The 57,671-nt window shown below is 56.2% G+C and carries 53 protein-coding genes and 1 tRNA gene (1 of these 54 running past the window's edge); 35 read left to right on the forward strand and 19 right to left on the reverse strand.

The features are described 5' to 3' along the window. Together VFU50_00650 and VFU50_00655 are read right to left on the reverse strand one after the other, a co-directional pair. A partial coding sequence (locus VFU50_00650; protein ID HEU5231337.1) for a family 43 glycosylhydrolase occupies nucleotides 1–753 on the reverse strand: 753 nt, incomplete at its 3' end. 763 nt (nucleotides 754–1,516) lie between these two features. After that, on the reverse strand, nucleotides 1,517–2,533 hold the full coding sequence (locus VFU50_00655) for an alpha/beta hydrolase (GenBank protein ID HEU5231338.1): 1,017 nt from the start codon (nucleotides 2,531–2,533) through the stop codon (nucleotides 1,517–1,519). Between the two features lie 238 nt (nucleotides 2,534–2,771). Between VFU50_00655 and VFU50_00660 the strand changes: the two genes are divergently transcribed. Both VFU50_00660 and VFU50_00665 read left to right on the forward strand, forming a co-directional pair. Next, a complete protein-coding gene (locus VFU50_00660) occupies nucleotides 2,772–3,470 on the forward strand; it encodes an SOS response-associated peptidase (GenBank protein ID HEU5231339.1) in 699 nt (232 codons plus the stop codon). 218 nt (nucleotides 3,471–3,688) lie between these two features. After that, complete coding sequence (locus tag VFU50_00665; GenBank protein ID HEU5231340.1) at nucleotides 3,689–4,822, forward strand: phosphatidylserine decarboxylase; 1,134 nt, start codon at nucleotides 3,689–3,691, stop codon at nucleotides 4,820–4,822. Between the two features lie 84 nt (nucleotides 4,823–4,906). On the opposite strand, the gene VFU50_00670 is transcribed toward VFU50_00665, so the two are convergent. Then, entirely contained in the window at nucleotides 4,907–5,320 is a 414-nt protein-coding gene (locus tag VFU50_00670) for a glyoxalase superfamily protein (protein ID HEU5231341.1), read from the reverse strand. A gap of 272 nt (nucleotides 5,321–5,592) precedes the next feature. Here VFU50_00670 and VFU50_00675 point away from each other — a divergent pair, with 272 nt between their 5' ends. Further along, nucleotides 5,593–8,067 (forward strand): ABC transporter permease, encoded by a 2,475-nt coding sequence (locus tag VFU50_00675; protein ID HEU5231342.1) that lies wholly within the window; start codon nucleotides 5,593–5,595, stop codon nucleotides 8,065–8,067. A 36-nt stretch (nucleotides 8,068–8,103) separates the two neighbouring features. On the opposite strand, the gene VFU50_00680 is transcribed toward VFU50_00675, so the two are convergent. Then, complete coding sequence (locus tag VFU50_00680) at nucleotides 8,104–8,442, reverse strand: hypothetical protein (protein HEU5231343.1); 339 nt, start codon at nucleotides 8,440–8,442, stop codon at nucleotides 8,104–8,106. Between the two features lie 179 nt (nucleotides 8,443–8,621). After that, nucleotides 8,622–9,011, reverse strand: coding sequence for a response regulator (locus tag VFU50_00685; protein HEU5231344.1), 390 nt, complete (start codon nucleotides 9,009–9,011; stop codon nucleotides 8,622–8,624). Between the two features lie 295 nt (nucleotides 9,012–9,306). Between VFU50_00685 and VFU50_00690 the strand changes: the two genes are divergently transcribed. Further along, nucleotides 9,307–9,383: transfer RNA gene (locus tag VFU50_00690), tRNA-Val, on the forward strand. Nucleotides 9,384–9,407: 24 nt separating this feature from the next. Here the strand turns inward: VFU50_00690 and VFU50_00695 are convergent. Continuing rightward, a complete protein-coding gene (locus VFU50_00695) occupies nucleotides 9,408–11,873 on the reverse strand; it encodes an ABC transporter permease (GenBank protein ID HEU5231345.1) in 2,466 nt (821 codons plus the stop codon). Nucleotides 11,874–12,067: 194 nt separating this feature from the next. Next, nucleotides 12,068–12,520 carry a PilZ domain-containing protein gene (locus tag VFU50_00700; protein ID HEU5231346.1) on the reverse strand — a complete coding sequence of 151 codons (453 nt, stop codon included), beginning with the start codon at nucleotides 12,518–12,520 and terminating at the stop codon, nucleotides 12,068–12,070. A gap of 331 nt (nucleotides 12,521–12,851) precedes the next feature. Here VFU50_00700 and VFU50_00705 point away from each other — a divergent pair, with 331 nt between their 5' ends. From VFU50_00705 to eutC, 4 genes are all read left to right on the forward strand, one after another. Next, nucleotides 12,852–13,529, forward strand: coding sequence for a class I SAM-dependent methyltransferase (locus VFU50_00705; GenBank protein ID HEU5231347.1), 678 nt, complete (start codon nucleotides 12,852–12,854; stop codon nucleotides 13,527–13,529). A gap of 153 nt (nucleotides 13,530–13,682) precedes the next feature. Then, a complete protein-coding gene (locus tag VFU50_00710; protein HEU5231348.1) occupies nucleotides 13,683–14,462 on the forward strand; it encodes a DUF2306 domain-containing protein in 780 nt (259 codons plus the stop codon). Further along, on the forward strand, nucleotides 14,446–15,813 hold the full coding sequence (locus tag VFU50_00715) for an ethanolamine ammonia-lyase subunit EutB (protein HEU5231349.1): 1,368 nt from the start codon (nucleotides 14,446–14,448) through the stop codon (nucleotides 15,811–15,813). The genes VFU50_00710 and VFU50_00715 overlap by 17 nt, the downstream gene beginning before the upstream one ends. 191 nt (nucleotides 15,814–16,004) lie before the next feature. After that, entirely contained in the window at nucleotides 16,005–16,784 is a 780-nt protein-coding gene (eutC, locus tag VFU50_00720; protein ID HEU5231350.1) for an ethanolamine ammonia-lyase subunit EutC, read from the forward strand. Between the two features lie 478 nt (nucleotides 16,785–17,262). Here eutC and VFU50_00725 read toward each other — a convergent pair whose 3' ends face one another. Next, on the reverse strand, nucleotides 17,263–19,716 hold the full coding sequence (locus VFU50_00725; GenBank protein ID HEU5231351.1) for an HD domain-containing phosphohydrolase: 2,454 nt from the start codon (nucleotides 19,714–19,716) through the stop codon (nucleotides 17,263–17,265). A gap of 352 nt (nucleotides 19,717–20,068) precedes the next feature. Here VFU50_00725 and VFU50_00730 point away from each other — a divergent pair, with 352 nt between their 5' ends. From VFU50_00730 to VFU50_00760, 7 genes are all read left to right on the forward strand, one after another. Next, nucleotides 20,069–21,448 carry a sigma 54-interacting transcriptional regulator gene (locus tag VFU50_00730; GenBank protein ID HEU5231352.1) on the forward strand — a complete coding sequence of 460 codons (1,380 nt, stop codon included), beginning with the start codon at nucleotides 20,069–20,071 and terminating at the stop codon, nucleotides 21,446–21,448. Nucleotides 21,449–21,557: 109 nt separating this feature from the next. Continuing rightward, nucleotides 21,558–22,508: a sigma-54 dependent transcriptional regulator gene (locus VFU50_00735; GenBank protein HEU5231353.1), complete on the forward strand. Its 951-nt coding sequence runs from the start codon at nucleotides 21,558–21,560 to the stop codon at nucleotides 22,506–22,508. Nucleotides 22,509–22,831: 323 nt separating this feature from the next. Further along, a complete protein-coding gene (locus VFU50_00740) occupies nucleotides 22,832–23,701 on the forward strand; it encodes an ABC transporter permease (protein ID HEU5231354.1) in 870 nt (289 codons plus the stop codon). Further along, a complete protein-coding gene (locus VFU50_00745; protein HEU5231355.1) occupies nucleotides 23,698–24,501 on the forward strand; it encodes an ABC transporter permease in 804 nt (267 codons plus the stop codon). The genes VFU50_00740 and VFU50_00745 overlap by 4 nt, the downstream gene beginning before the upstream one ends. Then, on the forward strand, nucleotides 24,498–26,162 hold the full coding sequence (locus VFU50_00750; protein ID HEU5231356.1) for an ABC transporter substrate-binding protein: 1,665 nt from the start codon (nucleotides 24,498–24,500) through the stop codon (nucleotides 26,160–26,162). The genes VFU50_00745 and VFU50_00750 overlap by 4 nt, the downstream gene beginning before the upstream one ends. A gap of 16 nt (nucleotides 26,163–26,178) precedes the next feature. After that, nucleotides 26,179–27,024 carry an ABC transporter ATP-binding protein gene (locus VFU50_00755; GenBank protein HEU5231357.1) on the forward strand — a complete coding sequence of 282 codons (846 nt, stop codon included), beginning with the start codon at nucleotides 26,179–26,181 and terminating at the stop codon, nucleotides 27,022–27,024. A 715-nt stretch (nucleotides 27,025–27,739) separates the two neighbouring features. Beyond that, nucleotides 27,740–28,624, forward strand: coding sequence for a response regulator (locus VFU50_00760; protein HEU5231358.1), 885 nt, complete (start codon nucleotides 27,740–27,742; stop codon nucleotides 28,622–28,624). 27 nt (nucleotides 28,625–28,651) lie between these two features. Here VFU50_00760 and VFU50_00765 read toward each other — a convergent pair whose 3' ends face one another. Next, nucleotides 28,652–29,002 carry a hypothetical protein gene (locus VFU50_00765; GenBank protein ID HEU5231359.1) on the reverse strand — a complete coding sequence of 117 codons (351 nt, stop codon included), beginning with the start codon at nucleotides 29,000–29,002 and terminating at the stop codon, nucleotides 28,652–28,654. A gap of 110 nt (nucleotides 29,003–29,112) precedes the next feature. Here VFU50_00765 and VFU50_00770 point away from each other — a divergent pair, with 110 nt between their 5' ends. From VFU50_00770 to VFU50_00785, 4 genes are all read left to right on the forward strand, one after another. After that, nucleotides 29,113–30,018, forward strand: coding sequence for a mechanosensitive ion channel family protein (locus VFU50_00770; GenBank protein ID HEU5231360.1), 906 nt, complete (start codon nucleotides 29,113–29,115; stop codon nucleotides 30,016–30,018). A gap of 1 nt (nucleotide 30,019) precedes the next feature. Further along, nucleotides 30,020–30,811: an SDR family oxidoreductase gene (locus VFU50_00775; GenBank protein ID HEU5231361.1), complete on the forward strand. Its 792-nt coding sequence runs from the start codon at nucleotides 30,020–30,022 to the stop codon at nucleotides 30,809–30,811. Nucleotides 30,812–30,924: 113 nt separating this feature from the next. After that, the gene (gene hutH, locus VFU50_00780; protein ID HEU5231362.1) at nucleotides 30,925–32,529 is read left to right on the forward strand and encodes a histidine ammonia-lyase; all 1,605 of its coding nucleotides are present in this window, start codon (nucleotides 30,925–30,927) and stop codon (nucleotides 32,527–32,529) included. A 174-nt stretch (nucleotides 32,530–32,703) separates the two neighbouring features. Continuing rightward, complete coding sequence (locus tag VFU50_00785; protein ID HEU5231363.1) at nucleotides 32,704–33,411, forward strand: hypothetical protein; 708 nt, start codon at nucleotides 32,704–32,706, stop codon at nucleotides 33,409–33,411. A gap of 103 nt (nucleotides 33,412–33,514) precedes the next feature. Here VFU50_00785 and VFU50_00790 read toward each other — a convergent pair whose 3' ends face one another. Beyond that, on the reverse strand, nucleotides 33,515–33,850 hold the full coding sequence (locus tag VFU50_00790; protein HEU5231364.1) for a GYD domain-containing protein: 336 nt from the start codon (nucleotides 33,848–33,850) through the stop codon (nucleotides 33,515–33,517). 148 nt (nucleotides 33,851–33,998) lie between these two features. Here VFU50_00790 and VFU50_00795 point away from each other — a divergent pair, with 148 nt between their 5' ends. Both VFU50_00795 and VFU50_00800 read left to right on the forward strand, forming a co-directional pair. Next, entirely contained in the window at nucleotides 33,999–34,529 is a 531-nt protein-coding gene (locus VFU50_00795) for a PadR family transcriptional regulator (protein HEU5231365.1), read from the forward strand. Further along, the gene (locus VFU50_00800; GenBank protein ID HEU5231366.1) at nucleotides 34,522–35,148 is read left to right on the forward strand and encodes an isoprenylcysteine carboxylmethyltransferase family protein; all 627 of its coding nucleotides are present in this window, start codon (nucleotides 34,522–34,524) and stop codon (nucleotides 35,146–35,148) included. The genes VFU50_00795 and VFU50_00800 overlap by 8 nt, the downstream gene beginning before the upstream one ends. A 25-nt stretch (nucleotides 35,149–35,173) precedes the next feature. On the opposite strand, the gene VFU50_00805 is transcribed toward VFU50_00800, so the two are convergent. The 5 genes from VFU50_00805 to mtaB all read right to left on the reverse strand — a co-directional run bounded on the left by VFU50_00805 (nucleotide 35,174) and on the right by mtaB (nucleotide 40,164). Further along, the gene (locus tag VFU50_00805; protein ID HEU5231367.1) at nucleotides 35,174–36,616 is read right to left on the reverse strand and encodes a radical SAM protein; all 1,443 of its coding nucleotides are present in this window, start codon (nucleotides 36,614–36,616) and stop codon (nucleotides 35,174–35,176) included. A gap of 90 nt (nucleotides 36,617–36,706) precedes the next feature. Further along, nucleotides 36,707–37,126 carry a group III truncated hemoglobin gene (locus VFU50_00810; protein HEU5231368.1) on the reverse strand — a complete coding sequence of 140 codons (420 nt, stop codon included), beginning with the start codon at nucleotides 37,124–37,126 and terminating at the stop codon, nucleotides 36,707–36,709. Between the two features lie 57 nt (nucleotides 37,127–37,183). Then, entirely contained in the window at nucleotides 37,184–37,582 is a 399-nt protein-coding gene (locus VFU50_00815; protein ID HEU5231369.1) for a DUF1801 domain-containing protein, read from the reverse strand. 95 nt (nucleotides 37,583–37,677) lie between these two features. Next, nucleotides 37,678–38,553: a rhamnogalacturonan acetylesterase gene (locus VFU50_00820; GenBank protein ID HEU5231370.1), complete on the reverse strand. Its 876-nt coding sequence runs from the start codon at nucleotides 38,551–38,553 to the stop codon at nucleotides 37,678–37,680. Nucleotides 38,554–38,814: 261 nt separating this feature from the next. Then, nucleotides 38,815–40,164, reverse strand: a complete 1,350-nt coding sequence (gene mtaB / locus VFU50_00825) for a tRNA (N(6)-L-threonylcarbamoyladenosine(37)-C(2))-methylthiotransferase MtaB (protein ID HEU5231371.1) — start codon at nucleotides 40,162–40,164, stop codon at nucleotides 38,815–38,817. Between the two features lie 144 nt (nucleotides 40,165–40,308). Between mtaB and VFU50_00830 the strand changes: the two genes are divergently transcribed. Next, entirely contained in the window at nucleotides 40,309–40,770 is a 462-nt protein-coding gene (locus VFU50_00830) for a response regulator (GenBank protein ID HEU5231372.1), read from the forward strand. Between the two features lie 418 nt (nucleotides 40,771–41,188). Here VFU50_00830 and VFU50_00835 read toward each other — a convergent pair whose 3' ends face one another. Both VFU50_00835 and rpsU read right to left on the reverse strand, forming a co-directional pair. Further along, complete coding sequence (locus VFU50_00835) at nucleotides 41,189–41,497, reverse strand: zinc-ribbon domain containing protein (protein HEU5231373.1); 309 nt, start codon at nucleotides 41,495–41,497, stop codon at nucleotides 41,189–41,191. Between the two features lie 201 nt (nucleotides 41,498–41,698). Further along, the gene (gene rpsU, locus VFU50_00840) at nucleotides 41,699–41,896 is read right to left on the reverse strand and encodes a 30S ribosomal protein S21 (protein ID HEU5231374.1); all 198 of its coding nucleotides are present in this window, start codon (nucleotides 41,894–41,896) and stop codon (nucleotides 41,699–41,701) included. 244 nt (nucleotides 41,897–42,140) lie between these two features. Between rpsU and VFU50_00845 the strand changes: the two genes are divergently transcribed. From VFU50_00845 to priA, 12 genes are all read left to right on the forward strand, one after another. Further along, entirely contained in the window at nucleotides 42,141–42,503 is a 363-nt protein-coding gene (locus VFU50_00845; protein ID HEU5231375.1) for a gamma carbonic anhydrase family protein, read from the forward strand. Between the two features lie 14 nt (nucleotides 42,504–42,517). After that, a complete protein-coding gene (locus tag VFU50_00850; GenBank protein HEU5231376.1) occupies nucleotides 42,518–42,682 on the forward strand; it encodes a hypothetical protein in 165 nt (54 codons plus the stop codon). A 183-nt stretch (nucleotides 42,683–42,865) separates the two neighbouring features. After that, nucleotides 42,866–44,155, forward strand: coding sequence for a histidine--tRNA ligase (gene hisS, locus VFU50_00855; protein ID HEU5231377.1), 1,290 nt, complete (start codon nucleotides 42,866–42,868; stop codon nucleotides 44,153–44,155). A 230-nt stretch (nucleotides 44,156–44,385) separates the two neighbouring features. Further along, the gene (locus VFU50_00860; GenBank protein ID HEU5231378.1) at nucleotides 44,386–45,372 is read left to right on the forward strand and encodes an FAD:protein FMN transferase; all 987 of its coding nucleotides are present in this window, start codon (nucleotides 44,386–44,388) and stop codon (nucleotides 45,370–45,372) included. Beyond that, nucleotides 45,369–46,607 carry a Gfo/Idh/MocA family oxidoreductase gene (locus VFU50_00865; GenBank protein HEU5231379.1) on the forward strand — a complete coding sequence of 413 codons (1,239 nt, stop codon included), beginning with the start codon at nucleotides 45,369–45,371 and terminating at the stop codon, nucleotides 46,605–46,607. Before VFU50_00860 ends, VFU50_00865 begins: the two co-directional genes overlap by 4 nt. A 356-nt stretch (nucleotides 46,608–46,963) precedes the next feature. Then, nucleotides 46,964–48,730 carry an ABC transporter ATP-binding protein gene (locus tag VFU50_00870; GenBank protein ID HEU5231380.1) on the forward strand — a complete coding sequence of 589 codons (1,767 nt, stop codon included), beginning with the start codon at nucleotides 46,964–46,966 and terminating at the stop codon, nucleotides 48,728–48,730. Nucleotides 48,731–48,759: 29 nt separating this feature from the next. Then, a complete protein-coding gene (locus VFU50_00875) occupies nucleotides 48,760–49,647 on the forward strand; it encodes a YicC/YloC family endoribonuclease (protein HEU5231381.1) in 888 nt (295 codons plus the stop codon). A gap of 161 nt (nucleotides 49,648–49,808) precedes the next feature. After that, nucleotides 49,809–50,516, forward strand: a complete 708-nt coding sequence (gene gmk / locus VFU50_00880) for a guanylate kinase (GenBank protein HEU5231382.1) — start codon at nucleotides 49,809–49,811, stop codon at nucleotides 50,514–50,516. 14 nt (nucleotides 50,517–50,530) lie between these two features. Then, the gene (gene rpoZ / locus VFU50_00885) at nucleotides 50,531–50,752 is read left to right on the forward strand and encodes a DNA-directed RNA polymerase subunit omega (GenBank protein ID HEU5231383.1); all 222 of its coding nucleotides are present in this window, start codon (nucleotides 50,531–50,533) and stop codon (nucleotides 50,750–50,752) included. 216 nt (nucleotides 50,753–50,968) lie between these two features. After that, nucleotides 50,969–52,189 carry a bifunctional phosphopantothenoylcysteine decarboxylase/phosphopantothenate--cysteine ligase CoaBC gene (gene coaBC, locus VFU50_00890; GenBank protein HEU5231384.1) on the forward strand — a complete coding sequence of 407 codons (1,221 nt, stop codon included), beginning with the start codon at nucleotides 50,969–50,971 and terminating at the stop codon, nucleotides 52,187–52,189. A gap of 9 nt (nucleotides 52,190–52,198) precedes the next feature. Then, the gene (locus tag VFU50_00895; GenBank protein ID HEU5231385.1) at nucleotides 52,199–52,987 is read left to right on the forward strand and encodes a uracil-DNA glycosylase; all 789 of its coding nucleotides are present in this window, start codon (nucleotides 52,199–52,201) and stop codon (nucleotides 52,985–52,987) included. 48 nt (nucleotides 52,988–53,035) lie between these two features. Next, complete coding sequence (priA, locus tag VFU50_00900) at nucleotides 53,036–55,522, forward strand: primosomal protein N' (protein HEU5231386.1); 2,487 nt, start codon at nucleotides 53,036–53,038, stop codon at nucleotides 55,520–55,522. 24 nt (nucleotides 55,523–55,546) lie between these two features. On the opposite strand, the gene VFU50_00905 is transcribed toward priA, so the two are convergent. Further along, nucleotides 55,547–56,365 (reverse strand): ribonuclease HII, encoded by an 819-nt coding sequence (locus VFU50_00905; protein HEU5231387.1) that lies wholly within the window; start codon nucleotides 56,363–56,365, stop codon nucleotides 55,547–55,549. A 131-nt stretch (nucleotides 56,366–56,496) separates the two neighbouring features. Further along, the gene (locus tag VFU50_00910; GenBank protein HEU5231388.1) at nucleotides 56,497–57,195 is read right to left on the reverse strand and encodes a hypothetical protein; all 699 of its coding nucleotides are present in this window, start codon (nucleotides 57,193–57,195) and stop codon (nucleotides 56,497–56,499) included. A gap of 308 nt (nucleotides 57,196–57,503) precedes the next feature. On the opposite strand from VFU50_00910, the gene VFU50_00915 reads away from it, so the two are divergent. Then, nucleotides 57,504–57,671: the 5' portion of a PilZ domain-containing protein gene (locus VFU50_00915; GenBank protein HEU5231389.1), read on the forward strand. The gene runs 537 nt beyond the window's last position; the window shows 168 of its 705 coding nt (coding positions 1–168); it begins with the start codon at nucleotides 57,504–57,506; its stop codon lies off the right edge, out of view.

Genomic DNA, 57,671 nt, shown 5'->3' on the forward strand with positions numbered 1-57,671 from the left:
AGAGATCGTCGTCGACGGACAGTTGGGGCAGGTATGGCCGCCCACCAGGTACCAATATCCTTCGTGCTCGAAAAACCCAATGCCCTCGAAGCTGACGTGCGACATCACACGCACCGCTTCGCCGGTGGTTCCGGTCAGGTCAGGATTCAGCTTCTGCACCCACACGTCCCAGTTGGGGACGCCATTTACTATGTCCGCCATCACATCACTCGCGACATAGGCCGACCCATCGGCTTCGACCATGATGTCCAGGTCATGACTCAGGTACTTACCAGTCGGCTTAATTACGTCGCCCCATGGACCGCCCGGCGAGGTGGACTGCGCAATGTAATAGCCGTGCGGTCCGACAAACCACATCAGGTATCGGTGCCGCGGCGCGCTCCACACCACCTGCGGCTTTTGGTCGCCCACCTGCTTACGGTCGTCCAAGGGGATATAGTCGCGGTCCGCGACGTGCCACCGCACCAGATCAGGCGACGACAAAGACACGATTCCGCACACGGGCTTATCGTTGCGAGCCGCATCCTCAGGCCGGTTACGACCGAACGCCATCGTTCCGCAGCCCCACTCGCGCCCATACATCCAGTACTGGCCTTCAAAGTAGGCAAGATGGGCCTCATGCGCATCGATTGCGTTACCGTCAACGTCGATCGCGGTATTTACCGGACCATACTTGAGAGGAAAACGTGGACTCGCTGGTAAGCCGTCATCGCCGTGAAGCAGATCCGGCGCAAAGTTGTTCAGGACTGCCACGGAGCTGCCTGCGGTCCGTGAGGAAGGATGCCCTTCAATTGTCGTGGCGCTCACCGCTGCGATAACAACTTCACAAATCAGGAGCACCAAACCACTCAGTCTTACTGCGTTTTTGTGTGGAGTCGAGCTTGGGAAAGGCGGCATTTTGGAAACTGTCCCCGTTTAGCTGATTGCGCTGGATGTCGAGCACTCACAGCGTAACCACCAAGTCCCGATGGGTCAACGACGATATGTTTTCATAAGCATGTGGCAAGGCTGGCCGGAGCTTACCGGAAACATGGGGACATCCATGATAAGTACAAGTCAAGGGGAGACGGAGATTCGCCTGCACTTGGGAGTTTCCGAATCGCCGTAAGCGACATGTGAAAGCCCAGGACAAAGTCCTGGGTCAGCAACAAAAACAAATTCGAGTCCCGGAAGGACGGCACCGTTGAAAGCGATGGTTACGAACGATGGATTCCCGTTTTCTGCGATTTGGGATTGTGGATTTGTTCAATCCTACGTTCCGCGGAGGTATCGTCCCTCCGGGACTCATGTTCAAAACCAATCGCACCCAGGACTTTGTCCTGGGCTTTCACATGTCGTGCCTCCGGCACTGGGAAACATGGAAAACCGTGACAGGCGGAACGTATTCTCCTTCATTTTTCCCGATTCAGGAACGTCCTATCTATCCTCATGTTTCTCTGTCTGGTCCCCATGTTTCTCTTTCCCCACCTGCTGCCCAACATCTGCCCGGTTTCGTTAGGCGGGCAATTCCGTCACACTACTTGGCGCGTGGACACAACCACCCGTTCGCGGTCAGCCACTCCAAAATGGGTGTCTGCCATTGGTCGCGTGGCATCAGGAAGAAGCCGTGCTGTCCCTTCTGAAAGAACCGCGCTTCAACGGGTACTCCTGCCCGTCGCAGGGCTTCAAAAAAGACAATGCTGTTGTCCACATCGACGAGTCGATCATCGGCGGCATGGAGTATCAGTGTGGGAGGCGTGTCTTTTGTTACTTGCAGTTCGTTGGAAAACAGCCGGACTTGGTCTTCCGACGGTTCGGGGCCGAGCAGCGCCTTGCGCGAATCCATGTGTGTGATCTTCGCGTCCATGCTGATGACCGGATAGACCACGATGAGGAAGTCGGGGCGCAGGCTGATGTGGTCCGGATTATCAACGTAGGCTTTACTAAAGTGCGTCGCCAAGGTTGACGCTAAATGCCCACCGGCCGAAAATCCGATTGCGCCGATACGTGCCGCATCCAGGTTCCACTCTGTGGCGTGCAGACGGACGAACCGCATCGCCTGTTGCGCGTCCTGAAGCGGTCCAATCGACTTGTCCTGCATGGTCTGATCGCTGGGAATACGGTACTTCACCACAAACGCTGCGATCCCGTGGTCCACGAAGAACTGCGCCTGCTGTGTTCCCTCATAGTCAAACGTAAGCCCGGCATAGCTGCCGCCAGGAAAGATCAACAGGCCGGCTCCGTTGGCTTTCATCTTTGCCGGCAGATAAACCTGGATTTGCGGACGAGACACCTTCCGAATAAACGGGCCGGCTGATTCCTCATCTGGTCCAGGTTTTGAATTCGGAATCGCGCCGTCTCCATAAAGCGGAAAGCTTTGCATGCTCGGCGGAAAAAAGTCGCCCCTTCCGGAGGGAGCGGCGGTTTTCTGCGGCGCTGCCGGCGTCGGCCCTGCGTTTTGACAAAACACCGCTGGGACGAGAGTCGCCAGACCGAGAACCAGCAGCGCACTCACCAATTGCACGGTTTCGTGAGAAGAACGCGGTTTTCGCATACTCACGATCGTAATGGCAAACTCCTGTCGGCGCCGTCTGGGGACTGGGAGAAAGCAAACAAAGCGGGATGGGGAACAGACGGAAGGTTTCTAAACAACTCTGATTTTGCCATAATGGGAACGCTCCGTTAAGTGGCCATCGTTTCTTAATCGGAAAAGGATACGGTTCCGCGTGTCCGCGCTTCCCGCATAAACGTCGCGAGTGAAGGATAGGACACTGCGCTAATATCAAACCCTCATGTGTGGACGGTATCGCTTAACGCGTGCAGACAGACTGGCAGAGAAGTTTGAGGCCGTTTACGGCGGCGATGATCTTGATCTGACGCCGCGCTACAACATCGCGCCTACTCAGCCGGTGCTGGTTGTGCGGGCAAACAATGGCCGGCGGGTGATCTCGTCGATGCGCTGGGGCCTCGTTCCATCCTGGGCGAAGGATGCTTCTGCTGCGCAGATCAACGCCAGAAGCGAAACACTCCTCGAGAAACCGGCTTTCCGCGAAAGCTTTGAGCGGCGTCGCTGCCTCATTCCTGCAGATGGTTTTTACGAATGGAAGCGTACCGCCAGCACGAAGCAGCCGTTTCATTTCGGGATGAACGATGATTCTCTGTTTGCTTTCGCCGGTATATGGGACAGATGGAAGCAGCCGCGCGGCCTGGAAATCGAATCGTGCGCGATTCTGACAACCACTCCGAATGACTTGCTCAGCGAGGTGCACGACCGCATGCCGACGATTCTCAGGCCAGAGCACTACGATACGTGGTTAACCGCTCCCATTTTGGAAATTCAACGTCACATCGAGCTGTTTCGGCCCTTCGAATCTGCTTTGATGAAGCGGACCGCGGTCGGCTCTTTCGTGAACGATCCACAGAACGATTCGCCCGAGTGTGTAAAAGAGGCTCCCGAATTGGAGTCGCTACAGGCTCAACTGTTCGAGTGAGCCTTCGAAGTACGAATTAGTACAACCAGAGCTTACTTGGTTTCGCTTGCGGGACGATTGTGAGTCCGTCCGATGACGTTCGGCGCCGCAGAACAGTTTTTGATGGCTCAAGAATTTGCAGCAGTTGAAGGCCGCAGATAAACTGAACCCCCCAAATTGCTGCTAATGGCGGCTCGCAGCGAAAAAAAATGAACAGCGTCGTCAACTGGAGGTGAGGAATGGGTGTGCTCCTGGGTAATGCGTGGCGGGCAGCCGTGCTTGGAGTCGTTTTCTCCCTTGCCGTCCTGCCATCCATCGCCAGTGGTCAGGCTCCGAAGCGATCGACCGGGCACGTTCCGGTTGTCGAGGATCTAATCCAGCTACTCCAGGCGCGACCAGATTTGCGAGCGGCGCTCGAGGGCGCAATTCGGACCGCTGACCTAAAAGGGTTCGAGAACACGGAAGCGCTTCTCGATCAACTGGACGATATGATCGCCACCGTCCCCAACGCGGAGCAGCACCGTCCGCCTCGGGAACTCGATCTTTACTACATTGTCGATCACGCACCGGAAGATCGGCTGAACCGTGACGCGAGTTTCATCGCCTGGATGAAGAAGTATCTGGAAGCGCGGGGCCAGTTTATGGACACGCCCGCGTCGGCTGCGAAAATCTCCTCCTACAAGGTTCTTGCCGGTTGGCGCCTTGATGACTACATCGCCGACCCAAGCGGCTGGATGACTTTCAACCAGTTCTTCGCTCGTGAAGTGAAGCCAGGCAAGCGGCCGATCGCTGAACCTTACAACGAAAAGGTGATCGTGTCGCCAGCCGACTCGGTTTTCGAGGGTGCGTGGGACATCGATGCGAACTCGAAGGTCACAGTCAAGGGCGTTACGTGGCCGATAGCGAAGCTCCTGGAGGGCAGCCCATACCAGGATGCGTTTGCAAACGGTATCTACACCCACAGTTTCCTGAATGCCAATGACTATCATCGCTATCACGTACCGGTCGCCGGTGAGATCAAGGAGGTCCGCAAGATCCAGGGCCGGGTCTACATGGACATGATCAGGAAGCCGGACGGCAGTCTCCAGGCCGTCGATGGCGATACCTACCAGTACAACCAGGAACGCGGTCTGATCGTCATCGATTCACCCGAAGTGGGCTTGGTCGCCGTGCTACCGATCGGCATGGGGCCCATTTCTTCGGTCAACCTCACACCCGAGGTTGGCGCCAGGCTGCAAAAAGGCGACGAGTTCGGCTACTTCATGTTCGGCGGTTCTGACATGGTGATGCTGTTCCAGAATAAGAAAGTCGTGATCAACGCCGAGGTTGGGAAGAAGTACCTGCAAGGGCAGCGCATCGGAGAGGTCCACTAAGCTCCTATTCTTCCGCGGCGGATGGGCGAGCAATTCTGAAGTGCCATTTTGGGAATGCAAGGGCAGTCTTACTGCGCTGGATGATCACGTTGCATTGCTGGCAATCTCGCCGGATGCAGTGTCGTTCGGATAGTTGAAGAAGAGCTGATTGCCGTCGGGATCGTCGACCACCAGCAGCCTGTAGCCCCACGAACCATCCTTGACGGGAGCGCCCCTGGACTCGAGTTCCGCACGCAGCGCATCCACAGCGGCGGCAGCGGCCTCGCGCGTCGCCGGCTCGACGTTCAGGGAGATGAACATCAGCGCCTTGCCAATCTTCTCCGGCCAGGTGTCGGCGAGGATAAGCGCGCAGCCCTGGCGATCAACCTGTGCGACGTGTGCTCTGCCGTCCTCGTCGTAGCGCCAGGGGCTGGTGAAGCCGAGCCGGTCAACGTAAAAGCGGAGCGACGCCTCGACATCCTTTACATGTAAGACGGGGCGCGCGAACCAGTCTGTCATACGCTATATGTCCTCGATGGAAGATTACTTCTTCCAGGATCAGGCTGAAAACAAGGCATTCACCATTCTGGCTTGGACGGGCGCACGTTCGTTTCCGGACAGATCAGGATCGCGGTGGACACTTCCAAACGCTATTTGTTTCACAAAGTCTTTTCCTTCTTCTTTTTCCTCAATAAGTTACGTGTTGTATTAGGTTGGTAAAAGTCTTGCCCCCAAAGTCTTCATGGGCGGCAGCGGTAGGGGAATGTCTGTGCTGAAGGAAAACGGCTGAGATGGGGGGATTTACGCAGGACCTACGCTATGCGCTGCGTCAGATGCGCAAGAGCCCGGGATTTGCGACGATCGCCATGGTTACGCTTGCGTTGGGAATCGGCGCAAGCACAGCGATGTTCGGCGTGTTGAATGCAGTACTGCTTCGTCCCATTCCATTCGCTGATCCTGACAGTTTGGTAAGAATCTTTTCCACGCAGCGCGGGACCATTTTTGGTCCGTCGCCGATGGATCTGCGCGACTTTGCTGCTCAAAACCACACATTCGAAAAGATGGCTGTCTACGATGTGTGGAGAAAGAACGTCAGCTTCAGCGGTGGGTCGACGGAACCTGAACAAATGCGTGTGGGACTGGTTCCCGGCCAATATTTCGAAGTGCTCGGCATCAAGCCTCTGATGGGCCGGATCTTTAAAGATGAAGAGAACCGTTGGGGAAACAACTTCGTAGCCATCATCAGCTACGACTTCTGGCAGACGCGTTTTCACGGTGACCGCGCGGTCCTTGGCAAAACGATCCGAATCAACGACGAGCCGTACCGCATTATTGGCGTAACGCCGGGTGAAATTCCCGACTACTGGGTTGGGACACCACCTGGCAAAACCGAGCTCTGGACGCCGTTTGTACCTTACGTGAATGGCAACAATACGGTTTGGAAAGAAAGCGCGCGAGGTGACCGTGGCTGGGGCGCGATCGGCCGTCTGAAACCTGGCGTAAGCATTCAGCAGGCGAACGCTGATCTGAACAGAATCGCAAGCAGTCTGGCTGCGCAATATCCGCTTGATCATGATGTTGGAGTAAAGCTGCAGCCGTTGCAGGAAGACCAGGTCCGGAACTTGCGTCCCATGCTGCGAGTTCTGATGGGTGCGGTTCTGCTAATCCTTCTTATTGCCTGCTCCAACGTCGCCAATCTGCTGTTAGCGAGAAATTCCGGGCGCACTCGAGAGATCGCTTTGCGGGCCGCCATGGGAGCAAAACAGCAGGCCCTCATTCGGCAATTCATGGTCGAGAATTTGACTCTCGGATTGCTGGGCGGAGCGCTCGGCTGCGCGCTCGCCTGGTGGGGCTGTGCGATTGTGAGCCGAATTCATCCAGCGCAGCTTCCGCAGCTTGCGGGCGTGAGCATTGATTTTCGCGTCCTCGCGTTTGCTTTCTTCATATCCCTGTTCAGCTGCCTGATCTTCGGCATTGTGCCCGCTTTGGCCAATCTGAAAGTGAGTCCGGCGGAAAGTCTTAAAGAAGCCGGCCGCACCAGCACTACGAGCAGAGGGCGCAAGCGTTTAGGGCGTCTGTTTGTAGCGAGCGAGATTGCATTCGCAGTGATGCTGCTGATCGCCACTGGACTCTTGATTCAGAGCCTCGTTCGATTGCAGAACCAAAACACCGGCTTCCGTCCCGATCATCTGTTACGAACGCATTTGTATCTTCCATTTGTGCGCTATCCCAATACGGGAAGTATTACGCGATTCTGCGACGAATACGCCTCGCGCGTGCGCCAACTGCCGGGCGTGAAGGATGTGACCGTAAGCGCTGCGAGTCCGCCCGACGATCAATGGAAGCAAAACTTCACCATTGATGGCCAGCCTGTGTCGCGGCTCGAGGACACTCCTATCGCCGCGCGCAACGCCACGGATTCTAATTATCTGCGTACGCTCGGAATTCCCGTGATCGAGGGTCGTGATTTTTCGGAGTTCGATACGGAAACCAGTCCCGCTGTGGCTTTGGTAAATCAGGCGTTCGTGAAGAAGTATTTTCCTGGCGAAGATCCCCTTGGCAAACGATTGCGCATCAGTGTGGCGCAGCAGTTAGGGGTAGGACATACTGCCGACGAGGTTTTCACCATTGTCGGCGTGGTAGGAAATACGATGAACCGTGGTCCGGCGCTTCCGCCCATGCCGCACTTCACCACTCTGTTTCGGCAGACGCCCGATCTGAATGTCGGCTTCAAAACGTTGATCGTGCGCACGGCTCTTGATCCCATGCAGTTGGCGCCATCGATCCGGCAGCAGCTTCATTCACTCGATCCCAACTTGCCGTTCGCGGAAGTCGCAACTGTGGATGAGCTGATTCTCGAGCAAACGGCCGATCGACGCTATACCACGGGCCTGCTCGCGCTGTTCGCAGCGTTAGGATTGCTGCTCGCTGGAATTGGCGTGTACGGAGTGGTGTCCTACGTAGTTGCGCAACGGACCGGCGAGATCGGCTTGCGCATGGCGCTAGGCGCGCAACGCGGGGACGTCCTCTGGCTAGTGGTCCGACAGGGAATTGGCATGGCCACAGCAGGTGCTGCAGCGGGGCTTTTTGGCGCTTGGGCGTTCCGAAAAGCGGTTGCGCAACTTGTGTTCGGCATTTCACCCGCGGACCCGATCACTTTTTTTGCCGCAGCAGCTCTTCTGGTTGGTCTCGCGGCCTTCGCATGTCTAGCGCCTGCGCGAAGGGCGATGAAAGTCGATCCTATTGTCGCATTGCGTTACGAATAGATCGCCTAATGACTTTTTTGCTAACCGACAGCTACTTCATTTCGCTGACGTGCCAAAGTATTTATGCGCGATATCTATGACATCTATGTCGGTTAGTACACCATACTCGATGTGCGGCTTCTTTCCCGGTGTGATGAAGTAGTATCCAACCTGCTTTTTTGACGGACGGAATGTGGTCACTGTACTCCCCACTCGAATGCGAAACGAGTGTCGATAAAGCTCATGAAACTCAATCCCTAATTTCTTCACCGGTTTGCGAACGCGGGTTGCATAGAGCTGGAAGTCGGCTAGCGTTTCGTTCGTATCTGGATCTTTCTGCAACTCTGTTTTGGTGACCGGAGGGAAGAACGCGATTATTGTGGGTCCACGCGCCACAATCGCCCGAGGCTCCGTGGCGGACAGCCTTGCTGGTTGCGGGGATAGGATGCACGCGGAAGCACCGGTGAGAATCAGCAGAAGGCGTTTCATATATTGATGTAGCCCAAGGCAGAACTGGCGCAAAAAGCGAAGACCTCCGGAATGCGGAGGCCTCGGCTCGGGGGAGGGCTACAAGCTCAGGAATTTGCTGCAATAGGCTGTTGTTGTTCCACAGCGGGACGCTCACCTAAAAAGAATTTGATTTTTTCAATCAGAGCAGGGAAGAGGTCTTCCTTTTGCAGGCATGCGGCTACATCTTTTCCGCCGTCAATTGGACCATAACCGGTCACGATAATCACGGGAGTGTTGGGACTTTTCTCGCGAACTTTGTGCGCTAATTCGACGCCGTTCATGCCTTCCATGCGGAAGTCGGTGACGAGAATGTCGAAATCCTGTTGATCGAACTTCTCCAGAGCCTCTTTTGCGCTGTACGCGCTGACTGCCTTGTAGCCCTGCATTTCCAGGATCTCGCAGCTCAGCCGCGCCAGGACTTCATGGTCGTCCACGAACAGGATCGCTTTCACCATTGCACCTCTTCCGCGAGCTTACTCTTTGATCGCTGACGCTTAACAAATTCTTTTATGAAATCAGACCGGTAAGGCGGAAAGAAAAGACACACCCCAACTTCTACCGTCGTTAGTTGCGGAAGCTGAACCGAAGGATGCCCGAATTCGGTAATCGATTTCGCGTAAAGCAATCGTTGCTCCGCGGTCATAGGCAAGTCTTTCGTTGTCATGAGCTTGCAGCGCTGGATTTGAAGCTCGCTTGTCGCAGATTGCCGCCGCTTCATCGCTGTGCTACCGTCAAAGGTGCCGCGCCTTCGGGCGGTTAGCTCAGTTGGTTAGAGCGCGTGCCTTACAAGCACGAGGTCGCAGGTTCGAGCCCTGCACTGCCCACCATAGACTTCCCAGAAAGCCTCATTGCTACTCGGCCCGCAGCGCTTGCGTCGGCTCAATCGATGCCGCTCTGCGGGCTGGTATGAATGCGGCTAACATTCCTACTGTTATCAGTACCGCCGACACGCTGATGTACGTGGCCGCATCCATCGGTGAGACTCCATACAGAAAACTCTTCAGTGATTGTTGCGCGGCGAGCGAAGCGAGCAGGCCGACTCCGAGGCCGATTCCGATCAGGGCCAGTCCTCGCTGCAGCATCATGCGCAGGATGAGCGCGCGATCCGCGCCTAATGCCATGCGGATTCCGATCTCGCGCCGACGCTGTCCAACAATTTGCGACAGCACGCCATACAGTCCGGCCAGCACCATCATTATGGCAATCCCTGCAAACGCTGCGACCAAATACAATCCAAGGCGCTGGTTGAAGTCGGCTTCCTCATGGGCGCCTTCCAGCGTCTTTACTTCCTCGAGCGCAAACTCAGGAGCGGCTTCGTGGAAAAGACTGCGCACTGCCGGCGCGATCTCCACATTGCCGTGCGTACGCACAACGTAGTTGGTTTCAGGCGCGACCAGAAAGCCGTAGAAAAATCCCGTAATGGGAATTTGCGAATACGGTAGATCGATCTCGGGCAGAATCGCCGGCCCCAGCTTGGTTTGGACCATGTCGGCTGTTACGCCGACGATGGTGTACGGCTTGATCATGCCTGTATCTTTTCCGCCCAAATCAAGTTGCTTTCCCAGAGGATTCTCATTTCCAAAGTAGCGTCGCGCGAGAGTCTCGTTTATGAGTGCAACGTATGGGCTGCTCGCGCTGTCATCGGTGCTGATCGAGCGTCCGCGAATTACGGGAACCCTCATTACCTGTGTGAATCCCGCACTGATAGCCCGCACAAAGGCGTGACCCTTTTCCGTCTGCTCCTCCGGCCGCCCGACGATGTGAATCGAGGTGTTCATGTCGATTCCTTGGAACGGCACCGAATTTGTGTACGCAGCCGATTCCACTCCCGGCAAATTCTGAATCTTCTCGAGGAGCGGTTCATAAACGCGCAACGCGATTGAGTTTGCCTGGTCGGCTTGTGCCGACGATTTCGTCGCTCCTGTGAAGAAGCCGGCGGCGTTTCCTGGCATCGCTAGAAACTGCGTGACATTCGATTCATCGAAGCCGAGATACATGTGCTGCAGTTTGTAGAGCGTGCGGAACATTAGTCCGCTGGAGATCAGCAACACCACCGACAACGCGACTTCACCGCCGACCATGGCCGCACTCAAACGCGAGCGCTTCGGACCGCTGCTCGTTCCGCGCGATCCTTCCTGCAGTACGGTCTGCGGGTCGGTACGAGTTGCGATCCACGCAGGCACGATCGACGACAGCAGAGTCACAATGGCTGCCACAACCAGCAGAGCCACGAAGATGGTTGCGCGAATGTGAATCTCCTGCGAGCGCGGAATCAAATCGGGAGGCAGCCGGTGGACACCCATCAGCATGAAATGCGCGAGAGCGAGGCCGGCAGCAGCTCCGAAGGCGCAGAGCACTCCGCCTTCGGTCAACATTTGCGCGAAGAGAGCGCGGCGGCTCGCGCCCAGAGCTGTGCGCACCGCCAGTTCCTGACTGCGTGCAAGGCAGCGCGCGAGCAGCAGATTGGAGACGTTGGCGCACGCAATGAGCAACACGAGAATGAGCGCTCCAGTAAGGGCGAGAAACACCGGCTTTATCTGCGCGGTAACCAGGTTCCGTAATGGGATTAACTGGAGTCGCAGGTCCTTGGCTTCCTTCGGATATTTCTGCTGGATGCCGCGTGAGATAGCCGTGAGCTCCGCCTGCGCAGCGTCCGTACTCACTGCCGGCTTCATTTTTCCCAAGACATCAAGGAAGGTCGATCCGCGCTCTTTCATCGCGTCCGGCGGCGGCTGGTACGCGATCCAGATGCCCTTGGAAACATCGCTTTCGCGGAAATTGAAGCCATCAGGGAGAACCCCGACGATCGTGTACGGTTCATCACCTACTTTGAGTTGCTGTCCAACAGCATGCGGATCCGCGGCGAAATGCTCACGCCAGAAAGGCGCACTGAGAATCACAACATTCGGAGCGCCAGGCTGATTGTCTCCCGGAACGAAGCCTCGCCCAAGCATCGGGTTGACGCCAAGTACGTCAAAGATGTTCGCTGTCGCATGGATGGCAAAGACTCCCTCGCTGCTCTCGGAGCTGCGCGCCACCACGAAGTCCGGCAGATAGCCTGCGACAGCGGAAAACTGGCGTGCCTGCTCGCGAACATCGATGAAATTCGGCCAGGATGTGGCCTCGTGGTCCACAGGTCGGATGGCCACAATGCGATCCGCATCGCGATAAGGTAGGGGCCGCAGCAGGACACTGTCGATCACGGTAAACATGGCCGTGTTCGCGCCGATTCCGAGTGCCAGCGTGAGTACCGCAAGGGCGGCGAATCCGGGATTCTTGGCGATCTGCCGCAGAGCGAAACGAAGACTTTGAGCCAAGGGGCAACTCCTGGTCTGGCACTTGCACTCTGCAGGCCATTGTATTCCCTTGGAATTGAAAGGCTTAGGCCGATGCGGCTCCCTGGGTAGTGTTCGCTTGTGAACAGCGTCTGGCGACTACGAACGCCACTCCTTAAGAAAAAACGGCTGCGTGTTGCAGCCGTTTCTCAGCCCCAGCGATGGTCGAATTTCACCTACGCGGCGTTCTCGATGTCCATCATGCGCTCGCGCAGTCCGGCGGTGCGCTCGAACATGCGCTCAACCATTTCCACCGCGTATCCAATGAATGACAGACGCTCGCGCACAAAGCTACGAGGTTGTTGGGGTTTGGGAGGCTTCGCCAACTGATAGCGCGTGAACTGAATCGCAACTCCGATCGCTGCTCCTTCGGCGCTCTCCTCCACGCGCACGACAACTCCTTCGCAGATGATCGTTGTTTTTTCTCCCTGCTCAGGAAGAGAAAAATTCAGCTTTACTTTGTTGCCGATGCCCGGTTTCTTCATGCAGTAGAAAAATGCGCCGAGCATGTTCATGTCGCGCATCAGGGCGGTATGAGGATCGCGTCCCAAATCGGGAAACAATGCGATCGCTCGAATAGGAAGGTGGACTCTCGAACATCTACGTTGCTCTGGGAGGGCACAGCGCATAACATCCAGAGCCCGTTGACTTTGTTGAAAATGCACTTTATTCCTCCAGTTGTGTGGGAGGGCGCACCACGAAAGTTGCAGTTACACGTCCATTTGTAAGTCATTGAATCCAGAGTTGCTGCTGGAGGGGATCTGAAAGGCTACAGTGCAATATTTGCGCTATGGCCGACATTGGCGTGTGAATTTCACCTGCAAAGAGTTGCACATAACTCGGTGCAGAGAAGTCGGAAAACACGCGTTTCGCGCTTAGACTGACATCAGCGAGGCAAGAGTGAATCACTGCAGAAGACACACGCCCTTTACACCATCGAGCCAGCAATTGAGGCGCGTTTTGCTGTTAGTCGCCCTGATCGCACTCGTCGTAGTCTCAGCTCCACGAGCCCGGTCGCAGGAACCCGTTCCAACTCCGCCTGCGACGGTAAAGGCTGATTCCGCTCAGCGCCCAACGAGCACTCCATATACAGGCGATCTTTCCATTTTCGATACTCCGGATCGCGACAAGAAGCTTCAGGTCGAACGCGTGATGGACATCTTGAACATCCATGAAGGTTCAACCGTCGCCGACATCGGAGCCGGCTCAGGATGGTTCACGGTTCGCGCGGCCAAGCGAGTTGGCGATCCCGGCACGGTGTACGCGGTAGACATCAATCCGGAAGCAATCAAATACATCAACGATCGAACCCAGAAGAACGGCATCCACAACGTGCGCACGATCGTCAGCACACCTGATGATCCAAAGCTGCCGGCCAATTCCGTCGATTCGGTTTTGATCCTCAAGACCTACCACGAGGTCGCCGACCCGGTTCGCCTTCTCGAAAACCTGCGCAAGTCGCTACGCACGGGAGCGCGGGTGGGGATCATCGATCGCAATGGGAACGGCGAAGATCATGGCGTCGATAAGAAAGTTGTGGAGCAGGAGGCTGGGCGAGCTGGCTATCGGCTCGCAGGCGATTACGATTTCGTGAAACCAGACCGGGAGGACTATTTCCTGGTACTCGAAGTGAAATAGTCGGTTTCGAGTTTCAGGTTTTGAGTTTCGGGAAAGCACCCTGCACCTGCGGAACGGAGCTTGATACTTCTCGTATCTCTTATAGGCGACGGAATTCTGTCGTGTTGATCACTTGAAACTCGAAACTTGAAACCCGAAACGCCTTTAGCCTTCATGTCTACGACTGCCACTCTCGCTCCTCATCCGAAGCCCGCGCTGAAGCGATTGATGTGGATTGGCATGCTCGTGCTCTGCGTGATCGCGGCTGCTGTCGTCATTCGTCGAATCACTGCTCTTGTGTCTCCGCCGACAAATGTTCCAGCGCAGCTGGCCGGGCTGGATCAGGTATTTGCCAACAAAGAAGCAATTACCCTCACTCACATCATTCCCGGATTGGCATTTGTAATTCTCGTTCCTTTTCAACTCTCGCGCTCATGGCGTAACCGTCACCTGCGCGCGCATCGCTGGATGGGACGTATCGTCATGATTCTCGGCATAATCATCGGTGTATCGGGCCTGGGAATGAGCGTGCGGCCGATCGGAGGCGCCGTTGAAGCTTCCGCGACCATCTTCTTCGATTTCTTTTTTCTGTTCGCTCTCGCGAAGGCTTACCTGCACATTCGTCGGCGGGAGATCGACCTGCATCGCGAATGGGTGATCCGCGCCATGGCGATCGCGCTGGGCATTGCGACCGTGCGTCCCGTTATGGGAGTTTTCTTTGCCACCAGCAGGATTACCGGCCTCACGCCTCACGAGTTCTTTGGCATCGCATTCTGGATTGGCTTCAGCCTCACCTACGTCGCAGGCGAGCTCTGGATTCGATATACGCGCTGGCGCGCGCGGAGTGAATTACCATCAGCACAATCAAGGATTCCTCTATACGCAATGAACTGTCGTTCGCGCGCGATTCGCCGCAAAGAGGCGCCAACAGATTCCGATGAACCGTTTTGCTGATTTGCGTGAGATCTTCGCCAAGGCGAATGAGGTCAAGTCTGGGGACCAGCTTGCCGGCATCGCGGCGGGCAATGAGCAGGAGCGGGTTGCGGCGAAGTGTGCGCTTGCCGATATCACCCTGCAGGAGATTCTTGATCGGCCGCTGCTTGAAGACGATGTCACTCGCCTCATCTACGATGGCTTCGACGAGCAGGCGTTCGCTCCTGTTCGCAGCATGACCGTTGGACAATTTCGGGAATACGTCCTGAGCGACACGACCGGCGAGAGTGAACTGAAGCAGCTTCCATCAGGCATCATTCCCGAAATGGCAGCCGCTGTCGCCAAGATCATGAGCAACAAGGACCTGGTGCTCGCGGCGGCGAAGATTCGCAATGTCAGTCGCTGCCGGAATACCCTCGGCGAACGCGGAGTGCTGGCGATCCGCACCCAGCCCAATCATCCCGCGGATGACATCGGCGGCATTCTGCTCGCTGCCTTCGAAGGACTGCTGTACGGTTGCGGGGATGCCGTGATAGGAGTGAATCCGGCGACGGATTCCGTTGAGACTGTCTCGGCGATTCTGCACGCCTTGCAGCGGCTGGTTGCCGCCTACGAGATTCCAACGCAGACGTGTTGTCTGGCACACATCACTACGCAACTCGCAGCAATGGAGCGCGGCGCGCCAGTTGATCTGCTGTTTCAGTCGATAGCCGGAACGCAGGATGCGAATCGCAGCTTTGGCATCACCCTATCCATGCTGAAAGACGGTCGCGCTCGCGCGTTGGAACATCATCGAGCGCGCCGCGAGGTGCAGTGGCTTGGCGAAAACGTGATGTACTTCGAGACGGGGCAGGGAAGCGCATTGTCAGCCGAAGCGCATCACGGGATCGATCAGCTCACGCTGGAAGCTCGCGCTTACGGAGTCGCGCGGGCTTTTTCGCCGATGCTGGTGAACAGCGTTGTGGGATTTATCGGTCCGGAATATCTTTTCGACGAGCGACAGATTATCCGCGCTGGTCTCGAAGATCATTTCATGGGCAAGCTGTTGGGCCTGCCAATGGGATGCGACGTCTGTTACACCAACCATGCCGAGGCCGACCAGAACTCAGCCGACAATCTGCTGATGTTGCTTACGGCTGCCGGATGTAACTACTTCATGGGAGTACCTTGTTCGGATGACGTGATGTTGAACTATCAGTCCACGAGCTACCACGACGCGCTGGCGATGCGGCGACTCTTTCATCTAAAGCCTGCGCCGGAGTTTCTCGGATGGCTGGAAAGTCGCGGAATTTATCGTGACAACGAACCTGCAGCACTCGATGGATCGTCGCATCGCGAGTTGATGAGCAAGGCCGTTGCTGAACTGGTGTAGTGGAAGGTCAATGTCCCGAACTTACGAAATAGGGACAGAACCGCCGGCGGTAGCCAGCGGGTCGGATGTCGCCGGAAGGCGAACTCCGAATGTGACGATACTGGCAACAATTGCGCAGAAACGCAGCCGCAACACATGCGGCTGCCCCTCCGCCCTCGCGCCGGTTCTGTCTCTGGGCAACTGACAAATTTATGGCGGATTCTCTTCCTGCGATCCTCGACAAAGTTCGAACGCGGACTCCCGCGCGCCTGCTCGCAGGGCGCAGCGGCGGATCGTATCGCACCTCAATGCAGCTGGAGCTGCGCGCTGCGCATGCTGCCGCTCGCGATGCCATGCGTACGGATTTCGATCTCAAAGAGCATGTAGGGACTGAACTAATCGAGCAATACGGGATTTTCGAAGTAACGAGCGAGGCAAGCTCGAAAGATGAATACCTGCTTCGTCCTGATTTGGGAAGACGATTTTCTGAGCAAACGCGAGGGAAGATCGCAGAAGCTTGTCCGCAGTCCCCCGACGTGCAGATCTGCATTGGCGACGGGCTTTCGACGACTGCGGTCGCGGTCCAAGTTCCCGCGCTTCTGCCGCTACTGGTCGATGGTGCTGTAGCTCGGAAATGGAATATGGGCCACACGTTTGCGATCCGATTCTGCCGCGTCGGCATTCTCAATGAGATTGGCGATCTGCTGCGCCCAGGGGTTGTCATCCTGCTGATCGGTGAGCGTCCCGGATTAGCGACAGCCGAGAGTCTTTCCGCCTATATGGCATATCGCCCTCGCGCGGGGCAGACGGATGCCGGTCGCAATCTGATTTCAAATATTCACTCACGTGGCGTATGCGTGGAAGACGCGGCAGTCCGCATTCTTAATTTGGCTGAGCGCATGATGCGGTTGGAATTGAGCGGAGTTCAGTTGCGCGAGGAATTGCCGGGGACTCGAAGTGCAAACCAGTTGTCCCAAATAGGAGACAGGTGATCTCAGCTGCTTTCATGTGCTGACGCAGCAAGAAAATAGAGGGCCGCCCTTAGACTCCGTTTTCTCCGCAAAAGACGCGCGAAAACCTCCGCTCAGGTGACACGGCTGTGGGAAGTGACACGGTTCGGGATAGTGACATGGATTTGATGGGTTAGACGATTTGGAGGTGACACCGTTTTTGAAAGGTGACATGGTTTCGGGAGGTGACACGGTTCTGGGTGGGGGCACGAAATTGGCAGCTTTTCAAAAACGAGAAGAGGCCTGAAAGGCCGAAAGAAGTGCAGCCCAGCGGCGTAAGCCCTGGGTGAACAATCAAAACGGAACCGAGCCCTGAAAGGGCGACATGCGCTATTCCCACTTGGAACACATTTAAACGATTCTGCATTCTCTGCAGAGAGGATTGCCGAAGCTTCTTTTACAAACGAAAACCCCGGCCTTGCGACCGGGGTTTTCTGCGAGGGCCTCGTGCTTAGGGTGCTCAGTTCACCTTTGCGGCTCGAGGAACTTGTTGGGAAATGTCGATTCCGGCGTGGTGCTGTTGCTTCACCACATACATGCGGCGATCGGCTTCGGCGAGCAGTTGCTCGGCGTCGCGTCCGTCTTTTGGATAGAACGCAGCGCCCACGCTCAGCGAAACGATCTCTTCTCCGGTGACTTGCTTTCCCGCATCGATCGCGAGTTGGTTGAAGTAATAGGTTTTCTCCAGACTGTCTTCTGGAGTGAGTCCGGGCGCAACCACGACGAACTCGTCGCCGCCCATGCGGGCAACATAGTCGTACTCGCGGCAGGATTCTTTAAGCTTTTGCGCAAATGCGCGCAGTAGACGATTGCCTTCGAGGTGTCCGAAGCGGTCGTTCACCTGTTTGAAGCCATCGAGATCGCAGACGAGAACTGTTAACGCCTCTTCATGACGGCGGCAGCGCGACATCTCGCGATCCAAGTGCAGGAAGAGCGAGCGCGCATTCGGCAGTCCGGTGAGGTAGTCGGTTGTGGCGGACGTTTCGGCCAGGCGATACTTCAGGGCGTTCTCAATCGAAAGTCCCAATTTGGAAGCGATCGCCAGCAGAATTCGCAGGTGGTCATTGGTGAACGCGTCTTTATCGGCGTGATAGAGAGCAAGTACGCCGAGCACGCCTTGCAAGCCTTCGAGCGGGACAGCTAGCGCCGAACGCAGAGTGCTGAACTTGGTGTCGTCGGCGAGGTATCCCGGCTCGACTGATGGATTGCCATTCACGATAGCCTTGCGGTTCTGCGCAACCCATCCGGAGAGGCCTTGTCCCATCGGAATTTGCAGCGATGAGAACAGGCGGAAGTTGTCGCCGGTGACGAATTCGGGTACGAGACGATCGTCCTTCTTGCAATAGATGGCGATCGAGTCGTACGGAATCAGGCGCTTCAAGCGCACAGAAAGCACGGAAAGCGTTTCGTCGAGCGAGAGCGAGTTGCCGATGGTCTGGCTAAGCTCGAAGAGCATCTGCGCTTCCTGGCGAGCGCTCGCGATTGACGACAAGAACTCGACTTGATGAGCTTTCGCGACCACCGCCTGCTCGTCTGCATCGGCCTCGTTTTGCTCGAGTCCGGCGGCGGGAGCGCCTTTTTCTACACGCACATTGGTCGAGAGCTTTACCAGCGGATGATCTTGATCCTGGGCTTTTCGCTCGAGTTCCTGGTAATACTTTTTGAGAACCGCTACTACAGCAGGATCGAAACTTGCACCTGCTTCGCGCTCGACGTGACGCATAGCGTCTTCGAGCGGAAGCGCACGGCGATATTGACGGTCAGAAGCTAACGCGTCGAGGCAATCGACAGCAGCGAGAATGCGCGCGCCGATGGGAATCTCTTCGCCGCGGAGACCGTATGGGTATCCACTGCCATCCCACTTCTCGTGGTGATAGCGCACGATCGGCACGACTGGATACGGAAACTGTACGCGTTCGAGAATTTCGGCGCCAACGATCGGGTGGATCTTCATCTTCTCGAACTCTTCCGGGGTGAGCTTGCCCGGCTTCGAGATGATGTGCTCAGGAACTGCGAGCTTTCCGATATCGTGCAGCAACGACGCTGCTCGCAGAGCCTCGAGTTCCTCTTCTGAAACTTTCATCTGCTTGGCGACTTCAACCGCGTAGACGCGAACACGCTTCAGATGCTCGTGCGTGGTGTGGTCCTTAGCTTCAATGGCGAGTGCCAGAGCTTCAATGGTTCGGAGGTGGAGTGATGCCATCTCCTCGACGTGGTTCTTCTCGTGCTCGAGCCGTTCGAGGTAGAGGCGATAGGAACGGTAGATCCAGTAAACGGCCGGGAAGGCGAGCAGCGATGTTTCCCAGCCCGCATGCTGGTTGATCAGGTGCGCCAGCCCGGTGAGCGCGGCGCCGAACAGATAGTACGGGAAGCACCAGAAGTAGCATTCTTTCCAGATCTTCTGTACAGACTTGTGTTCGGTGAGCGCGATGACGCCAGCTATCGGAACCGTATTGGCCAGGAAGTAAGTCGATGCCGCGGCAACGAGCGAGAGCGACAGTCCCTGCGCAGATGTGTGCGAAAACCAACGGTTATTTACGTAGGTATACGCGAAGTATGACGCGCCGATGGCAGCCGCGTTTCCGCCTAAGTTGAAAACCAGGTGAACGGGAGTGATTTTGCGCGATTTCCAGAGGCTCTGAGTGATGATCCCTGTGAGGCCGATCAACAACGTCTCTGGAAGATTAAGTTCGACGATGCCTAGCAGCACGAAGAGGAAGTTCACTGACATCGTGCCGTTCACGCCCGGCAGGCTCACTTTGAGGCCCGAGGCTACAGCGGCGATGATGAGATATACCGCCAACCGCAACAGGTCCTGGGAGTGCCAGGTAAGCATTCCGTAGGCGAAGACTGAGGCGCCCAGGAGTGCTACAAATGTGATGAATGCACCAGCCTTAAGTCGGTCTGTTTGCATTGTGTTACCCTCGCATCTGCTCTTTTTGCATTTCGGATTCCAAGTGGCTGTTGGAATCGCTATCAGAGTTTCCTCATTGTTTTCTGCTAGTTACGTGGCATTCTCAAGAAGGTTCAAATCCTTGGGTGACAGCTTGTCGCACTGCGCCAAGCGAATTGAGACAGGATGTCCTAGTGGCTGCGACACGTGGCGCACCCCGGTCTGCCCCAAGATTCGTGCAGCTCGCACCGGTGGAAATTAAGGCTTAAACCGGGGGATTATCAGGCCAAGTACCGCTTTTTATTTGGGTTGCGAGCATCTACGCTGCTGGCCTACACTTCCCGCCCAGAGCGTCCGAAAGGCGTCACCACAGGTGAGTAACGAACCCGTCATTCTCGATTTGCCCGGCGGTCAAGCTGTGTTCCGCAGCGAATCGATGAAGCGGCTCATGCTGATGGTTGAGCGCGTAGCGCGTCATAACGCCGCCGTTCTGATCATCGGCGAGACGGGTACAGGCAAAGAACTGATTGCGCGCGCGTTGCATTTCCATTCGCTACGCGGAGATCAGCCGTGGATCGACGTTAATTGCGGAGCCCTTCCTGAGCATCTCGTTGAAAGCGAACTGTTCGGATACGAGAAAGGCGCATTTAGCGGAGCGGACTCAGGAAAGCCGGGATTTTTCGAGCTCGCGAACAAAGGCACGCTGTTTCTGGATGAGGTTGGCGAGCTTGAGCCGAAGCTGCAGGTCAAGCTGCTTCGCGTGCTGGATGGAGTTCCTTACTACCGCCTGGGGGGAACGAAGAAAGTTGGGGTCGATGTCCGGTTGATTGCTGCGACGAACCGCGAGCTTGATCAGGCGGTCCGCGAAGGCAAGTTCCGAGGCGATCTTTATCACCGCTTGTCGCAATTTCAGCTGCGCGTTCCTCCTCTCCGAGAGCGGAAAGAAGACATCGTTCCCCTTGCCGAACATTTCCTGAAACAAAACTACACCGATGCTCGGCTATCTCCAGCAGCGGCAGCCATGCTTGAGGCTTATCGCTGGCCCGGAAACGTGCGCGAACTCCGCAATCTGATGATGCGAGCCGGCGCTCTCTGTGCAAATGGCATAGTTGAACCGTCGGACTTGCCTGCTGAAGTGGAGCACGGCGAGGCGCAGATGAGTGTTGCCGCAGTCGCCAGTGTTCCGCAAAAGATTGGCTCCATGCCGCAGCGCGTTACTTCCTCAACCGGCAGCAGCGGAGGTGGGCTGCGCGATATCAAACGCCAGCGGATACTCGAAGCCTTGGCACGGCACAAAGGACATCAAGGTTTGGCCTCAGAAGAGCTGGGGATCTCTCGCCGCACTCTAAGCCGGCAACTGAAGCAAATGCGCGAGCAGGCGCAGGAGCAGAATCCCGAACTCGGAGTGCTCAGCCAGCGCCAGCAGAATTATTTCCGCAGCACGCTGGAAGGATCAGTAAAGATCAAGACTGAAGAAGGTAAGGAGTTCACAGCCTCGTGCGCGAACGTGAGCCTGGGGGGTATGGCGATCTATGGCTTGCCGCTCGAAGCGCAGAACGCGATCACGCTGAATCTCACCTTTAAAATCCCCAGCGTGCAGGAACCGATCCAGGCTGAAGCCGAGATTGCGTGGTGCTCGCGTGATGGTCACGCCGGGATTAAGTTCGTGAAGATGGATGAATCGTCTGGTAGCGAGCTCAAACGGTGGATTCTGCAGAAGCAGGTCGAAGAGGGCTGGACTGCCCTAAAGTAACCTCGCATATTGACCCAAGGTAACTGCCTAAGGTCGCAACACCAATGGATTTCCGGTCAGGTGAAAGCTATGTTGAAGGTCGCACTGTTGCGTCACAGTTGCGCGCCCTTTGTCTGCCATTCCCAAATCGGAAAACGTCGGCGGTATTTCGACCATCGTGCACAGCCGCGCGATGGTTCGCCTGCTCGAAACGGCGCAGCGGATCGCAAAATCCAATGTCTCAGTGTTGATCACGGGAGAGACCGGAAGTGGGAAGGAAGTAATTGCCCGCGCGATTCATCAGTATTCCCTGCGCTGCAATCAGCCTTGGGTGGATGTAAATTGTGCCGCGCTGCCGGAGCATCTCGTCGAAAGTGAATTGTTCGGATACGAAAAAGGAGCATTCAGCGGAGCCGAATCGCAGAAGCCCGGATTCTTCGAGTTGGCGCATAAGGGCACTCTATTTCTCGATGAAGTCGGCGAGCTGGAGTCACGTACCCAGGTGAAGCTGTTGCGTGTGTTGGATGGCGCTCCGTATTACCGCGTGGGCGGATTGAAGAAAGTATCAGTGGACGTGCGCATCATTGCCGCGACCAATCGCGATCTGGAAACGAGAGTCTCGCAAGGCGAGTTTCGCAGCGATTTGTTCCATCGACTCAATCAAATCCATTTGCGCGTGCCACCGCTGCGCGAGAGAAAAGAAGATATTGTGCCGCTGGCGAATCACTTCCTACATGGGATGTATCCGCACCTCAACTTTTCCGAAGAAGCCAAGCAGACGCTGGAGAACTATCACTGGAGCGGGAATGTCCGCGAGCTTCGCAATGTGGTCATGACGGCAGCTGTGTTTGCGACCAGCGAGATCGTCAGCGTTCACGAGCTGCCCGCTCACGTTCAACAGTCGCGCCCGCGGCTACAGATCGCCGGCAGTTCGGCACCGCTAGAAAAGATGGAAAAAGATCTAATCTTCGAAGCACTCCGTGGCTCCTCCGGGCATCAGCAAAAGGCCGCAAGAGTGCTGGGCATCTCGCGCCGCACTCTTAGCCGCAAGCTGCGGTCATACTCTTTGCGGAAGGCCTGATTCCCGACGGTACTCGCGATGTTCCCCACGCGTATAAACACTGGACGGCCGAGAATCGGACTGTCATATTCCCACTTAAGAGATACTGCGATCGCGACAGTGTTAGAGCCTGTCATCCTGAGCCCCTCTTTGGGGCGAAGGATCTCCGGCGATGCTTGCGATAGAAATGTCGATGGCGAGGTTCCCCTGCCCATGCCGCCTGGCCTTTCTGGTGGAAAAGCCATGGCTAGAGCAATTGAGTCTGAAATATCGCGGGAGATTCTTCGCCCCAAAGAGGGGCCCAGGATGACGGCTTCTGAGTTCGGTGGGCGTAGGCAAAGTAAATGAGAACCCTTCGCATCATCGGTCGTCATCTGCTGATTATCCTGATCACCGCGCTGGTGGGTGGTCTGCTTGGTGCGACGTTGGTGCGCCTGGCCCCTGGGTTTGGCATTCAGGAAAGCGATCTCAACGCTCAGCTGAGCACGGAAGCGCGAAGGGCCCTGCACCAGGATGATGCGGGCGAGCGCAACGTCATTTCCTATTACGGGCATTACCTTGGCAGTCTCATCCACGGGGATCTCGGATATTCACGCTCCATGGAACGTCCCGTTTCGGAACTGTTTCGAGATCGTTTGCCGGAGACGGTTGAATCCGTAGCGATTGGAGTTGCCGGAGGATGGCTGCTCGGGCTGGCGCTGGCGATTCCGGCAAGCTGGAAGCGAGCGCCTGTTTACAGTGCCGGCGCAACGCTGATCAGCGGAGTTGTTCTCTGCATTCCGTCGGCGGTCTTGGCGTTGATCTTTCTTGTTGTCGGCTCGCCTGGTAAGCTCGCTATCGCTCTTGTCGTTTTTCCAAAAGTATTCCGTTTCTCGCGCAATCTGCTGGTAAAGACCTACACGATGCCGCACGTGCTCACGGCACGAGCGCGTGGGCTGAGCTCGGCTCGCATCTTCGGCTGGCACGTTCTTCCCAATATCGCTGCACCGATGCTCGCGCTGGCGGGCGTGACAGTGAGCATCGCGTTTGCCGCTGCTATTCCAGTAGAGGTTGTTTGTGATTCTCCCGGATTGGGACAGCTCGCCTGGAAGGCGGCCCTGTCGCGAGATGTGCCTCTGCTGGTCAATCTCACGCTCGTAATTGCCATAGTTACGGTTGCGGCGAATTCGTTCTCTGAGCTGCTTTCTCCTGCAGCGACGAGGGATGTCATATGAGCCGCACACGCTGGATCGCCACAAGTGTGCTCATTGCGGTATTCGTGCTCGCTTTATTCGCGAGCGCGTTCGCGCCGGCTCCGTATGCGAAGCAGTTCCGAAACGATACGGACCACCCGCCGTCAAGGCAGTTTCCCCTGGGAACCGACGAACTCGGCCGCGATCGTCTATCGCGTCTTCTCTATGGGATGCGGATTTCGCTTCTGCTCGCTCCCGCTGCAGCGCTGATTTCAACTGCTCTGGCCGCACTGATCGGAGGTGCGGGGGCGTATATCGGAGGCACTTGGGATCGAGCAACGAGCATGTTGATCGATTTATTCCTGAGCCTGCCGTGGCTCTTTCTATTGCTCACGCTTCGCGCACTGCTTCCACTCGACATCCCCGCAGTTACTTCGGTGGTTGTGACTTTTGCGCTGCTCGGCATTCTTGGGTGGGCAGCTTCTGCTCGAATCGTTGCCGCATCTGTGCGCTCAATTCGTACCTCCGAGTTTCTTCTGCAGGCGCGTGCCGCTGGATGCAAGCCTTTTCGCTTACTTTTGCGTCACGTGCTTCCCAACGTGAAGCCGATCTTGTTGGCGCAATTCTGGATTTCCGTACCTCTGTTCATTCTCACCGAAGCCAATTTGGGAATGCTCGGACTGGGGGTGACTGAGCCGCTTCCTTCATGGGGCAATCTGCTGCGCGAACTGGAGAACTACACCGCGCTGCGCCACAGTCCATGGCTTTGGGTTCCGCTGCTTTCTCTCGTGATGGTTGTAAGCCTGTTCCAGTTTGCACTGGAAGCCGAGGAGCGAGCATGAAAGCATCGGGTCATCGCGTGATCGGGTCATCGGGTGAAGTCAATGTGTCGAGATTTCCGATCGTTATCGTTCTGGTAGCAGTTGGGCTACTTTGCTCTTGTAGCAAGAAGACGCAACCTACTAGCGAGCTTCACGTCACCATTAAGACTGATCCCAAAACCCTGAACCCGCTCATGGCAGAGGAGGATGCTTCCGACCGCATTCGCTACTTGACGGGCGGAGTGTTGATCCGCGTGAATCGGAAAGAGCAGGAGAATCAGGGCGAGTTGGCCGAGAGCTGGAACGTCGATGAGGGTGGCCGACGCATCACATTCAATTTGCGTCCTGGAGTGAAGTTTTCTGACGGCAGCGATTTTTCTGCCGATGACGTCGTCGCGACCGTCAAAGCTGCGCTCGACCCGAGCCTGCATTCTCCCAAGGGAGACCCTCTGCGCGCGGGCGGGAAAGCTGACGTGCGCGCGCTCGATCGCAATAGCGTCGTTATCAAATTTGAGCACCCAATCGCAGGTATCGAACGGCTTTTTGACGAAATCGCAATTTCTCCTGCACATATGGCAGGCAAGGCGGATTCGAGTGTCGTTTTGGGACCTTTCAGCGTGGCGGAACAGCGAGCAGGTGAGTATGTTCTGCTGAAGCGCAATCCATACTACTGGAAGAAGGACAGCGCCGGTCATCAGCTTCCATATCTGGATGCGATCCGCATGTATGTGTTGTCCAATCGCGACACCGAGCTAATCCGCTTCCGTCAGGGCGACATCCATCTCATCGATGCTCTCCCGCCCGATTTATACGAGCAGCTTCATAGCGAGGATCCAGGAGCGGCGCGCGATCTTGGGCCATCGGTAGAATCAGAACAATTCTGGTTCAACGAAGTTGCCAAAGCTCCGCTTCCGCCCTACAAGAAAGCATGGTTCCGCTCGCGCAACTTTCGGCGCGCGATTTCCACTGCGATTAACCGTGCCGATCTCGCACGCGTGGCTTTCCGCGGACACGCGACGCCTTCGGTTGGTTTGGTGAGCCCGGCGAACAAGTTCTGGTTCGACAGGAATCTCAAGTCGATTCCCTACGACACGGGTGCGGCATTAGATCTGCTCAAGCAGGATGGCTTTACGAAAACGGGAGCTACGCTGAAGGATCGAAATGGGAATCCCGTGACCTTCTCGCTCATCACGAACGCAGGCAACAAGCCGCGGGAGCGCATGGGGAGTCTCATTCAGCAGGACCTGCAGCAGATTGGGATTACCGTCAATTTCGTTCCGCTCGACTTTCCTTCGATTGCGGAACGGATCATGAAGACGTATGACTACGATGCCTGCATGCTGGGACTTACAAACGTCGATCTCGATCCGAATGGACAGGTCAACGTGTGGATGAGTTCCGCTGATTTACACCAGTGGAATCCTGCGCAAAAGACACCTGAAACTCTGTGGGAGGAGCAGATCGATAAATACCTTCGCGCACAGGCGTCAACGCTGGATCGCAAGCAGCGAAAAGCGGATTTCGATAAAGTTCAGGAGATCGCTGCAGACGAAGATCCTATGCTGTATCTCGTCGATAAAAACGCACTGGTGGCGGTTTCACCGAAGGTAAAGAACGCCGACCCGGTTGTGCTCACGCCACAGACTTACTGGAACGCGGAATATTTGTCGCTGGAGAAGTAGCGAAAGTTTTTTGCCAATGCCGAACCGCAACACAATTGAGGAAGCAATCGCGCCGTCGGAAAGCTTGTATTCCACGAGTGCTCCACTGCTTTCGCTCGCGATCTCGGCCGACTATCCTGGCAAGCCTGGCGTGCTCCGCGACCTCCGGCTCGAGATGCAGCCGGGCGAAATTCTCGGATTAGTTGGAGAGAGCGGCTCAGGGAAGAGCACTCTGGCGTTGAGCATTCTTCGCCTGCTGGAGTTAAAAGGTGGGAAGAGCACTGGGAGCGTGCGCCTGAATGGACGCGAACTCATGACTCTGTCCCAGGCCGCAATGCGCAACGTGCGCGGCCGGGACATTGGTTTGGTGCTGCAAAGTCCGATGTCGTCGCTGAATCCGGCATTGAAGATTGAAACGCAGATGTATGAAACCTGGGCTGCCCACAAGCCGGGCACTCGCAGGGAATGCACGCCGCGTTTTCTCGAATTGCTTCGCACTCTCAATTTGGATGTCGACGCCAAGTTTCTCCAAAGAAAACCAGCGCAGCTTAGTGTTGGACAGGCACAGCGCGTGATGATCGCAATGGCGATAATGCATCACCCGTCGCTGCTGATTGCCGACGAGTGCACCAGCGCGCTGGATTTGATTACACAGAAGGAAGTGCTGAACATCTTTCGCAAACTCAGCCAGGATATCGGAACAGGCATTCTGTTCATCTCGCACGACCTATTAACGGTCTCAGCTCTCTGCCAGCGTGTGGCCATTCTCTATAAAGGTGAATTGGCTGAAATCGGATCGACCAAAGAGATTCTTCGTTGCCCCAGGCATGCGTACACGCAGGAACTCATCAAAGCTCTTCCCATTCCGGAACAGGTACGCTGAACCAGCTACTCTGGCAGGCGCGGATTGGCACTCCGTGACGGCAACCCTCATACAACCCCTACCTCTAAGTAAACAGCCACACTTTTCTTAGGAGGATCATCGATGCGAAATCTCTTATGCATGGCTGTGCTGCTGTTGAGCGCAGCCTGGGTTGCAGCTCAAAGTAGTTCGACGTATCCGTCGAGTTCCAGCTCGAGCAATCAGTCTGCAAGCAGCTCAAGCCAGACAACACCAAGCAGCTCACAAACCCCAAGTAGTTCGACCTCAACCAACTCAAGCAACGCAGGTGAAACTAAAGTCGAAGGCTGTCTGAATTCGTCGAACGGCAGCTACACTCTTACTGCACGTGACGGCACCACGTATCAACTTAGCGGTGACACATCACAGTTGGCCGACCATGTTGGTCATGAAGTTCAGATCACCGGGACGACGAGCTCCTCATCGGCTTCGTCAACATCGCCGAGCAGCTCCAGCAGCACAAGCCCGGCATCTTCTGGTGGCATGAGCAGCTCGAGTCAGCCGACGTTGAATGTAATTTCCATGAAACATATTTCTAAGACCTGCAGTGCAGGCTCGTCCTCTCGCTAGTCACTCCTTCAGACACATGCCCAGCCTCAAAAAGCTGGGCTTTCTTTTATAAAAACTGCAGTGCAAGTTTTTTCTGCTGCAGCAGCTTTGTTTGCATCTAACTGGTCGTGAAAGGCGGCTGAGTTACTTGCAATCCATAAAAACGCGCGTTTTATTCGTTGATGATGAAGCCGGAATCCGATTAACGCTTCCCGCTATCCTGGAGCATGAGGGCTTCGTCGTCTCCGTTGCCGCGTCGGTGCCGGAAGCGCTTGAGATCATGAATCATCAGACATTCGATGTGCTCCTTACCGATCTCAACATTGGAGCGCCCGCCGACGGATTCATTCTGGTAAGCGCGATGCGCAAGATTCAGCCAGCCACTGCGACTTTCATCCTGACCGGATATCCCGACTTTCAAACCGCGCTCGAAGCTATTCGCAAACAGGTCGATGACTACTTCGTTAAGCCCGCAGACATTCCGACCTTAGTCTCGACTCTGAAAGACAAGATCCATCGACCTCGCGAACTCTGCCAAACGCCGTGCAAGCGCTTGTCCACGGTAATTCGGGAAAATTCAAACGCAATCATCGAGCACTGGTTGCGAGAAGTCGGCGAGGATGAACGGCTTAAGTCGATTCCCATCAGCAAGGCCGCTCGTATCGATCACTTTCCCGATCTACTCGCTGATCTTGCAAACGTGCTCGCCACGGGCGACGTCCAGGTGTCACAAACGTCCTTGACTACGGCGGCTGTGCATGGCGTAGACCGTGCCCAGCAGGGCTACACCATCCCGCAGCTCATTGCAGAAACGCGTCTGCTTCACCGCGTAATCGCTACCTGCCTTCAGAAGAACCTGCTGAGCATGGATTTGAGCGCTCTCATTCCGGACGCGCTGAAAGTTGGCGAGTACTTGCAGGCTCTACTGGAAGAATCTATTCGCACGTTTCAAGGGACAGACTCGGTCATTAAACCTGCCCCACGGGCCGCGAGCACCGGTGCGAAAGCAGAGAGCAGAGCCAAGGCGGGTTAGTGGATTGAATTGGCCGAAACTCGCTCCCTAGTAACTGCCCTTCATTTTTTCTTTTACTGATTTCGCCAGCTTCTCAATTTCATCGGCTTTTTTGATGACATCGAGCGAGAGCGTGTGCTCGTTGCTTTTGTCGACAGACTCCTTTAACTCGGTAGCGAGCTTGAGCAGGCGGTCGGTGTCCTTCTGCAGATTGGCCTGGCGCTGCTTGTTGAGCGCCTTCTCGCGGTCGTGCTCCATCTTCTCTTCCATCGGGTCTTTGGGTTTCTCGCGTCCGAATTGTGGATTCTGAGATCCTGTGGGGAAAGGATCCTGCGTCTGCGCCGATGCCGCAGGGACGAGAAGACAGGAAGCAAGACACGCGATGAGACAGTTGCGCACGAGCACCTCAAGCGATTGCGGATTGTGCCGATTATAAATTGCTGCGACTGCGCGCCACAGCGGCGCCAGCCGCTTTCTCGCTATAATCCGAGTTCGCTCTCCTCGAATTCATGCACTTTATAACTTCAGAAATTCTCGCGGAGCCCATCTGGGGACGGGTGGTTTCCGGCTGGCACGACGATCTCGCGAACTGGCTTCGCTCGAAGCTACCGCCAATCGTCGTCATTCTGATCGTTGCCGTGATCCTGACCCGACTGCTTGGGTTGATAACAAGAAAACTTCAGCAATTCAGCACACGCGAAGAGCTTCCCAGCCGCATTCGAGCTCAGCAATTGCGGACGCTCGCCGCGGTTATCCATAGCGTCGGCATTTTCATCATTTATTTTCTTGCGCTGCTCCAGATTCTCGAGAAGCTCGATGTCAACGTAGGACCTTTTCTAGCCAGCGCTGGGATCGCGGGTTTGGCGATTGGATTTGGGGCGCAGACCCTTGTCCACGACGTAATCAACGGGTTCTTCATAATCCTGGAGAACATCTACGACATCGGCGACGTGGTGAAAATCGCCGGTGTACAAGGCACGGTTGAGTACATGTCGCTGCGTAAGACCGTTCTGCGCGATGACACCGGCGCGCTGCATTCGGTCCCAAACAGTGAGGTGAAGATCATCTCGAACATGACGCGCGATTGGGCGCAGGTCGCGCTGCATGTCTCCGTCGATTACAGTGAAAGTTCGGATCGCGTGATTCAGTTGCTGAAGCAAGTTGGCGAGGAATTGGAGAACGATCCTGAATACGGGCAGTACATCGTCTCGCATCCGGAAGTTCCGGGCATTGAGCGCGTGAGTGGATCAGAAGTTGATTACCTGATGGTCACGAAAACGCGTCCGGGCAAGCAGTATGCGATCCGCCGCGAGCTGCGCCGGCGGATCAAAGCATGTTTTGAACGCAACAAGATCAAAGCTGGAGCTCCGAATCGCATGTACGTCATGGATGCTCCTCCGGCCACGCAAAGCTGAGATGGACACAGGACTCAAGAATAAAGTCGTACTGCTTACGGGATCGAGCGAAGGCATCGCCCGCGCTGCTGCAGAACGCTTTGCTGCGGAGGGCGCGCGTCTCGCGATGTGCTCGCGCAGTGAGGCGAAGTTGCGCAAAGCCGTGGACGATATCCGCGCGCGCCACAATTCGGAAATTCTCGCGGAAACGATGGACGTCACGAACTTCAATGCAGTCCAGCAATTCGTCAAGAAGGTGGCGGAAAAGTTCGGCAGTATCGATGTGTGTCTTGCGAACTCCGGAGGGCCTCCAGCTAAGAACTTTCTTTCCATTGAACTCGAGGAGTGGCGGCGAAATACCGACCTGATCTTTCTTAGCGTCGTAAATTTAGCCAAAGCGATCATTCCTTACATGCAGAAGGCGGGCGGCGGCCGTTTCATTGCGGTTACGTCCACCTCAGTGAAAGGTTCGATTCCCGATTTGGTCTTGTCGAACGCGATCCGTCCGGCTGTTGTCGGACTGCTGAAGAGCCTTTCTATTGAATTTGGTAAGTACAACATCACCTTCAACAACGTTGCTCCCGGATATACAGCAACGGAACGTCTGAACGAGTTAGCCGGAACCAGAGCTCTGGCAGCGAACGTCAGCATCGGTGAAATCCATCAGAAGTGGTCGGAAGAGATTCCACTGCGCCGACTGGCTCGACCGGAGGAAGTTGCGGATGCGATCGTCTGGCTCGCAAGCGATCGGGCATCGTACGTGACCGGGCAGACGATTCTGGTGGATGGGGGAAGGTATCCGGGAGTGGCGTGAAAACAAGCTGCCAGCCGCCAGCTACCAGCTTCCAGTCAAGACTTGTGTTCTGTGATGCCTGGAAGTCGATTGGGTTTAGCTGGAAGCTGGTAGCTGGAAGCTGGTAGCTGATTTTGACCGCTCTTCACATCGACGGCGAACATCTCACGCTGGCAGACCTGCGTGCGGTCGTATCCGACCGCCGTCCTGTTTTGCTTGCTCCCGATGCCCGTGAAAAAGTCGCGGCCTCGCGTCGAGTGATCGATGATCTTGTGCGCGACAACCGAGTTGCTTATGCGGTGACGACTGGCGTCGGAAAGCTCAGCGATGTCCGCATCGCTCCCGAGCAGATTCGCGAGTTGCAGATAAATCTGCTGCGCTCTCACGCGGTTGGGGTCGGAGCTCCTCTTTCAGAGCCGGTGGTGCGAGCGATGATTTTGCTGCGCGCCAACTCGCTCGCAAAGGGTTTCTCCGGCGTACGCCCGATCGTGATCGATACCCTGTGTGCAATGCTAAATCGCGGAGTGCATCCAATCGTCCCTTCGCAGGGAAGTGTTGGCGCGAGCGGTGACCTCGCTCCCCTGGCACATCTCGCGCTCGTACTGGCCGGAGAAGGCGAGGCTGTCTTTGAACGACATCGCCTGCCGGGAGCCGAAGCCATGACGGCAGCGCAGGTGAAGCCAATTGCGCTGGAAGCAAAGGAAGCTATCTCGCTCATCAACGGCACGCAGGCGATGCTCGCGATCGGCACGCTCTCGTTGATTGCTGCCGAAATTTTGGTCGATAGCGCCGATGTGCTTGGCTCGCTCACGCTGGATGCCTTGCGGGGGACGACGGTCGCCATGGACGAACGCATTCAGCGCGCCCGTCCTCATGCGGGACAGCTCGCGAGTGCGCGCAACGTGCGCCGCCTGCTCGAAGGCAGCGAGATTCGTCAATCGCACATCGATTGCAAACGCGTGCAGGATGCGTACTCTTTGCGCTGTATTCCCCAGGTGCACGGCGCGGTGCGCGACACTCTGACGTTCTGCCGCGGCGTGTTCGAAATTGAGATGAACGCGGCCGTCGACAATCCACTGGTTTTCGCTGCTCCGCGGGATCATCGCGAACCGCTGCGTCCATCTAAAGTCCTGGCAATTGACGATCGTCGCACCCACGAAACAATCAACGAGCAGTCCGACTTGGGGCAGGTGCTCTCAGGCGGCAACTTCCATGGTGAGCCAATTGCCTTTGCGCTCGATTACCTGGCAATTGCCTTAACGGCGCTCGCGGGCATCTCTGAGCGGCGGATCGAGCGCATGGTGAATCCCGCGCTCAATGAAGGACTGCCGGCGTTTCTCGCGGTCGGCGCCGGTCTCAATTCCGGATTCATGATGCCGCAGGTCACCGCCGCTGCGCTGGCCAGCGAAAACAAAGTGCTGGCCCATCCCGCTTCGGTGGACTCAATCACCACCAGCGGCAACAAGGAAGACTACGTCTCGATGGGAATGACTGCCGCCCTTAAACTGCAGCGAGTCGTCGAAAACACCACGCACGTGCTGGCGATCGAAGCGGCTGCAGCCGCACAGGCAGTCGAATTTCTCGCACCGCTCAAGACGAGTCCACGACTGCAGAAAGTCCACGCCGCCATTCGGGAGACGAGTGCGAGAGTGGAGCACGATCGCGTGCTTGCCGGTGACTTCGCCAAACTCGCCGAACTGATTCGATCAGGAAAGTTGGCGCGCGCCATCTCCGAGTAGGACCGCCTTGCAAGGGTGTTCGCCTTAGGACTAAAGGAAAGTCTGGCTGAAATATTTACATTCTCCAGTACAGGAAGCTCTTTGTTTTCAACGGATGCTTCTGGTATTGCGCTTGCATTTCCGACAGCGAGGTACTGCGCGCAGGCACAAGGACGCGCAGGCTACAGGAGAGTGATGAAGTTCCCCAAGTGCATTTCCGGTTTTGGGCTGGCTGCGCTAATTCTCGTGGGCGCAGGTTGCAGCAAGCAGATGGCGACACCTGCGAGCGCTGCGCTCAAGAACAGTGATCAACCCGGTGCGGCTGCACCGTTCACCAACAAGGAGGCTGAAAACGCCGAGCAGCCGAAAAGTGCAACCGGTTCGCTCGTTCCTCAGGAAGTTGTGATTCCGTCAGGCACGGCCATTACTGTGCGGCTGCAGAATGCAGTTTCGAGTGCGACTTCGCGCCCTGGCGATCAATTTGAGGCTACGCTCGATCAGCCCATCACGGTCGACGGTCAGACCGTTGCCCCGGAGGGAGCGCACGTGATTGGCCGCGTTGTGGCGGCGCGCCGCTCAGGACGACTGACGCATCCTGGTTACCTCCGCATCGCTTTATCCTCGGTAGACGTGAATGGGAAGGCGATTCCAATTCAAAGTTCGAGCGTAATGGTGGCCGGCGCTTCGCATAAGCGGCGAAACCTTGCCTGGATCGGCGGCGGTGCAGGAGGAGGTGCGCTCATCGGCGCGATCGCCAGCGGCGGCACCGGAGCATTGATCGGCAGCGCCATCGGCGCAGCCGGCGGAACAAGCGCTGCGTACGCGACCGGCAAGAAAGACGTAGGATTTGGCCCAGAACGTCGGTTGACCTTCCGCCTCACACGTCCAGCGACGATAGCCTAAGTAAATTTTCTCCCGCTAAAAAATCCGGAAGCGACATGTCGCTTCCGGATTTTGTTTGCCGGCTTACCAACTCAACTAGCCATTACAGAGGACTTGTCGCTGTTCAGGCGGCGCTCGCAACCGCCGATTTGTATCCAGCCTTGCTCGCCCGACGCATGGCTTCCACAGCTTCCGCACTCGTCAGCAGCGGCGTGGTCTGGACTGTCTTGCATGCTCCGCCGGCCGCAAATGCCATCGCAATGGCAGCCGCGCTCACGTTATCGGGAAACTCCACAACTCCAACTATGTCGTAGCCACCGAAGCTGAACCAGAAATTCTGGATCTTGCCTCCCATGTTCTCGATTGGCTGGCGCACGATCTGAGTGCGGTCCTGCGGGTTCTTCACCAGAGCCGCCCAGCCCTCGGCCGAATAGGCAACTTGCATTAGATATTGGGGCATTGCGATCTCCTTTCGGATGGCAATATTCCCACTGCGATCGGCGTGCGTCAATAAATTCTTCCATGCGTACAGCAAGTGCTTGCTTGCGAGTAATGCCTGCTATTCGAATTGACGGCGCTCTGTTTAATAGATCATTATTGACATAATCATGACTGACCTAATAATCTTGTCCACGCTGCTGGCAGGACCGAAGCATGGATATCAGCTCAAGCGCGAGGCGGGAATGATCCTGGGACAGGGCGTTCTGCATAACAACCTCGTATATCCGCTGCTGCGCCGCTTCATGGACGAAGGCTGGGTGACTCGGCGGGAGACCGCAGGAGAACGAGGCCAAACGCGGCTTCGGTATGCGATCACCGCCTCAGGAAGACGAGAGCTGGTTGCCAAGCTGAGCGCTTTCAGCGATCAGGAGGCGCGCTCATCCGACGCTTTTCGATTACGCGTTGCTCTCTTTCAATTGCTCAACCCGCAGGTACGCGAGTGCATTCTTGAACGAAGAAAGAAACATCTCAGCGCGCGTCTTCAACATTTGGAGATCTTGGAACAGAACTTTTCGCTAAATCACTACGCCGCAGAGGTGATATCGCACTTCTCGGCAGAAACCAAATCGGAGTTGAAGTGGATCCAACGCCTGCACTCGGCTGGGAAGTCACAGAAGAAGGAGGCACGAAATGCATAAACTCACGCTCTGGCAATGGAATCTTTGTTGCTGGTATGTGTGGATGATTGTGTGGGGCATTGCCGCGCTGAGGCGCAAGGCCGACAAAACAGTAGAACCGTTAACCAATCGGTTGGCCTACGCTCTCTTGCTTGCGTTTGGTTTTGCGTTGCTGTTTTCGCGCTCGCTGCCACTGGGTCCATTGCGCGTCCGATTTGCGCCTCCGACAGAGTGGCTTCAGTTGCTCGGTCTCGCTGTCATGTATGTCGGTGTGGCGCTGGCGATTTGGGCACGCATCACGATTTCCGACAATTGGAGCGGACGAATCACCGTCAAGGTCGGACATCAACTCGTGACGTCAGGTCCGTATGCGTTCGTGCGGCATCCGATCTACACCGGGCTCCTGACGTGTGCAATCGGAACGGCGCTGCAAGTCGGTGAATGGCGCGGCTTAGCGGCGATCCCGATCGTTGCGGTTGGATGCACCATCAAGGCAAAGAAAGAAGAGCGGTACATGAACAAAGAATTTGGCGAGCGCTACAGCCAATATCGCCAGAGAACAGGATTTCTGATACCTCGACTAGTAGCAAGCTCCGAAGTGGACAGCCCAAATCGGCGTTCCTCCCAAGCCGGAGCTTAGAGGCTCAGAAGCTTAGAAGCTTCCCTCAATCAAACCACTCCGCCGCAGCGAATTGCGGAGTGGATCTTGCTGATTCACTTCGGGTGCCGTTCTGGGAAGTCATTTGCTCATTCCGAAAGTGGTCGAGAACCGACTCCAAAAACGGAAGCACGCGGTTGACCTGCTTTGCGCGGATGATCAGATCCCATAATGGTTCGAACTTCTTCCATGCTCCCGCATACGCGAGATGCCGAAAACGCGGAATCCACGAAGGCTTGGTCCAGGCGCCGCGAAGGATAGAACCCCAACGGTAGAAATCGTCGTAGGCACGCCAGTATCCCTCTTCCAATTCTTCCGGCCGCAGACGCTTCGGACGGAAGACGCAATGGCGCGTGTCGTAGTCATCCCAATTGCTATGCAGTAAGCGTCCTTCGCTGACCATCCGGTGATACAGAGCTGTGCTTGGATACGGGGTAAGGATGTGAAACGTCGCCGTTTCAATCCCCTGGCTGATCGCCCACTCCACTGTGCGCTCGAAAACGCTGCTATCGTCATGATCCATGCCAAAGACGAAGCTGCCGTTGACCATTACGCCCAGATCGTGCAGACGCCGGATAGCAGCGCTGTAGTCACGGCGAATGTTCTGCACTTTCCTTTGCTCATGAAGGTTTTCGACATCCGTAGTTTCGAAGCCAACAAAGAGGCTCCGTAAACCACAAGTCACGGCCTTTTCGAGCAAGTCTGGCGCGAGTACGGAATTGACGGTCCCTGCCGCTTGCCACAATCTACCCATGCCGCGCATGCCTTCGAAGAGCGCAGCGGCGAAGCGCACGTTGCCGAAGAGGTGATCGTCGAGAAAATAGAGATGTTTGCCGGGTAGCCGCTCGATCTGCGATAGCGCTGCGTCGACAGTTTGCGTGTAGAACGATTTTCCGCCGCGAAAGAATGCTTCCTTGTAACAGAAATCGCAGACATAAGGGCATCCGCGCGACACGACGATTGAATTCGGCACCAGATACAAATGCCGTTTGATCAGATCGCGGCGAACGGGAGGTATGCCGAGCAACGTTCGGTTGGCTGACTGATACCGCCCTTGCGCCTGGCCCGCGCGCAAATCCTTCAGAAATTGTGGCCACGTGTCCTCGCCAGGACCGAGGAAGATCGTGTCAGCGTGTACGGCGGCTTCGTCGGGCAGAGAGGTGACGTGCAGCCCTCCGAGCACGACGTAACAGCCTTTCGCACGATACGCGTCGGCAAGGCGATACGCGCGCAGCGCCGAGGTTATGTACACCTGGATCACGACCAGATCAGGAGCATCGTCGGTGCGCAACTTCTCAACATGTTCATCCGTGATGGTGACCTCGTCATCGGCAGCGGCATAGGCCGCGAGCGTCGCTAATCCGAGCGGGGGAAACAGCGAGTACTTGATCGGCCGAAACAGCGGGCTTTTTGCTTCCGTCAACGCCGGCAGGATCATCTTGATACGCATCGACTTGCATCTTATCGCATAGTACTTTGTAATGTAAAGTAATGTCGCAAGCGATCACGAATGAAGATCAAGATCAAATATGAGAGCTGTTCAGTTGGGACTTACAACTTCTGCCGCTGGAAAATCGTGGTACAGATCGATTGCCGAAAGCAGGCGCTCAGCCATGAATTCCGCCTTCTTTATGAATATTTCGGCGTGCGCCTGGTCGAGTAGTTCGGAAGTGGTCACCCTCCAGAGGGCGAGCCAGCGATCGAAATGATGTTGATTGAGCCGAGGCAGCTCTATGTGCACCTGCATGGGATTTCCCTTGTAGCGGCGCGAGGCGAGCACCACAGTGGACCAGAAGTCAGACATCTTGGTCAGATGTTCTTCCCACTGGTCGCCGATGGCGCGGGCAAAAACCGGGCTCAGAAGCTCGTCCTGACGGAGGCGCGAGTAAAAACAATCGACAAGTTCTTTGATCTGTTCTTCGCTTGGGAGACTGACAGTCGGAGGAGTGGAATACTGCATTCGGGTTCAATTGAAATGAGAGCTGCCTCTAAAGATGACCTAATGATCCCAGAAGATTCAAGCTTTTTGATGTACCTGCGCCAATCGCTTCTTGACGATCTGCTTTACGAGCGCGACAGGCAGTGGTTTTTCGATTGGGAACTGAATCGTTCCTTTGGACGTGACGAACCCCTCGATTTCGTCCTTCATTTCTTTGAGCACTGCACCGCCGGGAAACAGACTGCAGTGATGCGCAAATGCTGCATACCAGACCAGTATTTTCTTCTGTTTGAATGCTGGAATGCCATAACTGATCACCTCGGTTGCATCCCTCGGCACGACGGAGCGGATGGTCGAGCGCATCTTCGTCAGCATCTCTCGGCCTGGCCCGTTGATGCTTTCGAGGTACTCATCCACTGTCTTTGAGCGATTGCTCGCTTTTGATCTTGAACTGCGCTTGGGTTGCTGCTTTTTCATGCGCACCTACTATGTCGATGTCTCGACGAACGCCAAAACCAAGAGCAAACACGAAGTTCAAAGAGCAAGACGGCGGAGGCCCGAAGACTGCTTCACTATTTTGAAGCGCTCGCCGCGGCCACATCTTTCGCTTGACCGGAGAAAAAAATTGCCAGTGGATCATTCGTCAGGCCCTTCAAAGCGCTGATAACTGCTTCAGCGTTTAGCTCAGCACCAGCGAGTGTGGTGTGCGTATGTTCATCCCCGAAGAGCGGGTCCACCTTGTCCGGTCCCAGCTGCTCATAGCGAGCGGCGATGATGTTATTCAGGTCTAGAAAGGGAACACCTTCTGCTTTCGCTACCTCTGCGGCCCAACCGGCGTAGTCGGAGCCGTCGCGTACGATTTTGCCGTCCTTCCATATCTTTCGCGGAATCTGTGAGCAAATCATCGGAATGGCGCCTTTGGCCTTGGTGTCGGAAACGTATTTCCGCAAGTACCAACCGTAGGTGTGGACGGTTTCGTGTTGCTTGGTAAGGAGATTGTCGATCTCCTGAATCTCGTCTCCAGTGCCACGAAGCGAGCCGCGCGCGCGACTGTCGTCATTGATGGGTCCGCCATCGTTGTGCCCGAACTGGATCATCACGAAATCACCGGGTCGCAGGGCAGCAACGACCGGGTCCCAATGTCCTTGCGTAATGAAGGTGCGGCTGCTGCGCCCGCCTAACGCCCAGTTCACCACGTTGATTCTTGCCGGATCGAAATATTTGCCGACGAGATCGCCCCAGCCCCACTGTCCGTTAGCGCCATCGCCTCGGCCATTGCGCACCGTCGAGTCGCCCACGATGTACAACGTCGGCAGCTTCGGATTGGCCGGCTGCTTATTAATAGGCAAGCGATTCTGCTGCGGATCAGGCCCTTGAGCCCAAAACGGCACGCTGAATGTAAACAGAAGGAGGATCAGGTGAGGGAACCGTCGTTGAATAGATCTCATCGATTTTTCACGAGATTAGGTCAGTACCGTCCGCGGTAGCGGATGGGTAGGTTATCGTTCATATGCCTCCGCTTGCACCGCAAGCGTACACAAAGAAAGTTGAGTTTAGAGGCTCAGACCGTTACAGCGGAGTATTTATTCTCATTTTGCGCTGCGCAATCCGGAATAGATCGAGATTGCACGAAATCAAGGCGATTCGTAGCAATTGCTGGAAGAATTGGAAGCGGCAAGAGGTCGGTTTCCGTGTCGCAAAACGAGCGTTTAGCGGCTCACTACTTCTCCTGAAAGTCCCTGCGCCGTAAGTGCATCCACGTGTACCTGGATCCAGCGATTTCGCTCCACTTCATGCGTAAGCTGCACGTTCAAGTAATTGTCCGTGAGCGCCTCGGTTCCAGCATCGCTGGTGCGAGCGAGGGTGATTGCCGGTAGAGTTCGCCCGATGAAGCTCAGTCGAAATCCAACATTCTTCGCGGCAGCCACTTCGCGCATGATTCGACTGCGAGCATGGGCCACTTGAATCGGAACTTGATCGGGCATGCTTGCGGCGGGAGTACCTGGACGCGGCGAATAGGTGAAGACGTGCAGATATGTGAACGGTAGGCGTTTCACGAATTCGAGCGATTCCCGAAATAGGTCATCCGTTTCGCCGGGGAATCCGACCATGACGTCGGCGCCGATGGCAGCGTGGGGCATTGCTTTACGGATCTTCTCGATTTTGTCTGCGTAGTGCCAAGGCCGATATTTGCGATGCATCTTGCGGAGAATCGCGTCGCTGCCGGACTGCAGAGGAACGTGCGCGTGCTTGGCGACGCGAGGCGAAGATGCTACCAACTCGATCAGTTCGTCAGTCCAGTCCATCGGCTCGACTGAACTCAGGCGCAGCTTTTCCATCGAAGTACGTTCCAGAACCGTCCGCAGAAGATCGGGGAAGTGCTCCGGATTCTCGAAATCCCGTCCCCAGCGCCCGAGATTGATTCCCGAAATGACAACTTCCCGATAGCCCGCGTTCTCCAGCACGTGCAGTTCTTGTAGGACCGTTTCGGTCGGCAAAGATCGGCTCTGCCCGCGAACGAACGGAATCACGCAAAACGAGCAACGGTTGTCGCAGCCGTCCTGAATCTTCAAATTGGGACGTGTGCGTTCGATGCTGTCGAACACCGGTGCGGCTTGCAGCTCGGTATGCGCAAAGATGTCGCTGGCGTAAATCGTTCCGCGAAAGCTTGAATCGTTCTGCCCTGCATTGAAATGGCGCAAGGGCAGGAAGTTCGGATCGTGTCTGTCCGCAACGATCTTCCCAATCTGATGCTTGTGCGAATTTCCTACAACCCAGGTGACGCCATCGAGCGCCGCGATTTCTTCAGGTGCGCGCTGGGCATAGCAACCCGTAACCAATATTTGTGCCGCTGGTTGCTCGCGGCGAACGCGGCGGATGGCGGCGCGAGCGTCCTGGTCGGCGGCGGCGGTGACGGTGCAAGTATTTAGAACGATGACCTCGGCTTCCGTGGGAGAGGTTACGCGCGCGAGTCCGCGATCGGCGAGTTGGCGTTCGATGGCGGAGCCGTCGGCCTGCTGCGCCCGACAACCAAAGTTCACGATGTAGTAACCCGCCACGGTGTTATCATAGCTTCTGAAACGGGGTGCTTGCTCCACCTCACAACCTTTGTCGCGGTAACTTGCATCAGAGCTACTCTGGATCGGCAGCGATCCACGGTACGCACGATCGGCTGGGTACCGGTAATCCCCCTGGAGCCTTCGATGAAACGTCGCATCCTGCTGGTTGATGACGAACTCGCAATTCTGCTCACGCTGAAAGCTATTCTCGAAATCAACGGATTCGAAGTGGAAACCGCCGCCTCGGCAAAAGAGGCTAAGAGCCGCCTTGCGGAAAACGCCTACCAGATGGTCATCACCGACATGCGGATGGAGACCGAAACCGCCGGCTATGACGTGATCCGCGAAGCCAAGAAGAAAGATTACGACCCCGCCGTCGCCATCCTTACGGCGTTCCCTCTGTTAGGCAGTGACTGGAAAGAAGAGGGCGCCGACTCCATGTTGGTGAAGCCCATGAACACCAACGACCTGCTTCGTCAGATCGAAGCCCTGCTCATTGCCCACGAAGACAAGCGTCAAGACCGCCAGAACAATACCGCCGCCTTAAAAAAAAAGTCGGTTAGCGGCATCCGCGAGACCAGAAGCGCGGTAGCGCGGCAGTCGTAAACAGGCTGTCGGCTTTCGGCCATCGGCTAGAACCCAAAACACGACGCGGATTTCGCGGACGCTTCGCGCGCAGATTTGTGCGGAAGAATTCTCCAAGAAATTTAGGTTCTCCCTAGAACTTGTCATCCCTCGCGCAGCCGCGAGGCGCCAGTGATCTCATAAATTTGCTGTTGCTGCGCGAGGGATCTGCTTTTGCTTCTCTGATGGCGTAACAGCAGATCCCTTGCGCCGGAAACGCTAGTCCTCGAAGTTCTGACAGCTTCGCTGCGTCGCAAGGGATGACAGTGCGAGAGGAGAAGACAATTCGCGGAAGGAGGGAACAGTACCAAGCGAAAATGAACATACCAATCCCGTTTCCGCGTGAATCCGCGCGCGAAGCGTCCGCGCAATCCGCGTCGTGTTTTGGGTTGCGTTTGTCTTACGCCGTAGCGCCGGCTGCACGACGCTGCTGGAAGCATTCGCGGCAGAAGACCGGACGTCCCTGCGTTGGCTTAAACGGGACGGTGGTCTCTTTTCCGCAATGCGAACAGCTCGTGCGCGTCTCCACCTTCTGATAGGTGTTCGCGGGAGTCGCGCCTACCGCAGCGATGCGTTTGGCCTTGCAGGGCTTGCAGCGCTTGGGCTCGTTCTTGAATTGTTTGTCGTGGAAGAAAAGTTGTTCGCCGGCGGTGAAGAGAAACTCAGAGCCGCAATCGATGCACTTGAGCAGCCTGTCCTGGAATTCCATGTGAGAAGCCCCCGTCCTTCCTGCGAAATACGTGGCTCCTCCGCTGGCGAGCGGGGAGGCACTCGCAGGACTTGTTCCCAACCTCAGGTTCGGCCCTCCGTTCCCATTTCGAGAACGGCTTACAACTGAACTTCTTGTGGCGGCTGCCGGTCTGGATACGGCAAGGGCCGCTCTCTTGAGCGGCCCTCTTTGTACAGGCTGTTAATCCTGTTCTTTGCGAACCTTCTTCCGGTTCCGCTTGCGAGCCAGCGCTTGTTTTACGCGCTTCTTCTCGCCGGGTTTCAGATAGAAAGAATGCCGCTTTACCTCTTTAATAATGTCTTCCGTTTGGACCTTGCGTTTGAAGCGGCGGAGGGCGTTTTCCAACGGTTCTCCCTCTTGAACTCTAACTTCCGCCAATACCTACACCCCCAGACTTTTCCTGTTTGGATTGGGTAGTTATTGCAGTCTTTCATGTGCAAGTCAAGCACAATCGGAGAGCACAACTACCGCCATAGTAGTATCTCACCTGTAGCGTTCAACGGAGCGGAATCCAGGTGGGACTCGCTCCTCAGATCTGCCGGCCGGCAGGTCCGTTTAGGGAAATCAATACTATTCGTTACGCCTCGAGCAAGTCAGGAACTGCTTACAAATAAGGAGAGGAATGATACGCAGTTATCAGGGCATTAGGCCCACGATTCCAGACTCATGCTATGTAGATGAATCTGCACAGGTTATTGGAGACGTCGTGCTCGGCGAGCAAGCCAGCATTTGGATGAACGCCGTCGTTCGTGGCGATGTGCATTCCATCCGGATCGGAGCCTATTCCAATGTTCAGGACTGCAGCGTGCTCCACGGTATGCGCAATCAGTACTCTGTGAACGTCGGAGAATGGGTCACAGTCGGCCACAACGTCACGCTGCACGGCTGCACGATCGAAGACACCTGCCTGATCGGTATGGGCTCGGTAATCCTGAACAACACGCGAGTCGGCCGCGGCTCGATCATCGCCGCGCCGGGACAGTGATTCCCGAAAACACCGTGATCGAACCCAACTCGCTGGTAATGGGCGTTCCCGGAAAGGTCCGCAAAAAGCTCGAGCCCAAAGATGAAGAGATGATTCTGCGCTACGCGAGAAATTACTTGGATTACACAAAGATATACTTGCGTGAGCGGAGCGTGACCACCCTGCGAAAGCAGGATTGAACACGGAGGACACGGAGGGCGCAGAGTTTTCCCGTGCGGAGGCCCCCGCGCTTCCTCGTGATCAGCGTATTTTTCCTCAGACACAACATCGAATTGTCTGTTTTTATTTTCCTCTGTGACCTCCGTGTCCTCCGTGTTCAATCCTCCAGTCGCATGGTTAAATGAAATCTAGGTGACTCTCAATTGACGATCAAGGCCGTGCGCGGCACGCGCGATCTGCTGCCACCGGAGACTGCGCTGTGGAACCGCGTGGAACAGACTGCGCGCGAGGTCTTCGCGCTCTACAACTTCTCGGAAATTCGCACTCCCATTTTTGAAGATACGCAGCTCTTTGCTCGCGGAGTCGGTGAAGCTACCGACATCGTCTCGAAGGAGATGTACACATGGGAAGACCGGGCTCGCGCGCAATCCGAGAAAGCGCAGTCTCTGACACTGCGGCCGGAAAACACAGCCGGCGTTGTGCGCGCCTACATCGAGCACAAGCTATGGGAACGTCCCGGACTGCAGAAGCTGTACTACATCGGCCCGCAGTTTCGCCGCGAGCGTCCGCAGAAGGGAAGATATCGACAGTTCTACCAAATCGGTGCTGAGGTAATTGGACCTCCTACGGCGGGAAGCGAGTCGCCTGCGCGCGATGCTGAAGTTCTGCAGATGTTGGTAATGCTGCTGAATCGCTTGCAGATCAAGGATTGGACTCTGCAGTTGAATTCGGTGGGGTCGTCGAGCAGCCGTCCTGCCTTCAACGAAGCGTTGCGGAAATCGCTGAGCGGAGTGGTCGATCGCATGTGCGCCGATTGCCAGCGCCGTGCGGTGACGAATCCCCTGCGTGTCTTTGACTGTAAAGTTCCTGAAGACCAGCCCATCATCGAAAAACTTCCGCGCATTACAGGCTTTCTCGACGAAGCCGATCGCAAACACTTCGAGCAAGTTCAAGATATTCTGCGCGCGACGGGTGTTCCATTCGTGATCAACGATCGTCTCGTCCGCGGCCTCGACTACTACACGCGCACCGCTTTCGAGTTCACGCAGGGTAGCCTCGGAGCTCAGAATGCCATTCTGGGAGGCGGGCGGTACGATGGCCTTTCCGAAGCTCTCGGCGGACCACACGCTCCGGGAATCGGGTTTGCCATCGGCGAGGATCGATTCGTGATGGCGTTGGCTGCAACGTCGGGAACAGACGTTCCCGAATCGGTACCACAGGCTTACATTGCTCCACTAGGTGAAGGGATGAATGTCGCAGCAGCGAAACTGGCTTCTGAGCTTCGGACAGCAGGAGTTCGCGTTGAACTGGGCGACGAGAGTTTCCGGTTAAAGAAATCCTTCGAGATCGCCGAGAAGCTGGGGATTGAGAATGTGATCATCGTCGGCGAGGATGAAACTAAGAGCGGCGAATACTCGGTCAAGAATCTCAAGACCGGCGAGCAGCAGAAGATGGGGACGACGGAGATAGCCGAACGGAACCGGCGGCGGTAGCCGGTGGGGCAGCCGCGGTTTGTGCGGCTGCGCATGTTTCGAGACTGCGCGCAACGTCTGTTAACTCGTTGTTGGGCTTGACGCCCAACAACGACCCACCGGCTACCGCCGCCGGTTCTGTTGCCCGGTACCCCGCAGTTTTTCGCTATGCGAAGCGTTCAATCTTGCTCCGCTCAGAGTTGGTATGCTGAGTTCACGGGCTGGGCGGCCCATTTGATATCGCGGAATCGATGAGGATCTTCAGCCAGTCGCGAAACGCCATGGGCACGGTCTTCGCGATCCATCTTTACGCTGAAAGCGAAGCAGAGGCTCTGAGTTTCTTCGAGGTCGCGTTCGAAGAAGTTGACCGGCTCGAAGAGACGCTCAGCAAGTTCCGCCTATCGAGCGAGATCTGCCGCATCAACCGGCTTGCGGCATCACAGCCTGTCACTACGGATCCCGAAGTTTTTTCGCTCGTTGATGAGTCGTTGCGATATTCCGAACAAACCGGCGGTGCATTCGATATTACAGTCGGCCCGCTGATGCGTACCTGGGGGTTCTTTCGCGCCGAAGGTCACTTTCCCAATATCGATGACCTGAACGCAGCCCGAGAACGTACCGGCTTCGAAAAGATTGTTCTCGATCACGGTACTCGCACGATCCAGTTTGGTGTTCCCGGAATGGAGCTCGACTTGGGAGCAATTGGGAAAGGCTACGCGGTAGACCGCGCGGTCGATGTTCTTCGTGAGGCAGCCGTAAACGCGGCGCTGGTGGTCGCAGGGTCCAGCACGGTATATGCCCTAGGAGCTCCGCCGGGAGAACAAGGTTGGAAAGTCCATGTGCCCGATCCACTCGATCGGACGCGCAAGATTTCCACCGTGAAGCTTCTGGATCAGGCGATCTCGACGTCGGGCAGCTACGAAAAGTTCTTCGAGCTGGACGGGCGAAGGTACTGCCACGTAATGGATCCCAGAACGGGAATGCCCGTCGAGGGTGTTGTGCAAACCACGCTGATTGGAACCGATGGAGCGATGACGGACGCGCTCTCGAATGCGCTATTTGTTCTCGGAGCCGATGGCGACACATTGATTTCGAAATTTCAGTACGTCAGCGCTTTATCCGTGCTGACGGATAGTTCGGCATCACGCATTCTGAAATGGAACTGGCCGGACGCTGCTATCGAGCGAAGTGAAATTATCGGTTTCAAACCACGGTATGGGAGGGCTCAGGCATCATGAATCGGCGGGAGTTTATAGGGCGCACGGCAGGAGCAGTAGGCGGAGCATTGCTGCTCGGGGGCTCAGAACAACTGTTCAGCGCCCCCTCTGACCAGATAAATCTTGGCATCATTGGTGTCGGCAGCCGCGGCCAGCAGCTGATGCGTACCTTCCTTCGCGTGCCCGGCGTGCGCTTCGCTGGACTCTGCGACGTCTATGAGCCGCGCTTTTCGGCCGGTCGCAAGATCACAGGAGAGAACACGCCCATTTATCACGACCACCGCGAGCTCCTCAATGCGCGCGACATTGACGCGGTAATCGTCTCAACGCCGCTGTCTTTCCACGCCGACCACATCACTGCCGTGCTGGAAAGTGGACACCATGTTTACGGCGAAAAGAGCATGGCGCTCACCGTCGATGGATGCAATCGCATTCGAGAGACGGTAAAGCGCTCGGGCAAGCACTATCAGGTTGGACTCCAATATCACTATGCTCCCTGGTATCGCGAAGTGCTGAGCCGCATCCAGGCCGGCAAGTTGGGCAAGATCACGCAGATCTACGCCTATTGGCATCGCAACAACAGTTGGCGACGTCCGGTGCCCGCAGGAGCAGACGAAAAGCTAGCGCGGTTGATCAACTGGAGGCTCTACAAGGAATATTCCGGCGGGCTCGTCGCCGAGCTCGGGTCGCATCACATCAACTTCGCAAATGAAGTTTTCGGCGGTATGCCGAAGTCAGTCATTGGCAGCGGCGGAGTGGATTACTGGAAAGACGGTCGCGAAACCGACGATAACGTACAAGTCACCTACCGCTATCCCAGCGGGCAGACGCTGTTCTTCAGTGCAATCACTACCAATCGCCTCGATGGCGATCAGATTCGCGTCTACGGAACCGACGGCAGTGCCGTTCTCACCGAAGCCGATGGAACTATCTACTACGAACCCAAGCGTCCCGAATCAGCGGTACAGCAGGAAACGATAGTTCAACACGGCATCGTCACTGGCGCAACGTATCGCTCAGAACTTCCGTATCGCGGTGTAGGCGAGCCAGTCCCGGTTCCAGCCGACAAAATGGGCAGCCCCGATTATCTCGCGTGCGCTTCGTTCATCGATGCCCTACGCGCGAACAAACGTCCTGAAGCAGACGAAGACAAAGCCTGGAATGAAGGCATTGCCGTTTGCCTCGGAAACCAGGCGATTGCCCAAGGCCAGCGTTTGAAACTTGACGAGCATCTGGCCAAAGCTGCCGCTGCTTAGTACAGAACCGCCGCCAGTTTCGCCGGAGAGCATGGCCAGCCTTACGACCGGCGCTTCCACGGACTCTGCGCTCAGCGTTACCGTAACGCTGAGCTTTTACCAGCGCTAAAGCGCAATCGTTGAGCGCTCGTTTGGACGACGCTCACGCGTCGCCGCCGATTAAAAGTCGGGGGCTTCCACCTTCGAACCTGTACCTGACTCGACAGCTCGCACTTAAGCTTCCTTATTCTCATTCTGCTCAGAAAAAGCCTTAAACTGCTAGTTTGGATTCCGCCTCTCAGCCCGAATCTCATCCCCGCCGACTTCTCCGGATCCTGCATTACGTCCGCCCGTATTCGCTGGCGGTTCTGGGATCGGTGATTCTGCTGGCCGCGGTGGGTTTGTTTGACGCCTTCCGGGTTGTGCTCGTCAAGCCGATTTTCGACGGAGTCCTGAAACCTGAGGAACTTACGCGCGATCTGCTGTTGTTCCGCGTTCGAGGACACGATATTTACCTGCACCAATTTCTACCCAGCTATTTCCACAACGCCTGGACGATGGTTGCGGTAGCTCTGATCGGGGCCACAGTCCTCAAAGGTATCTGCGATTACCTGGGCACCTATCTGGTGAGCTATGCCGGGTTCGGAATGATTACCGACCTGCGGAATGAGCTTTTCCAGTCCATCCTGCGCCGGTCACTCGGATTTTTTCAGCGCCATTCCACGGGAACACTGCTCTCGACCATCATCAACGATGTTGAACGCGTGCAGTATGCGATGTCCACCGTGCTGGGCGAATTTCTTCAGCAGTTGTTCACCTTGATTTTCACTGCATGCGTGGTGGTGGTCTTTGGGGGGAAACTGGCTTGGGTTCTGGTGCTCTTTATTCCTATCGTCATTGCCTCCGTGCGTCGCATCGGACGCAGCGTGCGCCACACGACGAGGAAGGGTCAGGACAAACTCGCGGAAATTCAGCATTTGCTGCACGAGATCATCGCCGGCAATCGCATTGTGAAAGCATTCAATATGGAGCTGTGGGAGGCGATGCGCTTCCGTGGCGCCTCACGCCGACTCTTCCGTGCGAATCTGCGTTCCGTCAGCGCACAAGCAGTGAGTTCGCCGTTGATGGACATCATCGGTGCAGTGGCCATCGCTCTGCTGCTATTTATAGGCAGAGACCGCATTCGCGGCGGTTTCATGACTGAAGGTGCATTTTTTGCCTTCATCGTTGCGGTGTTTAAGCTCTACGATCCGGTTCGCAAGTTCGCGCAGTTTTACAACAACTTCCAGCAGGCGCTCGGCGCTTCGTCGACAATCTTCGACTTCATGGAAGTGGAAGACGATGTGAAAGACAAGCCCAACGCCGTCACGCTTCCACCGTTCAGAGACAGCATTCGGTTTGAAGCCGTCGATTTTTCCTATGACGATGAAGAAAGTGGACGCCAAGTCCTTCGCAACATCAATCTCGAAGTAAAAGCCGGAGAGATTGTTGCGATTGTCGGGCCGAGCGGAGCAGGGAAGTCCACGCTCGTCCGGTTGCTACCACGCTTCTTCGACGTGAGCACCGGTGCGATTTTGATCGACGGCCACGATCTGCGGGATGTGACCGTCCGCTCGCTGCGCAATCAGATTGGCCTGGTCACACAGGAAACCGTGCTTTTCAATGACACGGTGCGTAACAATATCGCCTACGGTCGCCCGAATGTTCCGATCGAACAGGTGCAGGCTGCGGCCAGAGCCGCACTGGCACACGATTTCATCATGCGTTTGCCTGCCGGTTATGACACTGTAATCGGCGAGCGAGGGATGAGGCTTTCAGGAGGCGAGCGTCAGCGCATCTCGATTGCTCGCGCTTTGTTGAAAGACTCGCCGATTCTCATTCTCGACGAAGCGACGTCAGCGCTCGATGCCGAGTCGGAAGTGCTGGTGCAATCTGCGCTGCAGAACCTTCTTCAGAATCGGACTGCATTCGTGATTGCTCATCGGCTCTCGACTGTGCGCAGCGCGAATCGCATTATCGTGATGGAGCACGGCACGATCTCCGACATCGGCTCCCACCACGAACTTTTGCAGCGATACGGAACTTATCAACGCCTGTACAATCTCCAGTTCGTTGAAATCGACAACGTCGCTGCATTGAAATGAGCGGCGAATCACGGGAGCCCACCTCGCGCATGCCTGTCCGATCCATGACCGGATACGCTCAGCTCACGCATCAGGTGAACGATCACCTCTCTTTTTCCCTCAGCCTCAAGTCCGTCAACCATCGTTTCCTCGATCTGCATTTCCGCATGCCCGCCGAGGCGAACGGTCTGGAGCTGAAGATGCGTCGCATGATCAAAGAGAAGATTGCGCGCGGGCACATCGAAGTTGGACTTTCTGTCCAGCACGGAGCTTCCGGCGGATTTCAGTTGAATCATGCGCTGGTCGACGGATATGTCCGCGCATTTCAGGAGGCGGCGGAGCGGCTTGGTCTTGTCTCCCAGCCTGATCTGAACGCGGTATTGCGGTTGCCTGGCGCATTGTCGGGCGACTCCGCTGAAATTGATGACGTGTTGGAGAACACGATCCTTGGGCGTACCGAGCAGTTGATTGAGCGCCTGAATCACATGCGTGAAGAGGAAGGGCGCGGAATTGAAACGGAACTGCGCGACCGCATGAGGTCCCTGGCTCATGGCGTTTCCGAAATTGGGAAACTGCGGGCGCTAGTCTCGCGCGCCTACCTCGAAAAAGTTCAATCGCGCATGAACGAGCTTATAGGCGGACACGCCGATCCGGATCGCGTCCTGCAAGAAGCCGCCATGCTGGCCGAGCGCAGCGACATCCAGGAAGAGGTAGTTCGTCTGGAGAACCACATCAAGCACTTCCATTCGCTGCTCGACTCCGGCGGCGAGGCCGGCAAAAAATTAGACTTCTTGTTGCAGGAGTTGAATCGGGAAGCGAACACGCTGTTGTCGAAGACGGCAGGAGTGTCAGGCGAAGGTTTGCGGATTACTGAGCTAGGATTATTGATCAAATCAGAGATCGAGAAAGCACGCGAGCAGGTGCAGAACGTCGAGTGAGGAAGGATCGAGTCATCGGGTGATCGCACCCTTGGGTCAGTACCGTCCGCGGTAGCGGATGGGTGTACGCGAGACCGACCCATCTGCTACCGCAGACGGTACTGACTTGGGTCCGCGATGACCCAACCTGCAATAGTGTTTTGGGCTAATACACGTCCTTCATGGCTGGCATCCTCTTCATCATCTCGGCTCCCTCAGGCTCAGGGAAATCTACGCTCGTCAACGAGCTGCGCTCGATGGTACCCAATTTAGACTTTTCGATTTCATATACGACGCGTCCGCCACGTGGCAGCGAGCAGAACGGCCGCGAATATTACTTCGTCACCCGCGTGGACTTTGAAAAGATGATTGCCGAAGATCGTTTTCTCGAATACGCAGAGGTCTTCGGCAACTACTATGGGACAGCCTGCCGCTTTCTCGATGAAGCGAAGCAGCGTGGCAAGGACCTGCTGCTCGATATCGACGTTCAGGGCGCAGCGCAGGTGCGCCAGAAAGTGCTCGACGCAGTGAGCATCTTCGTGATGCCTCCGAACAAGCACATCTTAGAGAGACGCCTTAGGAATCGCAGCCAAACCGATAAGGTTGACCCCAAGGTAATAGAGCGAAGACTTGAGAACGCGCAAAAGGAGATTGTGAATTACAAAGAATACGGCTATATTCTCGTGAACGAGATTCTGGACAAGGCAGTCGAAGAGCTGAAGGCCGTCGTCCTCTCCGAGCGAGTTCGTCGATCCGGCAAACAACCCACTCCTGACGAATGCAAACTGATTCGTCTTGCGGAAGGTTGTCTGTTGGCCAACAGCCACGAGAGAGTGCGTCCCGTTTTGGAATCCTTCCAGGCCGCTGCGTCCGGACCCCAACCCCGCTGAGGTACGTCAAAGCAATGGAACCCACGAAAGAGTTCGATAGTAAATATCGCTACATCCTCGTCGCCGCCCGCCGCGCCCGCCAGCTCCAGAACGGAGCCAGCGCACTGGTCGAGACCAACTCCCGCAAGGCGTGCCGTATCGCCCAGGATGAAATTGAAGCCGGCAAGGTTTCCTACGTCGTGCCCGAGCATACAGAAGTGACGGAAGTCCCCGCGCCGCAGCCGAGCGAAGAGTAACGTCTAAAACCCGACGCGGATTTCGCGGACCCTTCGGGCGCGGATCAACGCGGAAGGGAACAGGTTTCTGAAGTTTGTTCGTGGTTTGCTCCGTTCCGAATCATTGCCTTTGATCCGCGTCCCATCCGCGCAATCCGGCGTCGGATTGCGCGTTTGCCTCTCGCGAACCACCAATGCCACGACTCCCTCTCCTACACATACGACTAAAATAGACACATGAGGGTCGCGCTCGGCGTGTGCGGCGGAATCGCTGCCTATAAGGCTTGTGAAATCGTCCGCCTGCTGCAGGATCAGGGCATTCGCGTCCAGGTCATCATGAGCGCCGCCGCCCAGGAATTCGTGCGGCCCCTTACCTTTGCGGCGCTTTCCGGCGAAAAGGTCATCACAGGTCTTTGGGACGCAGGCGGGCAAGAGCCTAACCTCGATTCCGCCATTGAGCACATCAGCGTTGCCCAGAACATTGATGCATTAGTGGTCGCGCCATGCACGGCTGACATGATGGCTAAGTTCGCTCATGGTCAGGCGGACGATTTTCTCTCCACTCTCTACCTCGCCACGCCTGCTCCTGCAATTGTTGCGCCAGCGATGAACGTCGAAATGTGGAATCACGCGGCGACGCAGGACAATCTTGAGACTCTGCGCAAGCGCGGCGTTTACGTCGTCGAGCCCGGCAGCGGATACCTTGCCTGCGGAATGGTCGGTGCAGGACGCTTGGCAGAGCCGGCGGAGATCGTCGCCGCTGCTTTGTCTGCCCTCGGCGTAGTTCGAGATCTCACCGGAGAAACGGTTCTGATCACGGCCGGTCCAACACGCGAGCCAATCGATCCAGTGCGCTTCCTGGGCAATCGCTCCAGTGGGAAGATGGGATGCGCAATCGCCGAAGCTGCGACTCGTCGCGGGGCAAAAGTGATTCTGGTCTCAGGACCAGTTACAACTGAAACTCCCGAAGGCGCGGAATTGATTCGCGTGGAGACCGCCGAACAGATGCGCAATGCTGTAATCTCACAGCTTGATCGGGCAACGATCGTGATTTCCGCCGCCGCTGTCTCCGACTTTCGTGTGCGCGATGCTGCCCAAGACAAAATCAAACGTAGCGGATCGCTCACACTCGAATTAGAACCCACGCCCGACATCCTTGCCGAAGTTTCGTCTCAGCGCCGCGCCGGACAAGTCCTGATTGGATTCGCAGCAGAGACTTCGAATGCACTCGAGAATGGCCGCGCGAAGCTACGCAAGAAGGCGATCGATGCGATCGTAGTGAACGACGTTTCGAAGGCCGGCATCGGCTTCGACTCCGAGCGCAACGAAGTCACCATCATCACTCATGACGAAGAACTCGCAATTCCCGAAGCGCCGAAGCAGAAAATCGCGCATCGAATTCTCGATGTCGTGCTAAAACTGAAGATGCAGACGGGCAAAGCCGCTCCCGCTCGCTGATCTTGATTCATGTCCCAAAATTCAGAACTGCAGCAGCAACTGACTGAGCGCATCCGCTTCTATCGCGAGCTTGGCATTTACGACTTTTATCGGCGCGAAGTGCTACCGCAGATTCAAACAGCTGTTGAACAAATATCGTCTGAGCGACTCGAAGCTGCAAGCGCGACGGCGTTACTCAATGAAAAGGAAATGACTCCAGAACAAGCGCTACGCGCGATCCGCAAAGACATCGGCGATTGCACGCGCTGCGTGCTGCACAAACAAGGACGCAAACAGATTGTCTTCGGCGTGGGGAATCCCCGGGCAGACATTATGTTCGTCGGCGAAGCCCCAGGCGCAGACGAAGATACGCACGGCGAGCCCTTCGTCGGACGCGCCGGCCAACTGCTTAACAATATGATTTCCGCAATGGGAATTCGGCGCGAAGACGTTTACATCGCCAACATCATCAAATGCCGTCCTCCCGGGAATCGGACTCCCGAACGAGATGAATGCGATACTTGCTCGCCGTTTCTCATGCGGCAAATTGAAGTCGTGAAGCCAAAGATCCTCGTTGCTCTTGGAGCCGTAGCTGCAAAAACTTTGCTGGGCGTGAACGATGCCATGATCAACCTGCGCGGCCGGATTTACGACTTCAAGAATACGAAGCTCGCAGTGACGTATCACCCAGCATATCTGCTGCGAGATCCTCGGCAGAAGAAAGAAACGTGGAAGGATCTGCAGATGGTGATGAAGTATTTGGGAATGCCGCTTCCGAACCAGAGGGAACAGGTGACAGGGGACAGGGAACAGGTTTGAGAGCCGTTTCCCTGTATAACCTGTTCCCTGTAACCTGTGCCCTTGCGCATGTCTTCCTTTTGCGACGTAGCTCTGCCCGTTCCTCTGGAGATGACGTTTACCTATCGTGTGAACGGCCAGACTCCCGTGGTAGGAGGGCGAGTCCTCGTTCCATTCCGCACATCGCGATTGCCCGGCGTTGTCACTGCGCTGCATGATCGTGCGCCGAGCATGGAGACGAAGATGGTGCACTCGGTGCTCGACGCCGAGCCGCTCATCGACGCGCCTCTCATGCAGCTTGCCGACTGGATATCGAGCTACTACCTCGCGCCGATCGGAGAAGTGCTGCGAGCCATGCTGCCATTGCAAGCGGAGGTCAAGCGCGATTGGAGCTACAGCATTACTGAATTGGGACAGAAGGCGCTTTATGACTCTGCCCACTTCGGGAATTCTGGGCGGTCGAAGAAGAGTATGACCGAGCAGATGCTCGAATACCAGGTGCTGGATTTCCTTTCGCAGGTCGATGAAGTCCGCGAGCACGCGCTCAAGAACGCAACTGGCGCGACCCGCGATGTACTGCGTGGATTGCACTCAAAGCGTTGGATCCTGCGGCAGGATGTCTCTTCGACTCGCGATGCAAGTCGGACAATTAAAATCGCGCGCCTGGTCGCGAACCCTGAGCCCTCGACGCGCAGGCTGAATGAGAATCAGCAGGCGCTTCTCTCCAAACTCGAGAAAGCCGGCGGCACCATGCCTGTTCGTGAGCTTCGCGAGCCGGAGCTTCCCCACACAACGCTCCACACGCTGGTTCGGCGCGGTCTGGTGAGCATCGAAGAGAAACCCGCTGAGTTTCACGTAGCAGGAGTTCCGGCATCGTCGTCGCAAATCGCGCGAGGAGATTTGAACACCGCCCAGCGCGCAGCCCTCGATGCCATTGAAGTTGCTGTAAGCGACCGGCGATTTTCTGTTTCCCTTCTGCATGGCGTAACCGGCTCCGGAAAAACCGCGGTTTATCTCTCAGCGATGCAGTCAGTGCTTGCGCAAGGACGATCAGCGATACTGCTGGTGCCCGAAATAGGGCTCACGCCAGCGGCCGCAGCGAATCTTTACCGCATTTTTGGCGAGCAGGTCGCGATTCTTCACTCTGGTTTGACCAACGGTGAACGCGCTGAACAATGGCACCGCATCCATCGCCGAGATGCGCGAATTGTCGTTGGGACGCGCTCGGCAGTATTCGCGCCTGTGCGCGACTTGGCGCTAATTGTGATCGACGAAGAGCATGACGGCTCCTACAAGCAGGAAGAAACCCCGCGCTATAACGGACGCGATGTAGGCGTGATGCGCGGCAAACTTTCAGGTGCTGCGGTCGTTCTCGCGTCGGCTACGCCAGCGCTTGAGACCTACCACAATGCGCGAGAAGGCAGATATCGTCTGATCGAGCTGCGCGAGCGCGTGCAGCAGAGGCCCTTGCCTGAGGTCGAAATCATCGACATGCGCGAGGAGTTCCAGCAGACCGGCGAAGAAAAGATTTTCTCGCGCAGGCTGATCGAGCAAGTTACCGAACGCCTCGAAGCCAAAGAGCAGGTGATGTTGTTGCTCAATCGACGCGGATATTCCGCCGTTGTGCTGTGTCGTTCCTGCGGCGAGAAGATGCAATGCGTGAATTGCGCGGTGGCGCTCACTCATCACAAAGGCATGGTCTCGCCGGCGGCGCTCACGCAGCGTGTTCCGGTTGGCCAGCGGCTCGAATGCCACTACTGCGGATACCGCACAACTGTGCCGAAGCTTTGTCCCAAATGCGGAAGCGAGCATCTGTTCTTCCTCGGTGCAGGTTCAGAGAAGATTGAAGAATCCCTGCAGCAGTCATTCCCGAATGCCCGCGTCGGTCGGCTTGACCGCGACACGGTTCGCACGCGCCACGATTTTGAACGCGTGCTCAATCAGCTTCACGCAGGCGAGCTCGACATGCTGGTCGGAACCCAGATGATCGCGAAAGGGCACGATATTCATGGAGTCACGCTCGTCGGCGTGATCGGCGCCGACTATGCCCTAGGTCTGCCCGATTTTCGGGCGGCAGAAAGGACCTTTCAGCTACTGACGCAAGTCGCAGGACGTGCAGGACGCGGCAATTTCGCAGGCGAGGTCGTTTTGCAAACATACTTTCCGGAACACTATGCAATTCGCTTTGCGGCAATGCACGATTACATCGGCTTCTACGAGCAGGAGCTGCGTTATCGCAGCTGGATGCATTACCCGCCGTTCACCAGTGTCGCCAACGTTCTGTTGCGCAGCGACAAGCTCGAGCTTGCGATGCGCTACGCGGGCATCGTGCATCGCTGGGTCGATCGCACGCGGTTGGAAGGAATTCGTCTGATGGGTCCGGCTGCCGCGCCGCTATCGCGTCTCAAGCGCGACTATCGCTTCCATTTCATTCTGAAGTCATCCAGTCGGGAAAGGCTGAACGCAACTCTCCGTGCGCTGGTCACAAGCGCGGTTGCAGAAGAGGTGCCGCGCACGAGCATCATTGTCGATGTGGATCCCCAGTCGTTGATGTGAAAAGAAGCTGCTAGCTACCAGCCGCTAGCTGCCAGCTACTGCTTCGAGCTGTGCACATTCTGTTTCGATCTGAGGCTGTTCGTCTGCTTCCACTTCCTCTTTTAACTCTGCGAAAAGATCCGGGGTGTGTTCGGCTTGAGCCATCCAGACTGGCGCAAACGATTGGCGATGCAGCGGTGATGGCCCGTGCTCTCGCAAGACGGCCTTGTGCTTGGGCGTGCTGTAGCCCTTATTGGAGGCGAGACCGTAGAGTGGGTATTGAGCATCGATCTCGCGCATCATGCGATCGCGTTCCACTTTGGCGATGATCGATGCTGCAGCGATCGAGCAGCTTAGTGCGTCGCCATGAATGATCTTCGTCTGCTTGAACGGAATGTCGATCTTGAGTGCATCGACTAAGACATGATCGGGAGCAGGTTCCAGTTGCTTCACAGCTGACGCAAGCGCTTCGAGAGAAGCCCAGTAGATATTGATCTGATCCACACGTGCCGCATCGACCGATGCGATGGCGTATGCGATCGAATGTTCGCGAATACGCTCGGCGAGCACCTCGCGTACTTCCGGCAGCAGCAGCTTGGAATCACGCAGCCCGCGGATGCGGTAGTCAGGTTTGAGGATTACGGCAGCAGCAACGACAGGACCGAAGAGAGCGCCGCGCCCGACTTCGTCCACGCCAGCGACCAGTTGAGCGCCGTCTGCCCATGCAAGCTTCTCGTACCTGAGCGTGCATTTGAGCTTTTTAAGAAGCCGCAGCTTGAGCGTGGACATCGAGCGCTGCTCCTCGCCCGGCTTGAGCAGCCTGAGGTACTTCTTTGCACGCTTCGATGGTTTCTTGGTCGCCACTTTCGGGATATTAGCAGCGATTGCTGTGGAGCGACCGGTGGAAAACGGGAACCCCTCTATTATTTGTCAGAAGAAATGGGCAAAAGAAAGGCTGGACTTGAGGTCCAGCCCTTTTCTGGCAAAGTTGTAGCTTACCGCGGATTGCTGCTGTTATCGCGCGGCTGATTGTTGTTGTACTGATTATTGTTGTACTGATCTGGAGGCGGCAGCTCGCGTCCGTGTCCCTGATAGCCTTCGTACTGGTGCATGCGAACGGCGTTCTGCAGACGGAAATTCAGCTCGGTCTCGGCCGGAACATTGAGTTCCTTGCCTTTGGTCAAAATCTGAGTGCCGGCTCCAGCGCCCGCTCCCAATATGGCGCCGATGGCTGCGCCTTTGCCACCACCAGCCAGTGCGCCGATGAGTGTGCCCGCTAATGCACCGCCGCCCACATACTCGCCAGTGCGCTTGTTCATGCCGATTCCGCCATTCTTGCTGCTGGCGGCAGCGCTGGTACTTTCGGTATCAAGACGATAGTGACGGCCGTTGATGTCGACCGAGCGCAGGTCGAGCGTCATGTCGTTGCTGTTGTCGCCGGTAGAAACCACCGCGAGCTGAGCCGGAGCTCCCTTCGGGATGATCACATTGCCGTTCGCGCCGACTACATCGCGCGAAATCGTTCCCGGGAACATGGCGCCGGGCTGTACATTGCCTTTTTTGGCATTAATGTCCTGGTCAACACGCACGTGAACCTCAGTTCCGGCGGGGACCTCGGACGCATTCTGCGCAAACGCTCCAAATGCAAACAGGAGCGCCGCACACATGGTCAAGCGAGATGCGAGTTTTCGCATGAAAATTCCTCCTCTGAAATCCTCAGCAGACACTTCAATTGTCTGACCTCTATCTGTTAACTAAAGATGCAAGCTGTTGCTGGGAGGTGCGCTGCGCGCAGCAGAACAGATGCAACGGGCAGCTCTGGACGGCTCCGGTCTGCTGCGTGATCAAGGATCTTGAACTTACAGTTAGCTCAACGACGGCCGGCTGCGCTGGTTACTGTGGATTACTTCGGAGTGGGGAATTCAGTCCCGACGCGAAGAAGAACGCCACCGCTGACTTAGAATTGCACAGGAAGTCTCCCCGCCGGGTGAAAGTCGCGAAGGTGTCAAAAAGGAAAGAGCTGCGCACCAGGGCTGTTTTGCCCGTGAAGATGACTGGCACCGACGTCCATGCCAAGCCATTTTCCCTCATAACTCACACGTTAGATCTCACGCTCGAGTCTGCACGCATTGCAGGCGTAAACGTGCGGCTCAGCATCGGCCAGACTGTA

It is taken from the genome of Terriglobales bacterium (genome assembly GCA_035764005.1).
GTDB lineage: Bacteria > Acidobacteriota > Terriglobia > Terriglobales > Acidobacteriaceae > Gp1-AA112.

Bases quoted from the DNA above. Each gene is read 5' to 3' on its own strand.
- VFU50_00655 (HEU5231338.1), bottom strand. From the start codon at position 2,533: ATGCGAAAACCGCGTTCTTCTCACGAAACCGTGCAATTGGTGAGTGCG.
- VFU50_00660 (HEU5231339.1), top strand. From the start codon at position 2,772: ATGTGTGGACGGTATCGCTTAACGCGTGCAGACAGACTGGCAGAGAAG.
- VFU50_00665 (HEU5231340.1), top strand. From the start codon at position 3,689: ATGGGTGTGCTCCTGGGTAATGCGTGGCGGGCAGCCGTGCTTGGAGTC.
- VFU50_00670 (HEU5231341.1), bottom strand. From the start codon at position 5,320: ATGACAGACTGGTTCGCGCGCCCCGTCTTACATGTAAAGGATGTCGAG.
- VFU50_00675 (HEU5231342.1), top strand. From the start codon at position 5,593: ATGGGGGGATTTACGCAGGACCTACGCTATGCGCTGCGTCAGATGCGC.
- VFU50_00685 (HEU5231344.1), bottom strand. From the start codon at position 9,011: ATGGTGAAAGCGATCCTGTTCGTGGACGACCATGAAGTCCTGGCGCGG.
- VFU50_00700 (HEU5231346.1), bottom strand. From the start codon at position 12,520: ATGCGCTGTGCCCTCCCAGAGCAACGTAGATGTTCGAGAGTCCACCTT.
- VFU50_00710 (HEU5231348.1), top strand. From the start codon at position 13,683: ATGTCTACGACTGCCACTCTCGCTCCTCATCCGAAGCCCGCGCTGAAG.
- VFU50_00715 (HEU5231349.1), top strand. From the start codon at position 14,446: ATGAACCGTTTTGCTGATTTGCGTGAGATCTTCGCCAAGGCGAATGAG.
- eutC (HEU5231350.1), top strand. From the start codon at position 16,005: ATGGCGGATTCTCTTCCTGCGATCCTCGACAAAGTTCGAACGCGGACT.
- VFU50_00725 (HEU5231351.1), bottom strand. From the start codon at position 19,716: ATGCAAACAGACCGACTTAAGGCTGGTGCATTCATCACATTTGTAGCA.
- VFU50_00740 (HEU5231354.1), top strand. From the start codon at position 22,832: ATGAGAACCCTTCGCATCATCGGTCGTCATCTGCTGATTATCCTGATC.
- VFU50_00745 (HEU5231355.1), top strand. From the start codon at position 23,698: ATGAGCCGCACACGCTGGATCGCCACAAGTGTGCTCATTGCGGTATTC.
- VFU50_00750 (HEU5231356.1), top strand. From the start codon at position 24,498: ATGAAAGCATCGGGTCATCGCGTGATCGGGTCATCGGGTGAAGTCAAT.
- VFU50_00755 (HEU5231357.1), top strand. From the start codon at position 26,179: ATGCCGAACCGCAACACAATTGAGGAAGCAATCGCGCCGTCGGAAAGC.
- VFU50_00770 (HEU5231360.1), top strand. From the start codon at position 29,113: ATGCACTTTATAACTTCAGAAATTCTCGCGGAGCCCATCTGGGGACGG.
- VFU50_00775 (HEU5231361.1), top strand. From the start codon at position 30,020: ATGGACACAGGACTCAAGAATAAAGTCGTACTGCTTACGGGATCGAGC.
- VFU50_00785 (HEU5231363.1), top strand. From the start codon at position 32,704: ATGAAGTTCCCCAAGTGCATTTCCGGTTTTGGGCTGGCTGCGCTAATT.
- VFU50_00790 (HEU5231364.1), bottom strand. From the start codon at position 33,850: ATGCCCCAATATCTAATGCAAGTTGCCTATTCGGCCGAGGGCTGGGCG.
- VFU50_00795 (HEU5231365.1), top strand. From the start codon at position 33,999: ATGACTGACCTAATAATCTTGTCCACGCTGCTGGCAGGACCGAAGCAT.
- VFU50_00800 (HEU5231366.1), top strand. From the start codon at position 34,522: ATGCATAAACTCACGCTCTGGCAATGGAATCTTTGTTGCTGGTATGTG.
- VFU50_00805 (HEU5231367.1), bottom strand. From the start codon at position 36,616: ATGCGTATCAAGATGATCCTGCCGGCGTTGACGGAAGCAAAAAGCCCG.
- VFU50_00810 (HEU5231368.1), bottom strand. From the start codon at position 37,126: ATGCAGTATTCCACTCCTCCGACTGTCAGTCTCCCAAGCGAAGAACAG.
- VFU50_00815 (HEU5231369.1), bottom strand. From the start codon at position 37,582: ATGAAAAAGCAGCAACCCAAGCGCAGTTCAAGATCAAAAGCGAGCAAT.
- VFU50_00820 (HEU5231370.1), bottom strand. From the start codon at position 38,553: ATGAGATCTATTCAACGACGGTTCCCTCACCTGATCCTCCTTCTGTTT.
- VFU50_00830 (HEU5231372.1), top strand. From the start codon at position 40,309: ATGAAACGTCGCATCCTGCTGGTTGATGACGAACTCGCAATTCTGCTC.
- VFU50_00835 (HEU5231373.1), bottom strand. From the start codon at position 41,497: ATGGAATTCCAGGACAGGCTGCTCAAGTGCATCGATTGCGGCTCTGAG.
- VFU50_00845 (HEU5231375.1), top strand. From the start codon at position 42,141: ATGATACGCAGTTATCAGGGCATTAGGCCCACGATTCCAGACTCATGC.
- VFU50_00860 (HEU5231378.1), top strand. From the start codon at position 44,386: ATGAGGATCTTCAGCCAGTCGCGAAACGCCATGGGCACGGTCTTCGCG.
- VFU50_00865 (HEU5231379.1), top strand. From the start codon at position 45,369: ATGAATCGGCGGGAGTTTATAGGGCGCACGGCAGGAGCAGTAGGCGGA.
- VFU50_00875 (HEU5231381.1), top strand. From the start codon at position 48,760: ATGCCTGTCCGATCCATGACCGGATACGCTCAGCTCACGCATCAGGTG.
- gmk (HEU5231382.1), top strand. From the start codon at position 49,809: ATGGCTGGCATCCTCTTCATCATCTCGGCTCCCTCAGGCTCAGGGAAA.
- rpoZ (HEU5231383.1), top strand. From the start codon at position 50,531: ATGGAACCCACGAAAGAGTTCGATAGTAAATATCGCTACATCCTCGTC.
- coaBC (HEU5231384.1), top strand. From the start codon at position 50,969: ATGAGGGTCGCGCTCGGCGTGTGCGGCGGAATCGCTGCCTATAAGGCT.
- VFU50_00895 (HEU5231385.1), top strand. From the start codon at position 52,199: ATGTCCCAAAATTCAGAACTGCAGCAGCAACTGACTGAGCGCATCCGC.
- priA (HEU5231386.1), top strand. From the start codon at position 53,036: ATGTCTTCCTTTTGCGACGTAGCTCTGCCCGTTCCTCTGGAGATGACG.
- VFU50_00910 (HEU5231388.1), bottom strand. From the start codon at position 57,195: ATGCGAAAACTCGCATCTCGCTTGACCATGTGTGCGGCGCTCCTGTTT.